This window comes from Bradyrhizobium sp. USDA 372, from assembly GCF_053629095.1.
In genome coordinates this window covers 4,117,047-4,173,726 of the sequence record NZ_JBRJHR010000001.1, presented here as the reverse complement: position 1 = coordinate 4,173,726, position 56,680 = coordinate 4,117,047, and the positions used below count along the sequence as shown (strand labels likewise).

Genomic DNA, 56,680 nt, shown 5'->3' with positions numbered 1-56,680 from the left:
GCGGTGAATCCAAAACTGGTGCGGCTCGCCAAGGCCGGCAAGGTGACGCTGCTGCCGCATATGGGCTCGGCCACGATCGAGGGCCGCGTCGAGATGGGCGAGAAGGTGATCATCAACATCCGCACCTTCCTCGACGCCCACAAGCCGCCGGATCGCGTGCTGCCGAGCATGCTGTGAGGGTGCGCGCGAGGGCCTCCCCAGCAGACATCAGCCGTCTGAGACTGCAAAGTGGCTCTTGACCACGCAACGACAAAGCCTAGGGTTGCGGTTGAGCATTTTTGCAAGGAAGGAAACGGCACGCCCGTTGCGAATGCAATGAACTACCTGCGCGCATTTTTTGGTTTTTACGGCCGCATGAATAGATCTCAGTACGCGATGGTAATGTTGATCGGATATGTGGGACCGATTGTCATTTTCGCGCTGACGTGGCCTAGCCTTCGCTCAATGGGTGATCTTGGTACCCTCACCGGTATGACGCCCCTAATCGTTATGATTTGGGTTCTCTTTGCAGCCACGGCGAAGCGGTTTCATGATATCAACAAATCTGGATTCGCCAGCCTGCTTATCTGCATTCCCATCGTGGGGATCGTCACGCCGCTAGTTTTGCTTTTTTATCCAGGTGACGCCTCGGACAACGGTTTCGGGCCTCCCCCGCTTTCGCTGAACGCTCTAAACAAAGTGGACGCGGCCAATTTATGAGTACACGCGCGGCTCACTCGCGGTGCACGCTGAGATCGGTGATCACAGGCCCGTCGCCGTTCAGCGGATTGGCGGGATCGCGCCCGTAGCGCAGCGTCTCGAAGCGCATCGCGCGCGCATCGATCATCAGCAGGCGACCGACGAGGCCGTCGCCGAAGCCGACGACCTCGCGGATTGCTTCGAGTGCCATCATCGAGCCGAGCACGCCGGCGAGCGCGCCCATGACGCCGGCCTCGGCGCAGGCCGGCACGGTGCCCGGCGGCGGCGCCTCCGGGAACAGGCAGCGATAGGTCGGGTTGAACTCGCCCTGCTCGTTGGTCTCGTGGGCACGGATGGTGGTGAGCGAGCCGTCGAAGGTGCCGAGCGCCGCGGTGATCAGCGGCCGCTTGGCGAAGAAGCAGGCGTCGGAAGCGAGATAGCGCGTCGAGAAATTGTCGGAGCCGTCGAGCACGAGATCGTAATCGCCGATCAGGCCGAGTGCATTGTCGGCGTTGAGCCAGGTGGCGTGACCGACGAAGCGGACGTGTGGATTGAGCGCCGCGATCCGCTCGGCCGCGCTCTCGACCTTGTGCCGGCCGATGTCGGGCGTCGTGTGGATCACCTGGCGCTGCAGGTTGGACAGCGACACCACGTCGTCGTCGACAACGCCGAGCGTGCCGACGCCGGCGGCGGCCAGATACATCAAAGCGGGCGCGCCGAGCCCGCCGGCGCCGATCACCAGCACCGAGGCCCGCTTCAGCGCGGCCTGGCCAGGACCGCCGACATCACGCAACACGATGTGGCGGGCATAGCGTTCGAGTTCGTCCGGGCTCAGCATCGTCGTACGCCTCTCCTACCAAGCGCTCGCTTTCGATCCTCATGGTGAGGAGCGCGGAACGCGCGTCTCGAACCATGAAGGCCCCGATCTCACCTGGGGCCATCCTTCGAGACGCGGCCTTGAGGCCGCTCCTCAGGATGAGGACCTGTGTACACGGCTCGACCTTGGGCCTGAACCACCGCTACGTTGTTCGCGACCAACGAGATGTGCTTCAATGGCATGCTTTTCAATGTCTTGACGTTCAATGGGCTGGCTGGATTTGTCATGAGATCGATGCTTGCGGCAACCTTGGTGTTTGCAGCCGCCACGGGCGCGCATGCCCAGATGACCACGTCGCAAGTCGCCGGCACCAAGCCGAAAACGGTCCAGACCGTCCCGATCCAGCCTCCCGCAATGCAGACGCCGTCGGCGACCGCCGATGCCATGGCAAAGGCGGAGCGGCTGGCGCTGCAGTCCGACCTCGCCTGGGTCGGCCAGTATAACGGCGCCATCACCGGCGACGTCAGCGAGCGCATGGTCAACGCCATCAAGGAATACCAGAAGACCAAGGGCGGCAAGCCGACTGGCGTGCTCAATCCGCAGGAGCGCGCCGCGCTCGCCGAGACGGCGCGAAAGAAGCAGGAGAGCGTCGGCTGGAAGATCGTGACGGAGCCGACCAGCGGCGCCCGGCTCGGCATTCCCGGCAAGCTGGTGCCGCAGCAGGCAAGCGACGCCAATGGCTCGAAATGGACCTCGCCGACAGGGACGGTGCAGGTGGTTCTCAGCCGCCGCAAGGAGGCGAACCCGACCTCTGCAAAGCTCGCCGAGCTCGAGAAGGAGCCGTCCGGGCGCAAGGTCGATTACACCGTGGTGAAGCCCGACTTCTTCGTGCTGTCGGGCTTGCAGGGCCTGAAGAAATTCTACGTACGCGGCACCTTTAGGGGCGACGAGGTCCGCACCATGACGATCCTCTACGACCAGGCGACAGAGAATACTGTCGAGCCGATCGTGATCGCGATGTCGAGCGCGTTCAACGCGTTTCCGTCGGGACCGCTGGCCGGGCCGCCGCCGCGCAAGACCGTCGAATACGGCACCGGCATCGTCGTCAGCGAGGACGGCGCGATTGTCACCGACCGCCTCGTCACCGACGGCTGCCTTGCGATCACGATCGCGGGCCATGGCAGCGCCGACCGTCTCGCCGAGGACAAGGAGCATGATCTGGCGCTGCTGCACATCTACGGCGCGCGCGGGTTGCGACCGCTCAGCCTCGCCGGCGGGGCCGTGAAGACCAATGTCGATGTCGTCGGCATCGCCGATCCGCAAAGCCAGGGCGGCGCGGCCGGCGTGTCGAGCCTCAAGGCCGCGCTGGCGCCGGTGACGGGCAGCAATTCCGCGCTCTCGCCGCCGCCGGCGGTTGGCTTCTCCGGCAGCCCGGCCGTCGACGCCGACGGCAGGTTCGCCGGCATCGCGCTGCTGAAGCCGGCCATGGTCGCAGGGCCTGCGACATCGGTACCGGCGTCACAGGCTTTGATGGTCTCGGCAGAGGCGGTGCGCGGATTCCTGAAGGCGAACGGGGTCGCGGCGAATGGCGCGTCGGCGGACGCCAAGGCCTCCGTCGTGCGCGTCATCTGCGTGCGGAAGTAGGCCGCGCGAGCGTACTACTCTCCCGTGTCCCGGACGCGGTGCGGCATGCAATGCCGCTCCGCTGAGCTGGGACCCATATCAGCAACAGTCGCGCTTGTTGCCCTCTGCCCCCCGGCTCTGCAGCGCATCGCTTTCGCGCTGCGCTTTGTCCGGGGCACGGTTGCCCATGCGCTTACGTACGACTACGGAGCCGGTAGTGGTACGGATTCGCTGGAATTCGCGATTCCGCCATCATCCTTACCGTTGATTCGGACCTCCGCGATCCCCTTTGGATCGGGCCGGCACGTCCTGAGCGAGAAGCGCTCAGCATCCAGAAGCGATGCACGTTCGCGTGGCGTATCCCTGACCCAGCACTCCAAAGGATTGATCTTCAATGCATACGATCGTACTGGCCACCCAAAAGGGCGGCAGCGGCAAGAGCACGCTCGCCATCGGCCTCGCGCTGGCCGCCAAGCAGGCCGGCTTCACCATCCGCCTGATCGAGACCGACCCGCAGGGCACCCTCTCCAACTGGCAGCGCCGCCGCTCTACCGACGATCTCGTCGTCGAGCCGATCTATCACGCAGCCGATATCGCGCCGCGCCTGAAGATGCTGGCCGATAGCGGCCTCCAGCTCGCGATCGTCGACACCGCGGCCGGCCTCAGCGCCGCCACCACCGCCGCGATCCGCCATTCCGACCTCTGCCTGATCCCGGCCCGTCCCAGCGTCGCCGACATCGAGGCGACCGTCTCGACGCTCAGCGTCGCCCGCGCCTGGAAGCGGCCCTACAGCTTCGTGCTGAACCAGACGCCGATCCGCGGCCAGCGCATCGACAACGCCGCGACCGCGCTCGCCGAGGAAGCCGCGCTCGACCTTGCTGAGGTGCTCGCGCGTCCGCAGATCGTGATGCGCAACGATCACCAGGACGCACTCGCCAGCGGCCTTGCCGTGAGCGAATTCGCGCCGATCGGCAAATCGGCGGACGAGATCCGCGGCCTCTGGCGCTGGATTGAGACCCGGCTCGAGCTCGAAGCCACCACCAATGTCCTGATCGACCAGGTCATCTCGGCTGCCCACGGCATGCTGCACGTCGCCAGCGAGCTTGCGGCGGACGAGACCATGACACTGGCGTCCTGAGCGGGGCGATCGCTCGGGCGAAGGGCTCTTCGCCATCCGCTGAAAGAGCCCAAGCGATGAAGCAGTCCGGCCACGGCCGGATTGCTTCGCCTCGCGCTCTGAGGAAAGCTCTCCCCACGCGTCATTGCGAGCGCAGCGAAGCAATCCAGACTGTCGCCGCGGAGGGATTCTGGATTGCTTCGCTGCGCTCGCAATGACGGCGTGGTGGGATCGTCGTCTTGCAGAGACTCACAGCCTTTTGGCTGCGATTGGTATCACTTCTGACATTTCGGGCACCAGAAGGTCGAGCGGCCGTTCTGCACGAACCGCTTGATCGTGCCGCCGCAGCGCGGCGTCGTGCATGTTTCGCCTTCGCGGTCGTAGACCTTGAACGAGTGCTGGAAATAGCCGAGCTCGCCCGTGGTCTGGCGGTGATCGCGCAAGCTGGAGCCGCCGGCCTTGATCGCGTCGTTCAGCACGGTGTGGATCGCACCGACCAGTCTCTTGGCATGATCCGTCGGCTCGCCCCCGGCAACGCCCTTACGTTGTCCGGCCTTGGTCGACAGGGTCGCAGCAATGCGCCGCGGCGACAGATGCGAGCGGTGCAGCGCCTCGCAGACATAGATGTTGCCGAGCCCGGCCACCACGCGCTGGTCGAGCAGCGCGGCCTTCAGGCTGGTGGTCTTGCCTTGGCAAGAGCGCGCCAGCATCGCCGCGTCGAATTCATTGCCGAGCGGCTCGGGGCCGAGGCCGCGCAGCAGCGGCTCGTCTTCGAGCGCGTTGCGCGCGATCACTTTCATGTAGCCGAAGCGGCGCGGATCGTTGAAGACGATGTCGGCGCCTGAGGACATCCGAAACAGCACGTGATCGTGCGCGGAGTCCTTGGCCTTCGGATAGTGAAACTCGCCGGGCTGAGCCTCGTCGTCCGGCTTGATGACGCGGAACGAGCCCGACATGCCCAGATGCATCAAGAGCACGTCGCCGGAGGCGAGATCGGCCATGAGATATTTTGCCCGGCGCCCGAGCCCCGTGACGACCTGCCCCTTGAGCCGGGCCACGAAATCGGGCTGGAACGGAAAGCGTAAATCCGGCCGGCGGGCCTCCGCATTGAGGATTTTCGCACCCTCCATCACGGGCTGAAGGCCGCGGCGGACGGTCTCGACTTCGGGCAATTCAGGCATGGTCAGGCATTCACCTTATGAGGGCGGTGTGATAGCGCCATTGCGGCGGGCAGGCTATGGTCCGCCCTGTGGAGTAGAGTAATGGATCGGCCGGGCGAAACCACGCATTTTGGCTTCAGGGACGTTCCCCTCGGGGACAAGCAGACGCTGGTGAACGATGTGTTTCACAGCGTGGCGTCGCGCTATGACCTGATGAACGACCTGATGTCCGGTGGCCTGCACCGGGTCTGGAAGGACATCATGATCACCGCGCTGGATCCGCCCAGGAGCGACCGGCCGTTCGCGCTGCTCGACGTCGCCGGCGGCACCGGCGACATCTCGTTCCGTGCCGCCAAGGCAGCCGGCCCCGGCTTCCACGCCACGGTGTGCGACATCAATTCGGACATGCTGGCTGTGGGGCGGGAGCGCGCCGCCAAGCGCCATCTCGACACCCAGGTCGATTTCGTCGAAGGCAATGCCGAATCGCTCGGGTTTGCCGATCGCAGCTTCGACGCCTATACGATCGCATTCGGCATCCGCAACGTGCCGCGGATCGATCTTGCGCTGCGCGAGGCCTATCGCGTGCTGAGGCCCGGCAGCCGCTTCCTGTGCCTGGAATTCTCCACCGTCGAGATGCCGGGGCTGGACAAGCTCTATGATCTGTTCTCGTTCAAGGTGATCCCGCCGCTCGGGCGCATGGTCACGGGCGACGCCGAATCGTATCAATATCTCGTCGAATCCATCCGCAAGTTCCCAAAGCCCGCCGCCTTCGCCGACATGATCCGCGAGTCCGGCTTTGCCCGCGTCAGCTGGCAGACGCTCTCCGGCGGCATCGTCGCACTGCATTCGGGCTGGCGTTTGTGATCTCTGCCGTCACCCACATTGCGCGCCTGATCCGCGCCGCGCTCGTGTTTGCGCGCGAAGGCGTGTTCGGCGCGGTCGATCCGAGCCTGGTGCCGCCGCCGGGACAGCTCGCGCTGAAGCTGGCGCGCCTCATTGAGCGCCGCGGCGCCAAGCACGGCCCGCGGATCTCGCGCGCGCTGACGCGGATGGGCCCGGCCTATCTCAAGCTCGGCCAATTCCTGGCCACGCGTCCCGACGTGGTCGGCGTCATCATGGCGCGCGATCTCGAAAGCCTGCAGGACCGCCTGCCGCCGTTTCCGCAGGAGGAAGCCAAGGCCACGATCGCGATCTCGCTGGAGCGGCCGCTGACGGACGTCTTCGTGAGCTTCGGCCCGCCGGTCGCGGCGGCCTCGATCGCGCAGGTGCATCGCGGCGAGGTGTTGCGCGACGGCATCCGCAGGCCCGTCGCGATCAAGGTGCTGAGGCCCAACGTCGCGGCCCGCTTCCGCCGCGATCTCTCGGATTTCTTCTTCGTCGCGCACAAGGCCGAGGCCTATTCGGCCGAGGCGCGGCGCCTGCGCCTGATCGAGGTCATCAACACCATGTCGCGCTCGGTCGCGATGGAGATGGACCTGCGGCTCGAAGCCGCCGCGCTGTCGGAGATGGCGGAGAACACGCGCGACGATCCCGATTTCCGCGTGCCCGCCGTCGACTGGGACCGCACCACACATAACGTGCTGACGATGGAGTGGATCGACGGCATCGCGCTGAACGATCACAAGCGCCTCGCGGAGGCGCAGGTCGATCTGCCCGATCTCGGCCGCAAGGTGATCCAGAGCTTCCTGCGCCATGCGCTGCGCGACGGCTTCTTCCACGCCGACATGCATCCCGGCAATCTGTTCCTGGATGAGGCCGGCCGCCTCGTCGCGGTCGATTTCGGCATCATGGGCCGGCTCGGCATGAAGGAGCGGCGCTTCCTCGCCGAGATCTTGCTCGGCTTCATCACCCGCGATTATCGCCGCGTCGCCGAGGTGCATTTCGAGGCCGGCTATGTGCCCGCGCATCACTCGGTCGAGAATTTTGCGCAAGCCATCCGCGCCATCGGCGAGCCGATCCACAATCGCACCGCCGAGGAGATCTCGATGGCGCGGTTGCTCACGCTGCTGCTCGAGGTCACCGGCCTGTTCGACATGACGACGCGGCCCGAGCTGATCCTGCTGCAGAAGACCATGGTGGTGGTCGAGGGCGTGGCGCGCGGCTTCGATCCCAAGCTCGACATCTGGAGGGTTGCCGACCCCGTGGTTCGCGAATGGATCGAGCGCAATCTCGGGCCGATCGGCCGGGTGCAGGGCGCCCTTGCCGGGACCGGCGACATCGCGCGCGTCTTGATGCGCATGCCGGAGATTGCCGAGCGGTCGGTGAAGGTTCTCGAGCAGCTCGAGACCATGACGCGGGAGGGCATCAGGCTGTCGCCCGAGAGTATCGCGGCCATGGGGCGCAGCGAGGGCCGCAAGAACCGCTGGCGCACCGTGGCGCTCTGGATCATCGCCGCGACCTTCATCGGGATTCTGATCGCCGTCCGGAATCTATGATTGCACTGCAATCACGCGGATGATAGCATCGCTATCATTCCCTGCCGGAGGGCGTCATGGCAAGCCTGACCATCCGCAAGCTCGACGACGCCGTCAAAACCTATCTGCGGCTGCGCTCGGCCAAGAACCACAGGTCGGTCGAGGAGGAGGTCCGGGTCATCCTGCGGGAGTTGATCGACGGCCGCGAGGAGCCGCTGACGCCGTTTGCGGTGCCGCCGGCCGCGTCCGCCGCCCCGACGCCTCAGCGCACCGGCGCCCTTCCCGAGGCCAGCGTCACCCTGATCATCGGCGGCGGTATCGCGGCCTATAAATCGCTCGACCTGATTCGAAGGTTGAAGGAGCGCCGCATCGAGGTGCGCTGCGTGCTGACCAAGGCGGCGCAGCAATTCGTGACGCCGCTGGCCGCGAGCGCACTCTCGCATGAGCGCGTCTACACGGATTTGTTCGACCCGCAGAGCGAGTTCGACGCCGGCCATATTCGCCTCGCGCGCGATTGCGACCTGATCGTGGTGGCGCCGGCCACCGCCGACCTGCTGGCGAAGATGGCGAACGGCCATGCCGACGATCTCGCCAGCGCCATCCTGCTTGCGACCAACCGCAAGGTGCTGCTGGCGCCGGCGATGAATCCACTGATGTGGAGCAACGCGGCGACGCGCCGCAACGTCGCCCAGCTCCAGCGCGACGGCGTGGTGCTGATCGGCCCGAACGCGGGCGAGATGGCCGAAGCCGGCGAAGCCGGAACGGGCCGCATGTCGGAAGCCATCGAGATCGCCAATGCCGCCGAACGGCTGCTGCGGCCGCCGATGCCGAAGCCGCTCGCCGGCAGGCGCGTGCTGATCACCGCAGGTCCCACTCACGAGGCGATCGACCCGGTGCGCTACATCGCCAACCGCTCCTCCGGCAAGCAGGGCTTTGCCATTGCCGCCGCCGCGCAGGCCGCGGGCGCCGAGGTTACTCTGGTGAGCGGTCCGGTCGACCTCGACGATCCCCCGGGCGTGACGGTGAGGCACGTCGAATCGGCGCGGCAGATGCTGGAGCAGGTCGAGGCCGCGCTTCCCACCGACGTCGCGATCTTCGCCGCCGCGGTCGCCGACTGGCGCGTCGCCAATGAGGGCGAGCAGAAGCTGAAGAAGACGGCAGCCGGCATGCCGCCGCTTCAGCTCGTCGAGAACCCCGACATCCTCGCCACGATCTCCAAGCTCACCGACAAGCGCCCGAGGCTCGTGATCGGCTTTGCCGCCGAGACCGAGCACCTCATCGACAACGCCAAGGCAAAATTCGCGCGCAAGGGCTGCGACTGGATCGTCGCCAACGACGTCTCGCCCGCCACCGGAGTGATGGGCGGCGACCGCAACACGGTCCACCTGCTCAGCCGCAAGAACGGCGCGCAGGACGGCGAGATTGCAGTTGATTCCTGGCCGGCGATGACCAAGGAACAGGTCGCCATCGAACTGGTCGCGCAGATCGCGAAAAGCGTGACCGGCAAATCCCTGGAGACCGCATCTTGAGCACGAAGGTTACCGTCGAGCTGCAACGCCTCGCCCACGCTGAAGGGCTGCCGCTGCCGGCCTATCAGACCAGCGAGGCCGCCGGCCTCGATCTGATGGCCGCGGTGCCGGACAACGAGCCCATGACGCTCGCACCAGGCCAATACGCGCCGGTGCCGACCGGCCTCGCGATCGCCTTGCCGCCCGGGCACGAGGCACAGGTGCGGCCGCGTTCGGGGCTTGCGGCCAAGCACGGCGTCACCGTCCTGAATTCGCCGGGCACGATCGATGCGGACTACCGCGGCGAGATCAAGGTGATCCTGATCAATCACGGCACCACGCCCTTCGTGATCAAGCGCGGCGAACGCATCGCCCAGATGGTGATCGCGCCGGTGCTGCAGGCCGCGCTGGTTCCCGTCGCCACCTTGTCGGCGACCGATCGCGGCGCCGGCGGATTCGGCTCGACCGGGCGCTAGCTTTCTTGCCTCTCCCGCTTGCGGGTGAGGGCTCTATCCTCTTGGGGATGTCCCGTTGCGGAGACACCCTCTCCCCAGCCCTCCCCCGCTGTTCAGACCGAGGAGATGGTGGACGGGTGTTCGGAGACATCGTGGACACTTTCGACAGCGAAGCAAGGAGGCTGTCGGATGCCGTTCCGCGAGGTGTCCCGGATGGACGCAAGATTGGAGTTTGTGATGTTGGCCTCAGAAGAGGGCAGCAATGTTCGGCAGCTGTGCCGTCGCTTCGGGATCAGTCCGACGACGGGCTACAAGTGGCTGGAGCGTTGGCGGCTCGACGGGGCGGCTGGACTTGTGGAGCAGCCGCGGCGACCTCAGACGTCGCCGGCACGCACCGCCGCGGCGATCGAGAGGGCCGTGCTTTCGGTGAGAGCCGAGCATCCGGTCTGGGGCGGGCGGAAGATTGCCAGGCGGCTGAAGGATCTAGGACAGGAAGCCGTTCCGGCCCCGTCGACGGTCACGGCGATCCTGAGGCGACATGGGGTGGAACTGGGCAAATTCGGCGGCGGCTCGCCTGCCTTGACCCGTTTCGAACGATCGCGGCCGAACGAGTTGTGGCAAATGGACTTCAAGGGCCACGTGGCCATGCACACTGGCCGGCTTCATCCACTGACCGTGCTCGACGATCACTCGCGTTTCTCAGTTGCACTCGCGGCGTGCACCAACGAACGCACCGAGACAGTTCAGGGGCATCTCATTGCGGCTTTCCGCCGCTACGGCCTGCCCGAGAGGCTGATCACCGACAACGGCTCGCCATGGGGCGATGGACCAGGCAGCCCGTTCACCCCTCTCGGGGTCTGGTTGATCGAGCATGGCGTCAAGATCAGCCATTCGCGGCCTTATCATCCGCAAACCATGGGCAAGGACGAACGCTTCCATCGCAGCCTCAAGGCCGAAGTCTTGTCCGCCCCGCCGTTCGCCGATATCGCCGCCGCCCAGCGTGCTTTCGAGCGATGGCGCACCATCTACAACACGCAGCGGCCGCACGACGCGCTCGAGCTTGCCGTGCCGGCCAGCCGTTACCAGCCGAGCCCGCGCGACTATGTCGAGACCGTCGCGCCCTTCGAATATGCACCAGGCGATGCCGTGCGTCGGGTCCAACAAGGCGGACACGTCAACTTCCTCGGCCGCAACATCAAAGTCCCCAAGGCGTTCCGCGGCAAAACCGTCGCGTTCCGGCCAACCACACAGGATGGCGTCTTCGACGTCGTCTTCAGAACTCAGACGATTGCAACCGTCGACATCCGGCCTCTCGACGGGAGCCTCGAAAGTGTCCACGATGTCTCCGAACACCCGTCCACCATCTCCTCGGTCTGAACACCCGCAAGGGGGAGGGAGCGCACCGCCATCGTGGCAGGCAATCCGCATGACACGGTAACGCACGGCAATCCCAGCCGAATCATCCGCAGAATCACGTGAGCCGGAACAACGCGCGGGGCACTTTTTTGGGACCCGCCTTTGCGTTCACGATCTGGACTCTTACCGGCGGAGTCGCGGTGAGGGTATTGTCTTTTGATTCGCGCGCGACGGGGGTCGCCGCGCGTCAATTCGTGCGGTCTTGGGGCAACTATGTCAGGCGTGATCGTGTCGATGCGTCGGACGCTGCTGTCGTGCACATCGCTGGCGCGCAACGGCTTGGTGGGAGGCGCTCTCGCAGCGCTGCTGCCGGCTGCGCCGGCAAAGGCCGCCGACCTCATCGACACCCTTTCCCTCGTGATGGATTTGAACCGGCAGGAACTCGCGGTGCTCGCCACCGCGCTGGCCCTGCTCGGCTTTTCGGTGGTGGCCGCGATCCTGTTGATGCGCACGCGGGTGCGCACGGCGACGAACGAGGCGCGGCTGCGCGCCCGAATCGGGGAACTGCAGCTCCAGGCCGACCGCTTCGGCGCGCTGCTGTTCGCCGAGCCGCAGATCCTGATCTCGTGGCCGGCCGGCGACAACCGCGCGCAGATTTCCGGCGACATCGCATTGGTGCTGCCGCGCGATTCCTCGCCGCAGCGCGTGCTGGCGTTCGGAACCTGGCTGCCGCCGGAACCGGCGCTGCAGATGGACCATGCGGTCGATGCGCTGCGCGAGCGCGGCGACGGGTTCCAGCTGACGCTGACCACCGCGCAAGGCCATATGCTGGAAGCGATCGGGCGCGCCATCGGCGGCCAGGCCATCGTCCGCATTCGCGAGCTGTCCGGACTGCGCCGCGATCTCGCCGAGACCCATCTGCGCTACAAGGCACTCTCCGACGAGACCGAGATGCTTCGCGGCTTTGCCGCGGCCGCACCGTGGCCGATCTGGGCAAAGGGGGAGAACGGCGCGCTGACCTACGCCAACCCGGCCTATGTGCGCGCCACCGAGGCGACCAGCGCCGTCGATGCCCAGGAGCGCAAGCTCGAGCTGCTCGACAGCGCCGACCGCACCGCGATGGAGCGGGGGCTGAAGGACGCCGCCAATTTCACCTCGCGGCTGCCGATCGTGGTCGGCGGCGAGCGGCGCATCTACGACGTGCGCGCTGTCAATGTCGGCAGCGGCAGCGTCGGCGTCGCCATCGATGCCAGCGAGGCGGATGCGCTGAGCTCGGCGCTGGTGCGCATGGCGGAGGCGCACCGCCGCACGCTCGACCAGCTCTCCTCCGGCGTTGCCGTGTTCGACGGCCAGCGGCGCCTTGCCTTCTACAACGATTCCTATCGCCGGCTGTGGGATCTCGATCGCAACTTCCTCGACGCCCATCCGGACGATTCCAGCGTGCTCGACCAGCTCCGCGCCGCGCGCAAGCTGCCGGAGCAGCCGGATTTCCGCGCCTGGAAAGCCAAGCTGCACGAGGCCTATCGCGCGGTCGAGACGGCCAAGGACACCTGGTTCCTGCCCGACGGCCGCGCGCTCTCGGTCGTCACGACGCCGAACCCCGAGGGCGGCGTGACCTATCTGTTCGACGACGTCACCGAAAGCCTCGACCTCGCCCGCCGCTTCGACGGCCTGATCCGCGTCCAGCGCGAGACGCTGGACAGCCTCGCCGAAGGCGTCGCGGTGTTCGGCAGCAACGGCAAGGCGCAGCTGTTCAATCCGGCCTTCGTCCGGATGTGGAAGCTGTCGAGCGATGCCATGCGCGACGAGCCGCACATCCAGACCGTGGAAGGTTGGTGCCATCAGCTGTTCGACGATCCGCAAGTCTGGCGCCAGATCCGCGAGGCCATCACCTCGATCGAGAACCGCGCGGACGTGCCGCTGAAGCTGGAACGCAAGGACGGCAGCGTGCTCGACGGCATGATCCGGCCGCTGCCCGACGGCGCCACCATGCTGACGTTCCAGGACATCACCGACACCGAGAATGTCGAGCGCGCGCTGCGCGAGCGCAACGAGGCGCTGGAGGCGGCCGACCAGATGAAGGTGGATTTCGTCCACCACGTCTCCTACGAGCTGCGCTCGCCGCTCACCACCATCATCGGCTTTGCGCATTTCCTCAGCGATCCCTCGACCGGACCGCTGACGCCGAAGCAGGCCGAATATCTCGACTACGTCACCAAATCGACCAACGCGCTGCTCGCGCTCACCAACAACATCCTCGATCTCGCCACCATCGACGCCGGCGCGATGAAGCTGGAACTCGGGCAGGTCGATGTCAGCAAGACCATCGAGCTTGCCGCCGAGGGCATCCAGGACCGCCTCGCCACCGACCGCATCCGCCTCAAGGTCGAGATCGCGCCCGATGTCGGCAGCTTCGTCGGCGACGAGAAGCGCGTGGTGCAGGTGCTCTATAACCTCCTCGCCAACGCCGTCGGGTTTTCTCCACAGGATTCCACCGTCGGCATCAGCGCGCGGCGCACCGAACGCAGCGTGGTCTTCACCGTGACAGATTCGGGCCCTGGAATACCTGCCGACATGAAGGACAAGGTGTTCAACTGGTTCGAAAGCCGCTCGCAGGGCTCGCGTCATCGCGGCGCCGGGCTCGGCCTGTCGCTGGTGCGCTCCTTCGTCGAGCTGCATGGCGGCAAGGTGCGGGTGGATTCGATCGTCGGCCGGGGCACGGTCGTGATCTGCGACTTCCCGACCGACCAGGCGGCGCACCGCGACGCCGCCGAATGACGGAAACAACCACATTCGCCGTCGCGCTTCACAACGAGACGGCCACGGCGCAATTGATGGCCGACCTCGCGCTGCTGGTCGGTCCCGGGGACGTCATCACCCTCACCGGCGATCTCGGCGCCGGCAAGACCGCGGCGGCGCGCAGCCTGATCCGCTATCTCGCCGGCGATGACGCGCTGGAAGTGCCGAGCCCGACCTTCACGCTGGTGCAGGGCTACGAGCTGCCGCCCTTCCCGGTGCTGCATGCCGATCTCTACCGGGTCGAGGACGAGAGCGAGCTCGAGGAGATCGGGCTGTCGCCACTGCCCGATGCCACGCTGGTGCTGATCGAATGGCCCGAGCGCGCCCCTTCGGCGATGCCCGAGGACCGCATCGACATCGCGCTGACGCACCGGCCGGCGCTGGGCGCGAACGCACGTGCCGCCGACATCACCGGCCATGGCAAGGGCGCCGCGCAAGTCGCGCGGCTGAAGGCGCTGCGCGAATTCCTCGACGCATCCGGTTACATCGATGCGATGCGCAAGCGCATGGCCGGCGACGCCTCGACGCGCTCCTATGCGCGGCTCGTGCGCGATGAGGAAATCGTCATCCTCATGAACTTTCCGCAGCGCCCCGATGGGGCCGCGCTCTACGACGGAAAATCCTACAGCGCCGCGGTGCATCTGGCCGAGAACGTAAAACCCTTCGTCGCCATCGATGAAGGTCTGCGCGCGCAGGGAATCTCGGCGCCGGCCATCCACCATTCCGATCTCGACCATGGCTTCCTGATCACCGAGGATTTCGGCAACGAGGGCGTGATCGAAGGCGATCCGCCGCACCCGATTCTCGAGCGCTACGAAGCCGCGACCGACGTGCTGGCGATACTGCACGGCAAGGCGCTGCCGGAGACACTGCCGCTGGGCGGGCAGACCTACGCGATCCCTGTCTTCGACGTCGAGGCGCTGCTGATCGAGATCGGGCTGATGCCGGAATGGTATCTGCCCGATCGCAACGCGCCGCTGAGCGAGGCGACGCGCGCGGAATTTTTTGCGATGTGGCGCGAATTGCTGAAGGGGCCGTTGGCGGCGCCGAAGACGTGGATCATCCGCGACTATCACTCGCCCAATCTGATCTGGCTCGGGCAGCGCAGCGGCATCGAACGCGTCGGCGTGATCGATTTCCAGGACACCGTGCTGGGGCCGCAATCCTACGACGTGGTGTCGCTGCTCCAGGACGCCCGCATCGACGTGCCCGAGAGCATCGAGCTGACGCTGCTGTCGCGCTACATCAAGGCGCGGCGGGCGCAAGATTCGAGCTTCGACGCCGCCGGCTTCGCCGAGCTCTACGCGATCATGTCGGCGCAGCGGAACACGCGCCTGCTCGGCACCTTCGCCCGGCTCAACCGCCGCGACGGCAAGCCGCATTATCTGCGCCACCAGCCGCGGATCTGGACCTATCTGCAGCGTTCGCTGGCCCATCCCGCGCTCGCCCATCTGCGCGACTGGTATCTCGCCAACGTGCCGCCGCCAGGCTGATTCAGGACCGATTTACCGGCCGTTAGCCAAGATGTCGCTACTCTGGCGCCGAGGCAGCCGGAAATTACGGGGCTGGAGCGGGGCAGATGGCAGCGAAAGCGGATCAGCGCGGAAATAGCCGGGTTATTTTCGAGCGCGGGTTTTCGGCCCAGATGATGGGAATCGACGGCACCTGGCGGCGCGACTGCACCATGGAGGATGTCTCCGAGACCGGCGCCAAGCTGACCATCGACGGCTCGGTCGAAGGCCTGCATTTGAAGGAATTCTTTCTCCTGCTCTCGTCCACCGGACTCGCCTACCGGCGCTGCGAGCTGGCCTGGGTCAACGGCGACCAGATCGGCGTCAATTTCCTGAAAGTGGGCGACAAGAAGAAGAAGGTCCGTTCCACAGCCGTTGGGGCGTGACGGCAACACCCGTCGTACAACCGTCACGGCGGGTGGTTAAGGCGGTCGAGATGCGGTGCGGCAGATCGAGCCTCGTGTTAGGATTGCTGCGAACGCGAAAGGTCTGAGAAGGCGAAGGATGTCCGTCAAACCGACCAAAGCCATGGTGCTCGCCGCAGGATTTGGCCTGCGCATGCGCCCCCTGACGGACAGGATGCCGAAGCCGATGGTGCCGGTCGCGGGCCAGCCCCTGCTCGACCACGTGCTCGACAAGCTCGGCCAGGCCGGCGTGACCGAGGCGGTGGTCAACGTGCATTACCTGCCGGACCAGATCATCGACCACGTCGCATCGCGTCAGCTTCCGCATGTCACTATCTCGGACGAACGCGACCAGGTGCTCGGCACCGGCGGCGGCGTCGTCAAGGCGCTGCCGCTGCTCGGCGATGCGCCGTTCTTCCACGTCAATTCCGACACGCTGTGGATCGACGGCGTGCGCTCGAACCTGACGCGGCTCGCCGAAAACTTCGAGCCTGATCGCATGGACATCCTGCTCCTGATGGCGCCGACCGCGACCAGCATCGGCTATGGCGGCCGCGGCGATTACGGCATGCTGCCGGACGGCGCCTTGCGCAAGCGCAAGGAGAAGGAGGTCGTTCCGTTCGTCTATGCCGGCGCGGCGATCATGTCGCCGGCGATCTTTGCCGACGCGCCCAAGGGCGAATTCTCGCTGACGAAAATGTTCGATCGCGCCAACGAGCAGGAACGGCTGTTCGGCCTGCGCCTCGACGGCGTCTGGATGCATGTCGGCACGCCCGATGCCGTGCACGCCGCGGAAGAGGCGTTTTTGGAGAGCGTGGCGTAGGGGCGCTCCAGGCACGGTGCCGTAGGGTGGGCAAAGGCGCCCTTGCGCCGTGCCCACCATCTCTGTCGACCGCAAAAAATGCGTGGGCACGCTTCGCTTTGCCCACCCTACGAGACCTGTGCTGGTCGCACGAACAGCGGGGACTACTCGCCCATACCCATGACCATTTGACCCCGTCTCCCTATATTGCCTGATCCTTCGAATCAGGCAGCCCATGCGCGTTTTCAGCGTTCCCATCTCAGTTCCGTTCCTGCGCACGGTCGTCACGGCCCTGCTCGATGGGCGGCTGGTCGAGGGGTTCGAGGCGCGCAAGGAACCGGCGCGGCTGGCGGACGCCACGCTGTATCTGCCGACGCGGCGCGCGATGCGCGTCGTCCGCGAGATCTTCCTCAACGAGATGAAGGCGGATGCCGTGGTGCTGCCGCGCATCGTCGCGCTCGGCGATATCGACGAGGACGAGCTCGCTTTCGCGGGCGAGAGCGAACAGTTTTCCGGGACCGCGCCGCTCGACATTCCGCCGCGCCTGGGCGAGCTCGAACGGCGGCTGACGCTGGCGCAGCTCGTCGCCGCCTGGGCCAAGGGCCCGGTGCTGGCGCCGCTGGTGGTCGGCGGCCCCGCCTCGACGCTGGCGCTGGCTTCCGATCTCGCGCGCCTGATCGACGACATGGTGACGCGCGGCGTCGACTGGAGCGCGCTCGATGGGCTGGTGCCTGACAACCTCGACCGCTACTGGCAGCACTCGCTCGAATTCCTGCGCATCGCCCGCATCGCCTGGCCCGCTCATCTCGCCGAGATCAAGCGGATCGAGCCCGCGGCGCGGCGCGACCAACTGATCGAAGCGGAAGCCAAACGGCTGACCGCGCATCCGCATGGCCCCGTGATCGCGGCCGGCTCGACCGGATCGATGCCGGCCACGGCAAAATTCCTGCGCGCGGTCGCATTGCTGCCGCATGGCGCCGTGGTGCTGCCGGGCCTCGACACCGATCTCGACGACGACGCCTGGCGCAGCATCGGCGGCGTGCGCGACTCGCTTGGCAAGTTCGCGGAGCATCCGGCGTCGAACCATCCGCAATATGCGATGCATGCGCTGCTCGATCGCTTTGGCATCAAGCGCAGCGACGTCGAGATTCTCCACCCGCCAGCCGAGGGCGGCCGCGACATCCTTGCATCGGAATCGATGCGGCCGTCCGCCAAGACCGAGGTCTGGCACGACCGGCTGAAGCAGCCTGATGTCGCCGCGAAGATCGCGGGCGGCATGCAGAACCTCGCGGTGGTCGAAGCGCCCAATCCCGAGATGGAAGCGCTCGCCATCGCCATCGCGATGCGCGAGGCGCGCCATCTCGACAAATCCGCGGCGCTGGTGACGCCCGACCGCGCGCTGGCGCGGCGGGTGATGGCGGCGCTGACGCGATGGGATCTCGCCTTCGACGATTCCGGCGGCGACGTGCTGATGGAAACCTCCGCCGGCTCGTTTGCGCGCCTCGCGGCAGAGGCGGCGACCAAGGGCCTGGAGCCGCCGACGCTGCTGGCGATGCTGAAGCATCCACTGTGCCGGCTCGGCCGCGCGCCGGGCGCGTGGAAGATGGCAATCGAGAGCCTGGAGCTCGCGGTGCTGCGCGGCACGCGGCCGCCTGCGGGCACGGCCGGCCTCCTGCGCGAATTCAACCGCTTCCGCGAGGAGCTGGCGAAGCTGTGGCGCAGCGAGGTCTCCGCGCTGCATCGCGCCGAGCCGCGGGCGCGCCTGAAAGCCGAGGATCTCGATCGCATCCAGGCTCTGGTCGATGCCCTGCAAAAAGCCTTGGCGCCGATCGAGAGCCTGCCGCCCGCGAGGCCCTACGACTTCGCCGAGCTCGCGCATCGGCATCGCGAGATCATGATCGAGCTGTCGCGCGACGAGCAGGGCATCCCGCTCGCCTTCGAGGATCGCGATGGTCTTGCGCTCGCCGGCGCGTTCGACGATCTCCTGCGCGGCGGCACAACCAGCGGATTGCTGGTGCAGCTAGCGGACTACGCGGACGTCTTCCAGACCGCGTTCGGCGATCGCGCGGTGCGGCGGCGCGACAGGCCGGGCGCACGCTTGCAGATCTACGGCCCCCTGGAATCGCGCCTGATGCAGGCCGACCGCGTCATCATCGGCGGCCTGATCGAAGGTGTCTGGCCGCCGGCGCCGCGCATCGATCCCTGGCTCAGCCGGCCGATGCGGCACGAGCTCGGCCTCGATCTGCCGGAACGCCGTATCGGCCTCTCCGCCCATGACTTCGCGCAATTGCTCGGTGGCGACGAGGTGATCCTCACCCACGCCGCCAAGGCCGGCGGCGCGCCGGCGGTGGCCTCGCGCTTCCTGCATCGGCTGGAGGCGGTGGCCGGCGACGAGCTCTGGAAGGCGGCCATTCGCGGCGGTGAGACATACGTGCAGTTCGCTGCGGCGCTCGACCAGCCCGCCGAGGTGAAACCGATCAAGCAGCCCGAGCCCCGGCCGCCGCGCGCGACACGGCCGCTCAAGATGTCCGTCACCGAGATCGAAGATTGGCTGCGCGATCCCTACACGATCTACGCCAAACGTATCTTGCGGCTCGATGCGCTCGATCCCGTCGACATGCCGCTCTCGGCCGCCGATCGCGGTTCGGCGATTCACGATGCCATCGGCGAATTCACGGAAAGCTATGCGACGCGTCTGCCGGACGATCCCGCGCGGATGCTGCGCGCGATCGGCGAGAAGCATTTTGCGCCGCTGATGGAGCGGCCCGAGGCAAGGGCGCTGTGGTGGCCGCGCTTCCAGCGCATCGCGCGCTGGTTCGGCGAATGGGAGACGGCGCGGCGCGAGGCGATCGAGGCGATCGTCGCGGAGACCCGTGGCGAGATCTCGATCATGCTTGATCCTCAGCGCAGCTTCCGCCTCTCGGCGCGCGCCGACCGCATCGAGCGCCGCCAGGGCGGCTTCTATGCCATCCTCGACTACAAGACCGGTCAGCCGCCAACCGGCAAGCAGGTCCGCATGGGCCTGTCGCCGCAGCTGACGCTGGAAGCTGCGATCCTGCGCGAGGGCGGCTTCCCTGATATCGACGCCGGCGCCTCCGTGAGCCAGCTCGTCTATGTCCGCCTCAGCGGCAACAACCCGCCGGGCGAGGAGCGCATCCTCGAGCTCAAGTTCAAGCCGGGCGACGAGCCGCAGCCGCCGGACACCGCGGCCGCAGAAGCGCGAGCCAAGCTGGAAGCGCTGATCCGCGCCTTCGAGGACGAGAACCAGCCCTATACCTCGCTGAACCTGCCGATGTGGGCGAACCGCTACGGCACCTATGACGACCTTGCCCGGATCAAGGAATGGTCCGCGGCCGGCGGATTGGGGATCGAGGAATGGTGAAGGCGCCGCGTCCCATCCCTGACGAGGTGCGCGCGCGGCAGGCGCGTGCCTCCGATCCGACTGCATCGGCCTTCGTCTCGGCCAATGCGGGCTCGGGCAAGACGCATGTGCTGGTGCAGCGCGTGATCCGCCTCTTGCTGTCGGGCGTGCCGCCGGAAAAAATCCTCTGCATCACCTTCACCAAGGCCGCCGCCGCCAACATGGCCGAGCGCGTGTTCACCACGCTCGGTCATTGGGTGACGCTGGACGATGATGCGCTCAAGAAGGCGATTATCGCAGTTGGCATTCCGCACCCCAACGCAAAGCTGTGCCGTGAAGCGCGAAAGCTGTTCGCCTGCGCGCTGGAGACGCCGGGCGGGCTGAAGGTGCAGACCATCCACGCGCTGTGCACCCGCCTGCTCCAGCAATTTCCGTTCGAGGCCAACGTTCCCGCGCGCTTTGCCGTGATCGACGAGCGCGACCAGACCGACATGATGGAGCGCGCCAATCTGAAGGTGCTGCTGGAGGCCGCGCGTGATCCTGACAGCGTCACCGGCCGCGCGCTGCTGACGGCGATGGCGAGCGCCGCCGATGTCACCTTCAAGGAGGTCGTGCGCGAGGCGTGCCTCAGCCGCGATCATTTCATGGCCTGGACCGACGAGGCCGGCAACGCGGAAGCCGCTGCCGCGCAGATGGCTTCGGTGCTGGGCGTCGACACGAGCGATCGGATCGAGGCCGTCGAGACGGAGATTCTCGATGGCCCGTTCCTGCCGCGCGCGCGCTGGGACGACATTGCCTTCGCGCTGGAGGACGGCAGCAAATCCGACAATGACCAGGCAGCGCGGCTGCGCGCCGCCAAGGTGTTTTCCGGCAGCGACCAGGTCGATGCCTATCTGTCCGTGTTTCTCACCGACGACAAGCTGCCGCGCAAGGCGGTGCTGACCAAGAAGTTCTGCGATCACAATCCGTCCGTGGCCCGCCTGTTCGAAGCCGAGGCGCAGCGCCTTGCAGGGCTGATCGAGAAGCGTCGCGCCGTGACGGTTCGCGACCGCACCGCGGCCCTGCTGCATATCGCGACCGCGGCCGCCGCGAATTACCGCCGCGAGAAGCAGGAGCGCGGCCTGCTCGACTACGACGACCTCATCGACAAGACGCTGGCGATGCTGGACCGCATCGCCTCGGGCTGGGTGCATTACAAGCTCGACCGCGGCGTCGATCACGTGTTGATCGACGAAGCCCAGGATACCAGCCCGCGGCAATGGGACATCGTCGCGCACATCATTTCCGAGTTCACCGCCGGCGAAGGCGCGCGCGAGGGGCTGAACCGCACCATCTTCGCCGTCGGCGACGAGAAGCAGTCGATCTTCTCGTTCCAGGGCGCGGCTCCCCACGAGTTCGACGCACGACGGCGCGAGCTGCATCGCAAGTTCACAGCGGCCGGGCTGAAATTCGATCCGGTCGCCTTCACCTATTCGTTCCGCTCGGGTGCGACAATCCTGCATTCGGTCGACCACGTCTTCCGCGATCCCGCGATCTACAAGAGCATCCACTCGGTGGAGATCGGCCATCCCCTGCACAACGCGCTCAGCGATGCCGGCCCGAGCGTGATCGAGCTGTGGGACCTTGCGGAGGCCGACGATCGGCAGGAGATCGAGGGCTGGCGCGCGCCGTTCGACGGCGTCGCCGTGACCAGCCCCGAGGTCAAGCTTTCCCGACGCATCCAGGCCGAGATCAAGCGGCTGGTCGAAGGTGGCACGCTGACAGGGCACGAGGGCGAGCGTCGTCCCCTGCGCTATGGCGACATGCTGATCCTGGTGCGCCGGCGCGGCAATGCATTCGACGCCGTGATCCAGGCACTGAAGCACGCCGGCATTCCGGTCGCCGGTGCCGACCGACTCAAGCTCACCGAGCACATCGCCATCATCGACCTGATGAACCTTGCCGACGCGCTGCTGCTGCCGCAGGACGATCTTGCGCTCGCGGTGGCGCTGAAGAGCCCGCTGTTCGGTCTCGATGACGACGATTTGTTCACGCTTGCCCACGACCGCAAGGGCTCGCTGCGCCGCGCGCTCGGCGAGCATGCGGCCACAAGCGAGACATTCGCCACGGCGCTGCGACGCCTCGAAGCCTGCGAGATCCGCGCCCGAGACGAGACGCCGTTCGCGTTCTACGCCTGGCTGCTGGGCGGCGACGGCGGACGCGCCCGCATCCTGCGTCGGCTCGGCCACGAGGCCAATGACGCGCTCGACGAATTCCTGGAGCTCGCGCTGAACTACGAGCGCAAGGCGCCGGCCTCGCTGCAGGGCTTCATGGCCTGGCTGCGCTCGGCCGACACCGAGGTGAAGCGCGACATGGAGATCTCGCGCGACGAGGTGCGGGTGATGACCGTGCACGGCGCCAAGGGCCTGGAGGCCTCGGTCGTGTTCATGGTCGACACCACGTCCTCGCCCGCGGACTCGCAGCGGCTGCGGCTGATCCATGTGCCGCGCGGCAATGGCGGCGAGGTCGTGGTCTGGGCCGGCCGCAAAGCTGATGATCCCAAACCCGTCGCCGAGGCGCGCAAGGCAATGCTGGAGGAGACCGAGGACGAATATCGCCGCCTGCTCTATGTCGCGATGACGCGCGCGGCCGACCGGCTGATCGTCGGCGGCTGCATGCCCGGCAATATGAAGACGGTGCGCAAGCTGAGCTGGTACGACCTCGTCGACACCGGGCTCAAAGGCTCGGGCCTGGACAAGCAGGTGATCGAGACGCCGCTCGGCAAGGTGACCCGGTTCGCACGCCCGGAGGATGCCGCGGCGCTGGGCGCGCCGGCGACCTCGGTGCACCAGACCATCGCGCTGCCGGACTGGCTGCGGACACCGGCGCCGCGCGAGACCATCGACGAGGATTCCGTGCGCCCCTCGGGCCAGTCTGCCGAGGAGGGCCGCAGCGTCCGACCGGGCGAATCGGTGCAGTCGCGCGCGCTGGCGCTGCAACGCGGCACGCTTGTTCACCGTTTGCTGCAATCGCTGCCCGAGATCGCCAGCGAGCGCCGGCGCGAGGCCGCGCTCGCCTTCATGGCGCGCAACGCCTCGGACTGGCCGGAGCCCGACCGCATCGCACTGGCCGACAAGGTGCTCGCTTTGATCACGGACCCGCGCTTTGCGCCGGTCTTTGCCGCCGGCAGCCGGGCGGAGGTGGCCATTGCCGGCCGGCTGGAGCGGCCGGGCCGCACCCCGGCCCTGATATCGGGGCAGATCGACCGGCTGGTCGTGCGCCCCGAGGAGGTCCTGATCGTCGACTTCAAGACCAACCAGAGCCCACCCAAGAGCGCCGGCGAGGCGCCCGCCGCCTATGTCCGCCAGCTGGCGCTGTACCGGGCGGTGCTGTCGCAGCTTTATCCCCAAAAGCCGGTTAGGGCCGTCCTGCTCTGGACCGAGGCCCTTGAATACATGGAGATTTCGGCCCCCGCGCTGGACGCGGCGCTGGCATCCCTTCATCTCGGTGTGAGCGTCCTTGACCCGGCAAGGGGCCGTTCATAGGTTGACCGCATGATCCCGGGCGCGATTCCAGGTCGCGCCGATTCTCTTTCAACCGAGTGAGGTAATCCCAATGGCCGTTAGCAAGGTTTCCGACGCCGATTTCGAAGCCGAAGTGCTCAAGGCGAACGGCCCCGTGGTCGTCGATTTCTGGGCCGAATGGTGCGGCCCCTGCCGCATGATTGCACCCGCGCTCGACGAGATCGCCGGCGCGATGGGCGACAAGGTCAAGATCGTCAAGCTCAATGTCGACGAGAGCCCGAAGACCGCCTCCAAGTACGGCGTGATGTCGATCCCGACCCTGATGATCTTCAAGGGCGGCGAGATGGCCTCGCGCCAGGTCGGCGCTGCGCCCAAGGCGAAGCTGCAGCAGTGGATCACCTCTGCGGTCTGATCCACTGGCGCAGGATTATTGGCGCAAGATTATTTTCGACAACGGCCGGCGAAAGCCGGCCGTTTTGCGTTGATGGGACGTGTTCAGCGTATGACGAGTCCCGCCCTTGCCTGCTCCTCCCCGTAAGCGCGACCGCAAGCCCACGTCTCTCGTGGCGATGGAGGCGCGTTCGGTCGACGCGATCCCGCGCGGCAAGGAGTGGCAGTACGAGCCGAAATGGGACGGCTTTCGCTGCCTGCTGGCGCGCAACGGCAGCAACGTCGATCTGCGCTCCAAATCCGGCGAGGACCTCGCGCGCTATTTCCCGGAAGTCGTCGCCGCGGCCTTGGAGCTGAAGGCCGACCGCTTCACGCTCGACGGCGAGATCGTCGTGCCGCACGGCAAGAGCTTTTCCTTCGACGCGCTGCTGCAACGCATTCATCCGGCGGCAAGCCGCGTGAAGAAGCTCTCGCAGGAGACACCGGCGCTCTACCTCATCTTCGATCTGCTCGCGACATCCAGAGAGAAAGGTCTGGCCGAGAAGACGCTGCGCGAGCGCCGGCCGGCGCTGGAAGTCTTTGCGAAAGCCAATCTCAGGGGCAGCCTCTTCCGTCTCTCGCCGACGACGATGAGCTACGCCACGGCAAACAAATGGCTGGCGCAATCCGGCGGCGGCTCGGACGGCGTCATCGCCAAGCGGATCGACCTGCCCTACCAGGGCGGAAATCGCGATGGCATGCAGAAGATCAAGAAATTTCGCAGCGCCGATTGCGTGGTCGGCGGCTTCCGCTATGCCACCAACAAGATCGCCGGCCGGAACGTCGTCGGCTCGCTGCTGCTCGGGCTCTACGACGATGACGGCCTGCTGCACCATGTCGGCTTCACTTCGGCGATCAAGGCTGAGGCGAAGCCTTCTCTGACCGATCGGCTCGAAGCGCTGATCGGCGAGCCCGGCTTCACCGGCAACGCGCCGGGCGGGCCGAGCCGCTGGTCGACCGAGCGTTCGGCAAAGTGGTGTCCGCTGAAGCCGAAGCTGGTGATCGAGGTCTGCTACGACCATCTCAGCGGCGAGCGTTTTCGCCACGGCACCTCGATCCTGCGCTGGCGTCCCGACAAGGCGCCGCGGCAATGCACCTTCGAGCAGCTGAAGCAGAAGGCGGCCGATCCGATGAAGCTGTTGAAGTGACGTGGTCTCGTGCCCCGGACGTAGCGCAGCGCCTCTTCAGCGATGCGCTGCAGAGCCGGGGCCCATGTTGCGGCATTCTGGGTCTCGGCTCTGCGGCTCATCGCTTGCGCGATGCGCCTTGTCCGGGACACGAGAGGTTCTACTTGATCCACCCCGTCGCCAGCGCGTTCGCCAGCTCCGGCTGACCGTTGCGCCGCGCCAGCGCGGCCATGACCTCGTGATCGTAGGCGACGTGCCGGAAGGTCACCTGCCAGGCACCATCGATGCGTTCGAGGATCGCATAGCGCGCGTGCGGCGTGCCGGCTTCGACGACATGCGGGACCGGATGCTTGTCGCGATAGCCGGGGCTGCCGACGCTGCCGGGATTGACGATCAGCCGGCCGTCGCGCAGGCGCACCGCGCGGGCGAGATGGGTGTGGGCGCACAGGATCAGCGATTGCGTGATGCCTTGCGCGAGCTGCTCGATGCGGTCGAGCGGCGACAGCGCCACCGCGCCGTCGGGATGGACGGTGTCGAGCCAGTACACCTCATCGCTGCCGGGCGTCGCATGGCAAAGGAACACCTGCTCGCGGAAGACCCGCGTCATCGGCTGCGCGCGCAGCCAATCGAGGTGGGCGGCATCGAGCTGCGCATGAGCCGGACGATCCCACGAGCCCATCTTCTCCGGCGAACGGTCGAGCAAGTAACGGTCGTGATTGCCGAGCACGTGCACGGCGTCGAGCGGCATCAGGATCTCGATGGTGCGGCGCGCATCGAGCGGGCCACTCAGCATGTCGCCGAGATTGACGATGTCGGCGATGCCGAGCGCGCGGATGTCGGCGAGCACGGCCTCAAGCGCGAGGTAGTTTCCGTGGATGTCGGCAATCGCGGCAAAGCGCATTGGCATTTCTCACTCTCGTGCCCCGGACGCAGTGCAGCACGCAGTGGTGCGCTGCAGAGCCGGGGCCCATGTTGCGGCATTTCTGGGTCCCGGCTCGCGCTTCGCGCGTCCGGGACACGAGAATTCATGCAGGAGGCGTGCCGTTGATCGCCAGCACGTGGCCGGCGAGATACAGCGAACCGGTGATCAGGATGCGCGGCGGCAGCTCGTAGGCGAGCTGCGCCAGGGCGCGCAAAGCGGCTTCGACGCCAGGGGCGGGCTCGACGCGCATGCCGAGGCTGCGCGCGGCATCGGCGAGACGGTCGACCGGCATCGCATTCTCGATGTCGGGGATCGGCACTGCGATGATGTGACGGGTGAGGCCGGCGAAATTGGCGAGGAAGCCCTGCGCATCCTTGTTGGCCATCATGCCGGCGATGATCACCAGCGGCCGCGACACCCGCTCCTCGAGATCGCCGACCGCCGCCGCTGCCACGCGGCCACCTTCGGCATTGTGGCCGCCATCGAGCCAGATCTCCGAGCCCTGCGGACCCCAGGACAGCAGCTCGCCCGAGGTGAGGCGCTGCATCCGCGCCGGCCATTCGGCACTGAGGATGCCGGCCTCGAACGCGGCGTGGTTGACCTTCAGGTCCGGAAGCGCGCGCAGCGTCGCGATCGCGAGCCCGGCATTGGCGAATTGGTGGCGGCCGAACAGACGCGGTGCCGGCAGGTCCATCAAGCCGCGGTCGTCGGAATAGACCAGACGTCCGCGCTCGACATTGACGTGCCAGCTCTCGTTGGCGGCAAACAGCGGCGCACGCATGCGCCTCGCCTGCGCTTCGATCACGGCCATCGCCTCCGGCATCTGCTCGGCGCAAATCACGGGCACGCCGCGCTTGATGATCGCGGCCTTCTCGCCGGCAATCGAGGCCAGCGTCTCGCCGAGGAAATCCATGTGATCCATGCTGACGGGCGTGATCACGCAGGCCGCAGGCTGATCGACCACATTGGTCGAATCGAGCCGGCCGCCGAGGCCGACTTCGAGCAGCACGATTTCGGCCGGGTTCTGCGCGAACAGCTGGAAGGCGGCCGCCGTCTTCAACTCGAACAAGGTCGCGGCCTCACCGGCATTGACGCGTTCGACTTCTTCCAGCGCGGCACGCAGCTCGTCGTCACCGACGAGCACACCGCCGCCGACGCGGCCAAGGCGAAAACATTCGTTGATGCGGACGAGATAGGGCGAGGTATAGGCGTGGACGCGCAAGCCTGAAGCCTCCAGCGTCGCGCGCAGATAGGCGAGCGTCGAGCCCTTGCCGTTGGTGCCGGCGATGTGGATCACCGGCGGCAGCTTGCGTTCGGGGTGGCCGAGCCGCTCGAGCAGGCGGTGCATCCGCTCCAGGCCGAGATCGATGCGCTTCTGATGCAGGGCCGACAGCCGCCCGATCACTTCGTCGAGCGGTGTCTTTGCACGGTCAGGGGAAGCGTTCACGCGTGCGGCGCAGCCGGCGCCGTCTCGGCGGCCGATACGATCTGCGCCGGGCTTGCGACCGGCTGCACGGACTTCGATGCACCTTCCTGCGCCGGCGCCTTGGTCAAGAGGCGGCAGAGCCGCGCCAGCGTCGGGCGCAGCTCGTGGCGATGAACGACCATGTCGACCATGCCGTGCTCCTTGAGGTACTCGGCGCGCTGGAAACCTTCAGGCAGCTTCTCGCGGATGGTCTGCTCGATCACGCGCGCGCCGGCAAAACCGATCAGCGCGCCGGGCTCGGCGATCTGCACGTCGCCGAGCATCGCATAGGACGCGGTGACCCCGCCGGTGGTCGGATTGGTCAGCACGACGATGTAGGGCAGCTTTGCCTCGCGCAGCATCTGCACCGCAACGGTGGTGCGCGGCATCTGCATCAAGGACAAAATGCCTTCCTGCATGCGCGCGCCGCCGCTCGCCGCGAACACGATGAACGGGGACCTCTTCTCGACCGCGAGCTCCATCCCGCGCACGATGGCTTCGCCCGCGGCCATGCCGAGCGAGCCGCCCATGAAGTCGAAATCCTGCACGGCGACGACGACGGCGGCGCCTTCGAGCTTGCCATAGCCGACCTTGACCGCGTCGTTCAGATTGGTCCGCGCCCGCGCATCCTTGATGCGGTCGACATATTTCTTCTCGTCGCGGAACTTGAGCGGGTCAGGCGTGACCTCGGGCAGTGCGACGTCGAACCAGGTCTCGTTGTCGAAGATCGACTTGAGACGCGCCACCGCGCCCATGCGCATGTGGTAGTTCGAGCCGGGGATGACGAACTGGTTGGCCTCGACGTCCTTGTAGAACACGAGCTGTCCGGAATCCGGGCACTTGATCCACAGGTTCTCCGGCGTCTCCCGCCGCAGCATGTTGCGGATCTTCGGCCGGACCACATTGGTAAGCCAGTTCATGGTTTGCTCCGATGTGCGATCCCGCTGGGAATCGCCTGAAGGATATATGGCGGCCGGACATCTGCCCGGCAAGCCGCCGTGTCGCCCGTCCCAACAGCGGAATTATGGCCTATTCCGCCGCCTGCTGTGCGCCCTTGACGCCCTGGGCCAGGGCGGCCGTCAGCTCGGCGACGGCGTTAACGGTTTTGGCGGTCGCCCGCCCCTCGGCATCGAGGCTGTTCTTGAGCGCATCGACCAGCGCGGTACCGACCACCGAACCATCCGCCTTCTCGGCAATGGCGCGCGCTGCCTCCGGCGTGCGGATGCCGAAACCGACGCAGATCGGCAGCCTGGTATGCCGCTTGATGCGCGCGACAGCTTCGCCGACGGCATTGGCGTCCGCCGCTGCTGCACCGGTGATGCCGGCGATCGAGACGTAATAGACAAAGCCTGATGTGTTCGCGAGCACCGCGGGCAGGCGCTTGTCGTCGGTGGTCGGGGTCGCCAGGCGAATGAAGTTCAGCCCCGCCTTCAGCGCGGGAATGCAGAGCTCGTCGTCTTCCTCCGGCGGCAGATCGACGATGATCAGGCCGTCGACGCCGGCCGTCTTGGCATCGGCCAGAAACTTGTCGACGCCGTAGATGTAGATCGGATTGTAATAGCCCATCAGCACCAGCGGCGTGACATTGTCGTCCTTGCGGAAGTCGCGCACCAGCTCCAGCGTCTTCTTCAAGGTCATGCCGATCTTGAGCGCACGCAGGCCTGCAGCCTGGATCGAGGGACCATCCGCCATCGGATCGGTGAAGGGAATGCCGAGTTCGATGACGTCGGCGCCGGACTTCGGCAGCGCCTTGACGATCTCGAGCGATGTCGCCGGATCGGGATCGCCGGCCATCACATAGGTGACAAAGGCCGCGCGGCCTTGGCTTTTCAGATCGGCGAAACGGGTATCGATACGCGTGGTCATAGTGCGGCGGCCGCTGTGCTATACCTCTCCCCACCGGGGAGAGGTCGGCTGCGAAGCAGCCGGGTGAGGGGGATGGAGCGATTCAAGTCGAGAGCGCGACGGCTCCGCGAGTCACAGACGAGCGCGGAAGCAAAGCTTTGGCAGGCGCTGCGCAACCGGCAGCTCGCCCGCTGGAAGTTTCGCCGCCAGCATCCGGTGGACCGGTTTGTGGTCGATTTCGTGACGCTGGACGGTAAGCTCATCATAGAGGTTGACGGCGTCACGCATTCCAGCCCGTCCCAGATCGAACGTGACGAAGCCAGAACCAAGGTGCTCGAGTCCTGTGGTTTCCTGGTCTTGCGCGTTTCGAACACCGATGTGTACGAGAATCTCGAGGGCGTCCTGGAGCTTATCGAGACCTCACTGAGGTTCGAGTAAGCGGAGAGGCCCCTCACCCGGCTGCTTCGCAGCCGACCTCTCCCCGACGGGGAGAGGTGAAGAGAGTGCGACACACTCCTCACTTGTTCTTGCCCCTCAGGATGTCGCCGACCTGCGGGACGTCCTTGTCGCCGCGGCCGGAGAGATTGACGACCATCAGGTGATCCCTGGGCCGCTTCGGCGCGAGCTCCATCACCTTGGCAATGGCATGCGCGGGCTCGAGCGCGGGGATGATGCCTTCGAGCTTGGACAGCAGCTGGAACGCGGCGAGCGCCTCGTCGTCGGTTGCGGAGAGATAATTCACGCGGCCGACCTCGTGCAGCCAGGAATGCTCGGGGCCGATGCCGGGATAATCGAGACCCGCCGAGATCGAATGCGCGTCCTGGATCTGGCCGTCGGCGTCCATCAAGAGATAGGTGCGGTTGCCGTGGAGAACGCCGGGACGGCCGCCCGCGATCGAGGCGGCATGCAGCTGGGTGAGGCCATGGCCGGCAGCTTCGACGCCGAAGATTTCGACCGCGGGATCGTCGAGGAACGGATGGAACAGGCCCATCGCGTTGGAGCCACCGCCGATGCAGGCGACCAGCGAATCCGGCAGGCGGCCCTCGATCTCCTGCATCTGCGCCTTGGTCTCGTCGCCGATGACCGACTGGAAATCGCGCACAAGCGTCGGATAGGGATGCGGGCCCGCCACCGTGCCGATGCAATAGAACGTGTTGTGCACGTTGGTGACCCAGTCGCGCAGCGCCTCGTTCATGGCGTCCTTGAGCGTGCGCGTGCCCGACTGCACCGGCATCACCTTCGCGCCCAGCATCTCCATGCGGATGACGTTGGGCTGCTGCCGCTCGACGTCGACGGCGCCCATATAGACCACGCATTCGAGGCCGAAGCGCGCGCACAGCGTCGCGGTGGCGACGCCATGCTGACCCGCGCCGGTCTCGGCGATGATGCGCTTCTTGCCCATGCGCCGCGCCAGCATGATCTGGCCGAGCACGTTGTTCACCTTGTGCGAGCCGGTGTGGTTGAGCTCTTCACGCTTGAGGTAGATCTTGGCGCCGCCGAGATGTGAGGTGAGGCGCTCGGCGAAATAGAGCGGCGAGGGCCGGCCGACATAGTTCTTGAGATAGCCGTTCATCTCGGCCTGAAACGCCGGATCAGCCTTGGCCGCGGTGTAGGCCTTCTCCAGATCGAGGATCAGCGGCATCAGCGTTTCGGCGACGAAGCGTCCGCCGAAAATGCCGAAATGGCCGCGCTCGTCCGGGCCGCTGCGGTAGGAGTTTGGCTTGGCGATGTTCATCGGACGCTCAACTCTTGACTTGCATCTTTGCTTGCGCGCGCGGCGCGGATGAAGGCCTTGATCATCTCCGGGTCTTTCACGCCGGGGGCGCTCTCGACACCGGAGGACACGTCGACGCCGCCGGCGCGGGTGACGCGAAGGGCCTCAGCGAGATTGTCGGCGTGCAGCCCGCCCGAGACCATGTAGGGCAGTTTCAGATCGAGGTTTTCGAGCAGGTGCCAGTCGAACGGTTCCCCGAGACCGCCGGGCCGCGTCGCATCCTTCGGCGCGCGCGCGTCGAACAGGATGCGGTCGGCGACGGCGGCGTAACCGGGCAGCACCGCGAGATCGGCTGAGGTTGCGACCGGCACCGCCTTCATGACCGGGCGGCCGAAGCGGTGCTTGATGTCGCGCAGCCGCGCGACGCTCTCCTTGCCGTGGAGCTGGAAAATGTCCGGCGACAGCGCGTCCATGATGTTGTCGAGCGTTGCGTCATCGGCATCGACCGTGAGCGCCACCTTGAGCGCACGCCGCTGCACCTGACGGCCAAGATCGCGGCCGAGCTCCAGGGACAGGTGCCGCGGCGACGGCGGGAAGAACACGAACCCGACCATGTCGGCGCCGGCGCCGAGCGCCGTTTCGAGCGTCTCGGGCGTGGACAGGCCGCAGATCTTGACGAGCAGGGACATGGTCTCAAAGCGGGTAGAGGCCGCAGGTCCGCGGCCGGAAAACGGGGCTTTTCGGTCGGGGCCGCTTCTACAACGTCGCGCGCTGCTTGTCTCGCCCGACGGGCCCGTACAGGCCCATCCCGGAGGGAACGGGAAGGCGCTGGGACGCCGGCTTCGCCGCGGTCGCCTGGGCCCGCAGATCGGCCAGTTCGGCCCTGGCAATCCGGGCCTCCGCGTCATTCCGGCGCGCCGCGCGCCGCCAGCGCCGCTGGCCGAACCAGACGGCGGAGCCGCCCGCGACGACGCCCAGGGCCGCCGCCAGGATCAGCAGCAGGAACAGCGGCAGGGTGATCGACAGCGATGGGTCGTCGGCAATGAAGGGGTCGAAGGAGACGGTGACGAAATGCCGGTTGGCGACGGCGAATGCCACCAGGATCAGGCCCAGCGGAATCACGATCAGCGCGGTCAGGAACTTTCGCATCTCGCTTCGCTCGCCTTGAATCAAGCTTGCGGCCGCATCTGTGCGACCCGAAAAACCTCAAGCGCGCTCACATCGCGCTTCAGTCTGCGCCGCCGGGATCCGGATGGTCGCGGTTCAGCCGCTCGCGCATTTCCTTGCCGGTCTTGAAGAACGGAACGCTCTTCTGATCGACGGGCACATGGGCGCCGGTGCGTGGATTGCGCCCGGCGCGCGCCGGGCGATGCTTGACCGAGAAGGCACCGAAGCCGCGCAGCTCGACGCGATCTCCGCGTGCAAGCGCCGCTACGATCTCTTCGAGAATCGCATTCACAATGTTCTCGACATCCCGCTGGTACAGATGCGGGTTGTGCTCGGCGATACGCTGAACAAGTTCGGATTTGATCATCGAGAGATAGGACCCGGAAGCATGCGGATGACCATTTCCGTGAAAATACCGTGATCTGTCAAGACGCTAAATCAAGGTTGGGCGTCGTGAAAATACGTGACAAATGCCGAAAAAGCAGGCTGCGCCGGCACGCGCCGGACGGGAAAAAGCTCTGGAACTCGCCTGCCGACGGTCAGTTGGACGCAGCCGGCTGCCACAAGGCCAGCATGCCATCCATTCCGAGCCGATCCACCGCCTGTGCGACGCCGGTTTGCCCGATCTGGTGCGCGATCGAGCCCAAACCGAGCGCTTCCAGCGTTAATGCGGCCGCGGTCTTCAGGAACGGCAGGTCGCCGAAGCGCGGCTGGAGCTTGTAATCGCGCACGGGAAGCCCCTTCTTGACGCCCTTCTGCTCGACCAGCCAGGTCACGGCCGTCTTCTCGTCGCCGATCTGGTCGATCAGCTTGAGATCGATCGCCTGGCGCCCGGTGAAGACGCGGCCGTCGGCAACTTTTTCGAGCTGCGTGTCATCCATGCCACGCCGCTCCTTCACCATTCCCTTGAACCAGGCATAGGAATCCTTCACCAGCGCATCGAGCGCGGCGCGCGCCTCGGGACTGGTCGGCTCAAAACCGTTGGGCGCGGCCTTCAGCGGCGAGGACTTCACCTCCTCGACCTTCACGCCGATGGTCTTCAGGAGCTCGGTGACGTTGGGGTACTGGAACAGCACGCCGATCGACCCGACCAGCGAGCTCTGTTGGGCGACGATATGGTCGCTTGCAATCGCCGTGATGTAGCCTCCGGATGCAGCCAGGCCCTCCACCACCACGACCAGCGGCTTTTTCGCCTTGAGACGGACGAGCGAGTCATAGAGCTGCTCGGAGCCGGCCGTGGTGCCGCCGGGCGAGTTGATGTGAACGATGACGGCGGCGGCCTGCGAATTCTCGAGCCGCTCCAGCGCCTGCGTGCGGTCGGAATCGCTGCGGATCAATCCCTCGATGTGGACGCGCGCGATCGAGCCGGCGGACGCGAAGGTGCCGCGTGCACCGGGTGTCGCAATCAGCGCGAAGCTTGCAATTGCCGCGATCGCGATCAGCGCCGCGATGACGCGCCAGAACGTCAGCTTGCGGCGAATCCTGCGGCGATCGACGATGATGTCCGAATCGAGCGACATCGGAATATCTCCAAATGAAAGATCAGGCGCGTTGTGCCGTCACGGCGTGACCATCAGCCTATCTGGATACATCAATTGCGGCGCAATTTGAAGAAAACAAGGCCTGGCGGCGGTGCGGGCAGGAGGCCGCCACATATTCAGACGTCGTCCCCGCGGAGGCGGGGACCCATACCCCAAGGGAGGAGTAGTCGCGCGAGCTGTAAACAACGAGTCTTCGCCAAACTTGATCCTGTGGTTATGGGTCCCGGGCTCGCGCTTCGCGCGCCCCGGAACGACGGTCGCGTATGCCGCAATAAAAAAGCCCCGGCTTGCGCCGGGGCCTTGATGCAGCAAAACGAACGTTTCGCTTACTTGCTGTCGCGGTTCTTGAGCGCGGTGCCGAGGATGTCGCCGAGCGTCGCACCCGAATCCGAGGAGCCGTACTGCGCGATGGCTTCCTTTTCTTCGGCGACTTCGAGCGCCTTGATCGACACCTGGACCTTGCGGGCCTTCTTGTCGAACTGGATCACGCGGGCGTCGACCTTCTCACCGACGGCGAAGCGTTCGGCGCGCTGGTCGTTGCGGTCACGGGCGAGCTCGGAGCGCTTGATGAAGGTGGTGAAGTCGGTACCAGCGATCTTCACCTCGATACCGCTCTCCTTCACTTCGAGCACTTCGCAGGTCACGACCGCGCCCTTCTTGACATCGCCCGGCTCGGCGAAGGGGTCGCCTTCGAGCTGCTTGATGCCGAGCGAGATGCGCTCCTTCTCGACGTCCACATCGAGCACCACGGCCTTCACCATGTCGCCCTTCTTGTAGTTGTCGATCACCTGCTCGCCCGGAAGCTTCCAGTCGAGATCGGAGAGGTGGACCATGCCGTCGACGTCGCCCTCGAGACCCAGGAACAGACCGAACTCGGTCTTGTTCTTGACCTCGCCCTCGACCACCGAACCGGTCGGATGCTTCTCGACGAAGACCTCCCAGGGGTTGCGCATGGTCTGCTTGAGGCCGAGCGAGATGCGGCGCTTGACGGAATCGACTTCCAGCACCTGCACGTCGACTTCCTGCGAGGTCGACACGATCTTGCCGGGGTGCATGTTCTTCTTGGTCCACGACATCTCGGAGACGTGGATCAGGCCTTCGATGCCCGGCTCGAGTTCGACGAACGCACCGTAGTCGGTGATGTTGGTGACGCGACCGGTGAAGCGGGCACCCAGCGGGTACTTGGCTTCGATGCCCTGCCACGGATCGTCCAGCAGCTGCTTCATGCCCAGCGAGATGCGGTGCGTCTCGTGGTTGATCTTGATGATCTTGACCTTCACGGTCTGGCCGATCGAGAGCACCTCGGTCGGATGGTTGACGCGGCGCCACGCGATGTCGGTGACGTGCAGGAGGCCGTCAATGCCGCCGAGGTCGACGAACGCACCGTAGTCGGTGATGTTCTTGACCACGCCGTCGATGACCTGACCCTCTTCGAGGTTCTGCACCAGCTCCTGGCGCTGCTCGGCGCGGGTCTCTTCGAGCACCGTGCGGCGGGACACCACGATGTTGCCGCGGCGACGGTCCATCTTGAGGATCTGGAACGGCTGCGAGTTGTTCATCAGCGGCGCAACGTCGCGGATCGGACGGATGTCGACCTGCGAGCGCGGCAGGAAGGCCACGGCTCCGTCGAGGTCGACGGTGAAGCCGCCCTTGACCTGGTTGAAGATGACGCCGTTGACCTTCTCGTTGTTCTGGAACGCCTTCTCCAGCTTGCCCCAGCTCTCTTCGCGGCGCGCCTTGTCGCGCGACAGCACGGCTTCGCCGAGGGCGTTCTCGATGCGATCGAGGAACACTTCCACCTCGTCGCCGACCTTGAGGTCGCTGTCACGGCCGGGGCCGGAAAATTCGCGCAGCGCAACGCGGCCCTCGGTCTTCAGGCCGACGTCGATGACGGCCATGTCCTTTTCAATTGCAACCACCTTGCCCTTGACGACGGAGCTTTCCTGCAGGTTGCCGCCTGCGAAGGACTCGTCGAGCATCGCGGCGAAATCGTCGCGCGACGGGCTATAGGTATCAGCAGAAGTCGAAGCCATTTGTTCTCCAGTTGCGGATGTCTTGCCGGCCGTTGGGTTCATGGGCGCATCGCGCGCGCAGTGTCGGAAGGTCCGCAAGACCTTCGAGCGACCGCTCGTTGCCCCGGCCTTGCGACCAGAGCAGCGGAAGCGGGCCGGCTGAGGCCCGCGCGTTCGATACGTTGAAAGCTTTGTCCGGAACCTGGATCGCGCCGGTCCCGAAACCGGGACGAAGCGTATCGACCTCAAAGAGCGGGAGCGGGCACTTCCTCCAATGACGGCGGCGGCTTAACCCCGCGACCGGCCCGCTCGGACAGCCTCGATAATGTCGATGGCGGCCCGGACGCCGCCTTCTATATCCAGTTGGGAGTTATCTAGCAAGTAAGCATCCGGGGCCGGTTTTAAAGGCGCAATCGGCCGGTTCTTGTCGCGTTCGTCGCGCTGGAGGATGTCGGCGAGCACGGCCGCCTCGTCCGCATCCTCGCCCCGCGCCCTGGCTTCCATGGTGCGGCGACGGGCGCGGACCTTGGGGTCGGCGACCACGAAGATCTTCACGTCGGCGTGGGGGCAGATCACGGTTCCAATATCCCGGCCGTCGAGCACGGCGCCCGGCGGATCGGCGGCGAATTGCCGCTGGAAATTGACCAGAACCTCGCGAACCCGAGGGATTGCCGAGACGATCGAGGCGCCCTCGCCGGCTTTCTGGGTCTTCAGCGCAGGATTGCCGAACTTTTCGGGATCGAGCTCCAATGCGGCCTGCACCGCAGCCGCCTCGTCGTTGAGATCGTGCCCTGACTGCATCAGGGCATAGGCCACCGCACGATAGATCACGCCGGTATCGAGATGACGATAGCCGTAATGGTGGGCGAGACGCTTGCCGAGCGTCCCCTTGCCCGAGGCCGCGGGCCCGTCGATGGCGATGATCATGAGAACTCGGCCCCTAACGAACGCATCATCGGAATGAAATCCGGAAAGCTGGTGGCGATGAAGGCGGTGTCGTCGACGGTCACGGGCTGATCGGAGGCGCAGCCCATCACCAGCGCGGACATCGCGATGCGATGGTCCATGTGGGTGGCGACAGTGCCGCCACCCGGGACGTGGCCGCGGCCCTCGACGATCAGATCGTCGCCGGAGACCTCGACCTTGACACCGTTGACGCGGAGCATGGCGGCGGTCGCCTCCAGGCGATCGGATTCCTTGACGCGCAGCTCCTGCAGGCCGCGCATGATCGTGGTGCCTTCGGCGAACGACGCCGCCACCGCCAGCACCAGATATTCGTCGATCATCGACGGCGCGCGCTCCGGCGGCACCTCGACGCCGCGCAGTTTCGAGGCGCGCACGCGCAATTGCGCCATCGGCTCGCCGGCATCGCCCCGCACTTCGCTCTCCTCGATGGAGGCGCCCATTTCGCGCAGCGTGGTGAACAGGCCGGTGCGCAGCGGATTGGTCATGACATCGGACAGCACGACATCGGAGCCCTCGACGATCAGCGCCGCGACGATCGGGAAGGCGGCCGACGAGGGATCGGCGGGCACCACGACATTGGCGCCGTGCAGCTCGGGCTGGCCGACCAGCGTGATGCGGCGGCCGTGCTGGCCTTCCTGGACCGAGGTGATGTCGGCACCGAAATGCCTCAGCATCAGCTCGGTGTGGTCGCGGCTGGCCTCGGTCTCGATCACCGTGGTGGCGCCGGGAGCAGCCAGGCCCGCCAGCAGCACGGCCGATTTGATCTGGGCCGAGGCGACCGGGGTCTTGTAGGTGATCGGCAGCGGATCGCGCGCGCCCTGGAGGGTCAGCGGCAGGCGCCCGCCCTCGCTGCCCGCGGTGACCTTGGCACCCATCTTTTCCAAGGGATCGAGGATCCGGCGCATGGGACGGCTGCGCAGCGAGGCATCGCCGTCGAACACCGCCGAAATCGGGCAGCCGGCGGCGGCGCCCATGACCAGCCGGCAGCCGGTGCCGGAATTGCCGAAATCCAGCGGCGCCCTGGGCTGGGCGAAGCCTCCGACCCCGACGCCGTTGACCCTCCAGGCGAAATCGCCGGTGCGCTCGACCCTGGCGCCCAGCGCCTGCATCGATTTGGCAGTGTTGAGGACGTCCTCGCCCTCGAGCAGGCCCGAAATTCTGGTCTCGCCGACCGCGAGCGCGCCCAGGATCAGGGCGCGGTGGGAGATCGACTTGTCGCCGGGCACCCGTACTTTCCCGGTCAGGGGACCGCTGGCGCGAGACTGGAGCGGTCTCGGTTGGTCGGAATGGGTCAAGATTGTGTCCTTGAATAGGCCCGATGGGCTGGCGCGCAGGTATCACATGGTCCGCGCCCCGTCACGGGCATGTCGTTCTCCCGTAATGCGCTATTGACAGCGGGCCGCCAACTAGCCAAGTGAAGCACCGCTTTTCAGACATTCCCAGGATTCCTGCCGTGGCCAAGTCCGAACTCGGAACCAAACGTATTTGCCCGACCACGGGCAAGAAGTTCTATGACCTCAACAAGAATCCGGTGATCTCGCCCTATACCGGCGAAGTGGTGCCGATCGCTCCGGTTGCTCCTGCGCGCGCGCCTCGTGGGGCCGAGGCCCGCAACATGGCCCAGGACAACGCGCCGGAGCCGGCAGAGGCCGAGGAATTGGTCTCGCTCGAGGAGGCCGATGCCGAGGAGAACACCGGCAAGGTCAAGGCCGTCGTGCCCGAATCGGAGGACGATATCGAGGTCGACGAGACCCTCGACGACGATGATGACGACGATTCGACCTTCATTGCCGACGAGGAAGAGGGCGATGAGGACGTGACCGACATCATTGGTGATGTCGGAGGTGATGAAGAGACTTGAGATCAGCCCTGATCTGTGAAAAAGGGTGCACCGCGCGAGTCGGAAAGGCTCGCCGGTCCGGGGTGATCGACCAGGTTCACCCCGTCTAAGGTTAAGGGGCCATAGCTCAGCTGGGAGAGCGCTTGCATGGCATGCAAGAGGTCGGCGGTTCGATCCCGCCTGGCTCCACCAGCCTTCGCTCGCTTCGCGAGCTACGGCTCGGCAAGCCAGCCCCGCTCCATCGTAGCGAAGTGAGCGAAGGCTGCCGCGGCGTAGCCCGAAGGGCGAAGCCGGGCCCCATCAGATAGAACGCGGGTGTAAGCTCCCCCTCGACGACTGGGGAGTGTGCCGTGAAATACGTCTACATTCTGAGAGCCTCGATTCCCTTCACTTTTATGTCGGGATCACCGACGACCTGCGAACCAGACTAGCAAAGCACAATGCTGGCGAGGCGCCCCACACCTCGAAATACGGGCCTTGGCGTCTCAAGACTTACGTCGCATTCAGCAACGAGAAGCAGGCCGTCGCATTCGAGAAGTACTTGAAGTCAGCGTCCGGTCGCGCCTTCGCCAAGAAGCGGCTCTAACCCCTACTCCCCGATCACCGCATTCAGCCGATCCCTCAGCGCGACGATCTCGTCTTTCATCGCCACCAGCTCCGACACCGAGCAGTCCGATGCCGCCAGGATCGAGTGCGGCACGGCGCGCGCCTTTTCCTTCAGTGCATGGCCCTGCGGCGTCAAGGCGATCAACACCTGGCGTTCGTCCTCGCGCGAGCGGGTGCGCTTGACGAGATGGGCGGCCTCGAGCCGCTTGAGCAGCGGCGTCAGCGTGCCCGAATCCAGGAACAGCTTCTCGCCGATGTCCTTCACCGGCACGTCGTCGCGCTCCCACAGCACCAGCATGACCAGATATTGCGGATAGGTCAGGCCGAGCCGATCGAGCAGCGGCTTGTAGACGCGGTTGAAGGCGTGCGTGGCGGAATAGACCGCGAAGCAGATCTGGTTGTCGAGGCGAAGCGGGTCGACCGCCGTTGATTTCCGGGCCATGACGAATCTCGTGCGTTTCTCCCATTCTGGGCCCGGCCGGCGGCGCATTCAATTGCGAACAATTAAATGTGAGACGCGCCGATTTAGATTGCGCGCAATCTAATTGCCTGCGATAAAGCTCACACCCCAACCTGGAAAGACCCGAGGAGACGAAAATGTCCGTGAACGTCCTCTACAAGACCAGCGCCAAGGCCACCGGCGGCCGCGACGGCCATGCTGCGACCCTCGACGGCGCGCTCGACGTCAAACTCACCACGCCGAAGGAGCTCGGCGGTGGCGGCGGCGCCGGCAACAATCCCGAGCAGCTGTTCGCGGCGGGCTATGCTGCCTGCTTCATCGGCGCGATGAAGTTCGTGGCTTCGCAGGGCGGCCCGAAGGTTCCGGCCGATGCCTCCGTCACCTCGACCGTCGGCATCGGCCCGCGCTCGGAAGGCGGCTTCGGCCTCGACATCGATCTTGCCGTCTCGCTGCCGGGCCTTGCCCGCGCGGAGGCCGAGGCGCTGGTCGCCAAGGCCCACCAGGTGTGCCCGTACTCCAATGCCACGCGCGGCAATGTCGACGTTCGCCTGACGGTCGTCTGATCGGCAGAACGGATTGGCTGGCCCGGGATCCCCCTCGGGCCGGCCGCTTCCGACTGAATTTGCCACCGCGCGGCATGGCAGCGCAGCCGCGCATGCGGCCCTACGCGAGGGCCCATTGCTGGCGCAAACAAACCTCGCTAGGCCTGTGCTCGAACGACCGACACAGGAGAAGCGAAGGCATGAGTTCTGAAGCCGCAACGGGTGCCATGAGCGGACTGCGCGTCATCGATCTCACGCGTGTGCTCGGCGGTCCCTACTGCACCCAGATCCTCGCCGACCACGGCGCCGACGTGATCAAGGTCGAGCCGCCCGCGGGCGACGAGGTGCGCGAATGGGGCCCTCCGTTCCACGAGGAGGATGCGGCCTATTTCGTCGGCATCAACCGCAACAAGCGCTCGATCGGCCTCGACCTCGCCTCCGAAGGCGGGCGTGTCGTGCTGCTGAAGATGCTGGAAACGGCCGACGTCCTGATCGAGAATTTCAAGCCGGGCACGCTGGAGAAATGGGGCATCGGCAACGACGTCCTCGGCAAGAAATTTCCGCGCCTCGTGCATTGCCGGATCTGCGGCTTCGGCGCTGACGGCCCGCGCGGCGGCAACCCAGGCTATGACGCCATCATCCAGGCCATGACCGGCATGATCGCGGCGACCGGCTCGCCCGAGAGCGGGCCGATGCGGATCGGCGTGCCGCTGGTCGACATCACCACCGGACTTTATGCGGCGATCGGCATCCTGATGGCGCTGTCGGAGCGGCAGCGTTCGGGCAAGGGCCAGTTCCTGGAGACGACGTTGTACGAGACCGGCCTTGCCATCATGCATCCGCACACCGCGAATTATTTCATGCATGGCAAGCCGCCCTCGCTCACCGGCAACGAGCATCCGAACCTCGTGCCTTACGCCATCTTCCCGACCAAGACCGACAACATCTTCATCGGCGTCGGCAACGACGGCACCTTCCGCAAGCTCGCCAAGGAGATCGGCAAGCCCGAGCTCGGCACCGACCCGCGCTTTGCCCGCAACAAGGACCGCATCGCCAATCGCGAGGCGCTGCGCGCCGAGCTTGCCGCCGTGTTCAGCCAGCACGAGGCCGAGCCGCTGTGCAACCGCCTGCTCGCGGCCGGCCTGCCCGCTGGCCCCGTGCAGAAGATCGACCAGGCGCTGACCAACCCGCACACGATCGCGCGTGGCGATATTATCGAGAAGGACTGGTACAAGGGCGTCGCCTCGCCGATCCGGCTTGACCGCAGCAAGCCCAGCCTGCGCCGCGTGCCGCCCAAATTCAGCCAGCACGCCGCCGAGGTGCTGGGTGAGTTCGGCTACTCCAAGGCCGAGATCGACGCGATGGTCGAAAAAGGCACGGTCTGCGGTCCCGCGCGGAAACGCTAGGGGCCCTCACCCTTCACATCAACCAATGCCGCACTGCGGCGCGCGCACGCATGTGCAGCGCGAACGGCGGTGGCTGACCGCTCCGTGTTTCGCCTATTTGACGACTTCCCATTTGCCGGCGCTTGCTGCTTTCGTTTCTCCCGCTTACACAGTCATGTGAACGTCATATGGCGCTGCTAGCGCAAGCGCTTCTTAGTGACGGGCAAGGGAGGTTTTCTTGATGGCTCTTCGACATTTTGGCGCGGCTGCGGCTGTCGCGCTCACGGTTGGTCTCGGCGCCTCGCCGGCACTTGCCGTGACCGAAATCCAGTGGTGGCACGCGATGACCGGCGCCAACAACGACGTCATCGTCAAGCTCGCCAACGACTTCAACACCACGCAGAGCGACTACAAGGTGATCCCGACCTACAAGGGCAACTACGCCGATACGATGAACGCCGGCATCGCCGCGTTCCGCGCCGGCAACGCGCCGCACATCATGCAGGTGTTCGAGGTCGGCACCGCCACCATGATGGCTGCGACCGGCGCCGTGAAGCCGGTGTACAAGCTGATGGCCGAGACCGGCGAGAAGTTCGATCCGAAGGCCTATCTTCCCGCGATCACCGGCTACTACTCGACCTCGAAGGGCGAGATGCTGTCCTTCCCCTTCAACTCGTCGTCGACCGTGATGTGGGTCAACCTCGACGAGCTGAAGAAGGCCAATGTCGAGATCCCGAAGACCTGGCCTGACGTGTTCGACGCCGCCAAGAAGCTGAAGGCGGCCGGCCATGCCACCTGCGGCTTCTCCAATTCCTGGATCACCTGGGTCAATCTCGAGCAGCTGTCCGCCTGGCACAACGTGCCGCTGGCGACCAAGGCCAACGGCCTCGACGGCTTCGACACCGTGCTCTCCTTCAACGGACCGCTCCAGGTCAAGCATCTCGAAAACCTGGTCGAGCTCCAGAAGGACAAGACCTACGACTATGCCGGCCGCACCAATACCGGCGAAGGCCGCTTCACGTCGGGCGAATGCCCGCTCTACCTGACCTCGTCGGCGTTCTTCGGCAACGTCAAGGCGCAGGCCAAGTTCGCCTTCACCGCGGTGCCGATGCCCTATTATCCGGACGCCAAGGGCGCGCCGCAGAACTCGATCATCGGCGGTGCCTCGCTCTGGGTGATGGGCGGCAAGCCGGCGGACGATTACAAGGGCGTCGCGAAGTTCCTCACCTTCCTCTCGGACACCGATCGCCAGGTCTACATCCACAAGGCCTCCGGCTATCTGCCGATCACCAAGGCGGCCTATGATAAGGCCAAGGCCGAGGGCTTCTACAAGGACCAGCCCTATCTCGAGACGCCGCTGCTCGAGCTGACCAACAAGGAGCCGACCGAGAACTCGCGCGCGCCTGCGCCTCGGCAACATGGTGCAGCTCCGTGACGTCTGGGCGGAGGAGATCGAGCAGGCGCTGGCCGGCAAGAAGACCGCCAAGCAGGCGCTGGACGCCGCCGTCGAGCGCGGCAACACCATGCTGCGCCAGTTCGAAAAGACCGCCGTGAAGTAAGGCGACCAGCGGCAGGCCGTCACCGGCCTGCCGCTTCTGGGGCATCATGCAAAAGCAAGCCATTTTCCAGTCGAAGCTGTTGCCCTATGCGCTGGTTGCGCCGCAGCTCGCGATCGTCCTGATTTTCTTCTACTGGCCGGCCTTGCAGGCGGTGATCCAGTCCTTCCTGCTCCAGGACGCCTTCGGCCTCTCGACCAGCTTCGTCTGGTTCGACAATTATCTCGAGCTGTTCAGGGAGCGCGCCTATTTCGAGGCGATCCTGCGCACCTTCTTCTTCTCGTTCGCGATCGCGGTGTCGTCGCTGTCGTTCGCGCTGCTGCTCGCCGTGATGGCGGACAAGCCGCTGCGCGGCTCGATGCTCTACCGCACGCTGCTGATCTGGCCCTATGCGGTGGCGCCGCCCGTGGTCGGCGTGCTCTGGATCTTCATGCTGCATCCCTCGCTCGGCGTGCTCTCGCGGTACCTGCGGACGCTGGGCATCGACTGGAATCCGCTGCTCGACGGCGACCAGGCCGCATCGCTGATCATCCTGGCCGCCGCCTGGAAGCAGATCTCCTACAACTTCCTGTTCTTCCTCGCCGGCCTGCAGAGCATCCCCAGAAGCGTGCTCGAGGCCGCCGCGATCGACGGCGCGCGCCCGATGCGCAGGTTCTGGACCGTGACCTTCCCGCTGCTGTCGCCGACCATCTTCTTCCTCCTGGTCGTCAACATCGTCTACGCCTTCTTCGACACGTTCGGCATCATCGACACCATGACCCGCGGCGGCCCCGGCAAGTCGACCGAGACGCTGGTCTACAAGGTCTATTCCGACGGCCTGCTCGGCGGCAATCTCGGCAGCTCGGCGGCGCAGTCGGTGATCCTGATGATCATGGTGATCGTGCTCACGGGCATCCAGTTCCGCTTCGTCGAACGCAAGGTGACCTACTGATGGTCGAGGAAGAGGGCTTTCGGCGCTACGTCGCCCATATCATCCTATGGATCGGAATCGCGATCGTCGCCTTCCCGGTCTACATCGCGATCGTCGCCTCGACCCAGGACAACGCGGTGATCGCGAACGGGCAGATGTCGCTGCTGCCCGGCGGCCACTTCTTCGAGACCTACTACCAGACCATCTTCGTCGGCACGAGCGGCTCGACCCGCGAGCCGGTCGGCAACATGATGCTGAACTCGCTGGTGATGGCGCTGCTGATCGCGGTGGGCAAGATCGCGATCTCGATCATCTCGGCCTATGCGATCGTGTATTTCCGCTTCCCGTTCCGGATGCCGATCTTCTGGCTCATCTTCATCACCCTGATGCTCCCGGTCGAGGTCCGCATCTATCCGACCTACAAGATCGTCGCCGACCTGCACATGCTCGACAGCTATGCCGGCCTGTCGCTGCCGCTGATCGCATCGGCCACCGCGACGCTGCTGTTCCGCCAGTTCTTCATGACCGTGCCGGACGAGCTGTTGGAGGCCTCGCGCATCGACGGCGCCGGCCCCTTGCGCTTCTTCTGGGATACGCTGCTGCCGCTGTCGCGCACCAACATGGCGGCGCTGTTCGTGATCCTGTTCATTCTCGGCTGGAATCAATATCTCTGGCCGCTCTTGATCACCACGCGCGACGACATGCAGACGATCCAGATCGGCATCCGCAAGATGATCACCACCACCGACGCGCTGACCGAATGGCCGATCGTGATGGCAACCGCCGTGCTGGCCATGCTGCCGCCGGTGTTCGTCGTCGTCGCCATGCAGAAATTGTTCGTGCGCGGCCTGGTCGAGACGGAGAAGTAGAGACTTATGGCCAACGTCACCCTGCGCAGCGTCCGCAAAACCTATCCCGGCGGCTTCGAGGCCATCAAGGGCGTCGACGTCGATGTCGGCGACGGACAGTTCTGCGTGCTGGTCGGACCAAGCGGCTGCGGCAAGTCCACGCTGCTGCGCATGGTCGCGGGGCTGGAGACGGTCACCGGCGGCGAGATCGACATCGGCGGCCGCGTCGTCAACCAGATCGAACCCGCCGATCGCGACATCGCGATGGTGTTCCAGAACTACGCGCTCTATCCGCATATGAGCGTCTACAACAACATGGCCTATGGCCTGCGCAACCGCGGCATGGCCGAGGCCGAGATCAAGACCCGGGTCGAGGAAGCCGCGCGCGTGCTCGAGCTCTCCGCCATGCTGGAGCGCAAGCCGCGCCAGCTCTCCGGCGGCCAGCGCCAGCGCGTCGCCATGGGCCGCGCCATCGTGCGCCAGCCGAAGGTGTTTTTGTTCGACGAGCCGCTCTCCAACCTCGACGCCAAGCTGCGCATCGCGATGCGGGTCGAGATCCGCAAGTTGCAGCGCCGGCTCAACACGACGTCGATCTACGTCACCCATGACCAGCTCGAGGCGATGACGCTCGCCGACATCCTCGTCGTGATGAACGGCGGCCAGGTCGAGCAGGTCGGCAATCCGCTGGCGATCTACGAGAAGCCGGCGACGACCTTCGTCGCCTCCTTCATCGGCGCCCCGCCGATGAACCTGATGTCGACGCGGCCCGAGGAGATCCGCTCGCAGCTCGCCGGCAGCACTGCTGCCGATGCCGGCATCCTCGGCATCCGCCCGGAGGATTTTGTCATCACCGACGAGACGCCGGCCGGCGGCGTCGCCCTGCCGCTCACCGTGGAAGCGATCGAGCGCGTCGGCGCCGAAACCTTCGTCTACGGCTCCCGCGAACAGGAGGACCAGCGCGTCGCCGCCACGCCCGGCGAGCTGCCGCCCGGCGAGGTCATCGTCCGCATTCCCGGAACCCAGGCCCCCGCCATCGGCGCGAGAATCCGCGTCGCGGCGGTGCGGGCGAAGCTGCATCTGTTCAGCGGCGACGGTCGGAAGCGGATCGAGGCCTGAGGGGATCCGAAGAGCCAGACAACAAAAGTGCGAAAACAACCCCATGCACAGTAGGAGGGGGTTTGTTTTTGCTGGGATAAATCGCCTCGAAATTGGTCATGCCGGCCATGACGAACCGGAGACATCCGGCGAGTGGGGAAAATCGCCCATCCACAGCGATCCCCGCTACCTGCTTGAACCCACAGGGGAACATGCCCATATTGCTGATCAAGGGGTGCCGTTCGCGGGCCCTGATGCACCAAAGTCGCTTCGAGAGGACTTTGTAAACTATGTCTCGTGTTCCAACGCTCTCCAGTCCTTTCCTGCTGGGCTTCGACGAGATCGAGCGCGTGCTCGATCGGGTCGTCAAAGGCGCCGACGGTTATCCTCCCTACAATATCGAGAGGTGCGACCGCACGGACGGCCAGCCCGAGCGTTTGCGCATCACGCTGGCGGTCGCCGGATTTACGCGCGACCAACTCGATGTAACCATTGAGGAAAACCAGCTCGTGATCCGCGGGCGGCAGCAGGACGACAAATCCCGGCAATACATCCATCGCGGCATCGCCGCGCGCCACTTCCAGCGCACCTTCGTGCTGGCGGAGGGGATGCTGGTGCTGGGTGCGGATCTGAAGAACGGGCTGTTGTCGATCGATCTGGCCCGGCCTGAACCGGAGCGGATCGTTAAGACAATCGCTATCAATGAGCACGAATAATGGAACGAGTAGCGGACTCGACCGCTTAGTGTTCCAGAGGAGTCGAGACCATGAGTGAAGGTCACGTTGCGTTCGAATACGAAGCCAAGAACGTCTCTCCGGAGACGCTGGCAACCCTGGGCGAAGGCCATATCGCCTATGTGAAGCAGATCCGTTCCGAAGACGTGCCGGACCTGTTCCCCGAGGCGCCCAAGATCGCGCCGGGCCTCAAGCTGTTCGCCCTCCACGCCGCCGACGGCACGCCGATCATGCTGACCGACAGCCGGGAAGCCGCGGTCGCCAACGCCTGGAGCAACGAGCTGCAAGCGGTGAGCGTGCACTAAAGCACGCGCGTCGCACGAATAGAGTTTTGGCGGGCATGCCTTCGCAAGAAGGCGTGCCCGTTTTCATTTGAGAGGTGATGTCCCTGCCCGGGTGGGGACACTGGCTATCACATATGACTTGTGGCGGCGGTCTGCGCGCACGCCTCGTCCTTCGAGACGGCGCTGACGCGCCTCCTCAGGATGAGGCTCATCAGCGTCAGTGCCCGTTGAAACTGCTGCCGCGCACCCCGCCCTCATCCTGAGGAGCCCGCCTCAGGCGGGCGTCTGAAGGATGGCCGCAGGGGAAAACTCTCAACTCCGATAGCCCTGGCGTGCGGGGCGGCCTTCGTGCGCGCACGAGACCTCATCAATCCGTGATTTGACAGTTCCTGCATCTTTGTCAAATCTGACAACATGCAGGCCAAGGCCCCTCCCCAGGACCGGATCCTCGACGCCGCCTTGCGCGTGTTCCGGCGCCACGGCTTCCGCCGCTCCTCGATCGAGCAGGCGGCCGAGGAAGCCGGACTGACGCGGCAGGCGCTCTATCATCACTTCGCCTCCAAGGAGGCGCTGTTTCGCGCCGTGCTCGAGCGGATCTACGAGCAGGGGCTCGCTGCCGAAATCGCGGCAGCGAAGGCGGCGGAAGAGGCCGGCCTCGAGCTTGCCGACATCCTGGTCGCCGAAATCGGCGCGCGGATGCAGTCGCTGCTCGCTTCGCTCAAGGACTCGCCCCACACCGAGGAGCTGTTTTCCGAGCACCTCGCGCAGGCGCGCGACCTCTACCAGAGCTATTCCAACCGTTTCGCCGACGAGATCGCAACCACGATCGCGCGGGTGTGCCGCAAGCGAAAGCTTAACCTCGAAAGCGGCGTCAGCGTGCGCGAGCTCGCGCGCTGCGTCGAGATGGCGATCCACGGCACCAAATCCGCTTTCCCTTCCATGCAGCCGGTCGACGCGTTCCTGAAACAGCTCGAGACCATGCTGCGCATGCTGATCGCCGGCGCAATGGCGCCGTCCGCAAAGAAGTCCCACCGCAAACCGGGAGTTCGAAAATGACCACCACGACCATCAATGGACGGCCCCTGGTGCTGCCCGACGATCCGGATGCGCTCTTGATCGACGTGATCCGCGATGGCGGCCTCACCGGCACCAAACTCGTCTGCGGCTCCGGCGTCTGCGGCGCCTGCACCGTGCTGCTCGACGGCACGCCCGTCGTGAGCTGCCTGTTGCCGGCGCGGGCGGCCGCCGGCAAATCGCTGACGACCATCGAGGGCGTCGGAGCAGCCGGATTGCATCCGGTGCAGAAGGCGTTCATGGCGCACGACGCCCTGCAATGCGGCTTCTGCACGCCCGGCTTCGTCGTCGAAGCCACCGCCTTCCATGACGGCTGGCGCGCGACCAGGGGCGCGGCGACACCCTCGCGCGAGGAGATCGCCGCCGCGCTATCGGGACATCTCTGCCGCTGCGGCGCCTATGAAGGCATTTTTCGCGCGGTGGCGGAGGCTTGTTCAGGCCGCTTCGACGGCAACGATCCCATCGCGCCGCGGCTGGAAGCCCGCGACAAGGTGACGGGACTGGCCCGCTACACCGTCGACATCCGCCATGACGGCCAGCTCGAAGGCGTCATCCTGCGCGCGCACGTCGCGCATGCGAGGATCACGGAGCTTGATCTGGCGCCGGCGCGCGCCATTGCCGGTGTTGCCGCGGTCGTTCCGCTGCTCGACGACGACAACATGGTCCGCTTCGTCGGCGCGCCGATTGCAGCCGTCGCGGCCAGGGATCGCGGCACCGCACTGAAGGCAATTGCCGCGATCAGCTTCAAGCCCGAACCTTTGCCCGCGGTGATCGGGCTCGATGCAGCGCGACGCGACGATGCGCCAGTCGTGTTCGAAAAGAAGGACCGCAAACGTGCCGGCAACGTGTCCGAGGGCGCCGGCGGCGCTCCGGTGTCGTGGAAGGGCAATGTGCGCGGGCCTTCGGCGCCGTTCTCGCAAAAGGCCAAGCAGGCCAGGAGCTGGCTCGACGAAGCGCGGGCGCAACGCAATCCGCTGCTGGTCGAGGAAACCTTCCGCGTCTCGACGCAACAGCACGCAAGCCTCGAACCACATGCCGCGGTGGCCAGGTTCGATGGCGATCAGCTCATTGTGCACATCTCGACCCAGGCCATTCACGAGAGCATGGAGAAGATCGCCAAGCGTTATGGCCTTCCGCACGACAAGGTGCGTGTGATCGCCGATCATGTCGGCGGCGGGTTCGGCTCCAAGGGCAGCGTCGGGCTGGAGACCATCGCCGCAATCGAGCTTGCGCGCGCCGCGAAGGCGCCGGTGCGTGTCGCCTTCGATCGTGAAGAAGAGCTTTCCGTCGCCGGCTATCGTCCGGCCGCCGAGCTGAAGCTGTCCTTGCTGCCTTCGGCGGAAGGCCGCCTCAAGGCGCTGTCGCTCACCGCCCATGCGGATACCGGCGCCGCCGTGAACTCGCTGATCGCCGGCCTGGCGCGGCTGATCTATCCGGCCGAAGCAAAAGAGCTCGTCGACTTCGACGTGCTCAGCAATTTGCCGCCCGGCGCGCCGTTCCGCGGCCCCGGCGGTCCACCGATGTCGTTTGCGCTGGAGCAGGCGGTCGACGAAGCGGCGCTGCGCATGAAGGTCGATCCGATTCAATTGCGCAGGCTCTGGGATCCCGATCCCAACCGCCAGCGATTGTACGACTGGGCCGCCGGCCTCGACGTGTGGAAGAGCCGCAAGCCGGCCGCCTCGCAAACCGGCCGCTACCGGCGCGGCGTCGGCGTCGCCACCGGCTACTGGCTCTATCTCTGGCAGACCGGCTCCTCGGTCGAACTCGCGATCAAGGGCGGCCGCATCGTCGCAAGCTGCGCGGTACAGGATATCGGCACGGGCACGCGCAGCGTGATCGCGAACACCGTCGCGAAGGCGTTCGATCTCGAGCCGCAGGATGTGGACGTTCGCATCGGCCGCTCCAACCTGCCCCCCGGACCTGGCTCCGGCGGCAGCCGCGTCACCGCCTCGGTGGTGCCGCCGACCTTGCTTGCCATCGACAAGCTGAAAGCGGAAATCAAGCGCACCGCGTCTCGCACACCTGCTCCGGGCTCGAACGCGCCGTGGCGCGAGATGATCGCGGCTTCTCCCGATATCGCCGTGTCGGCGAGACGCCAGGAGGACGGCAGGCCGCCGCCCGGCGTCAGGCCCGCTCTGCACGAGGCGGGCATCATGGGCCGGGTGTTCGGTTGGGTGCTGCGTCTGATGAACCACATGGTGGTCGGCGCCGGCGTGCCGAGCTCGGTCCAGGTGATGGAAGTCGAGGTCGATACCTGGCTCGGCCATGTGCGCGTGCTCAACGCCTATACGGGCCTCGCGATCGGCAAGCTCGCCGCGCCGGCGCTGGCGCGAAGCCAGGCCGCGGGCGCGGTGATCCAGGGCATCGGCTACGCACTCTATGAGTCGCGGGAGACCGATCCTTTGAGCGGCCACATCCTGAGCGGCAGCATGGAGGATTACCGCATTCCGGGGATTGCCGACATGCCGAAACTGGAAGTGCATTTCGACGAGGCCGGTTTCGAGCATGTGCCGGGCGGCAGCGTCGGCATCGGCGAAGTCGCCACCGTGCCGACCTCGCCCGCGATCGCCAACGCCATCCGCGATGCGATCGGCGTGAGACTGACCGAAATTCCGTTCCGGCCCGATCGTCTGGTCGCCGCGCTGAAAGGGAGGGATGCAGCATGAGTGTCGCCGTCATGACCGCCAAGCCCACTGCCAAGCCCACGCCGGAATTCCGCGCCGGAGGCACCGACTTCAGCGAACGCCGCCGCAGCGGCGTGTCGCAGGGAATGCTGATCGATATCTCGGCCAGCGGCGACAAGACGATCACCTGGGACGCCGACGGAGCAGCCCAGATCGGCGCGCTGACCACCATCGCCACGATCGCGACCGACGCGCGCATCGCCGCTGCCTATCCCGGTATTGCGGCGAGCGCGCAAGGGCTCGCCACGCCACAGGTGCGCCAGGTTGCAACGCTCGGCGGCAATCTCGCGCAGCGTTCACGCTGCTGGTATTTCCGCCGGGCCGACATTGATTGCCTGAAGAAAGGCGGCAGCACCTGCCCTGCCCGGTCCGGCAATCATCTCTATGGCGTTGCCTTCGACCTCGGCCCGTGCGTCGCGCCGCATCCTTCGACCATGGCGGCGGCTCTGCTCGCCTATGATGCGACCATCACCACGGACCGGCGCAGCGGATTGACGATTGCAGGCCTGCTCGGCGACGGCTCGGTCTCGCACGCCGATCATACACTCGCAGCAGGCGAGATGATCAAGAGCATTGCGCTTCCCGCTCCGCTTCAGGGCGAGCGCGCTTCCTACAAGCGGGCGATCAGCCGGACCTATGCGGAATGGCCGCTGGTGGAGCTCTGCGCCCGCGTCGTGATCGCCGGCGGCAAGTTCCAGCTCGTGCGTCTCGCTGCCGGCGGCGTCGCGCCCGTGCCGCTTCGCCTCACCGCGGTGGAAGTCGCGCTCAGTGGCAAGACTGCCAATGCGAGATCGATCGCGGAAGCAGCGAAAGCGGCGAGTTCGGGCGCCAAACCATTGCCGATGACGGCCTACAAGCTCGATCTTCTGCAAGGGCTGGTGCGCGACGTGCTGGAGCGGCTTTCGAACTAACTAACCGCCGGAGCGACCTGCCAGCCGCGCTCGGATATCCGGCTTCAGCACCTTGCCGACCTTGGAGCGCGGCAGATCGTGCCAGACTTCGATCTGCTTCGGTGTCTTGACGCTGCCGATCCGCTGCTTGACGAAGGCCGCCAGCGCCGTCGCATCGACGCTCTGGCCGGCACGGGGCTGCACCACGGCGACGATCCGCTCACCCCATTTGTCGTCCGGAAGGCCGATCACGGCGCAATCCTGCACCGCCTCATGCGCCCGCAGCGCGTTCTCGACCTCGATCGAGTAGACGTTGAACCCGCCGGTGATGATCATGTCCTTGGCGCGGTCGACAATATAGAGGTAACCCTCGTCGTCGACGTAGCCGATGTCGCCAGTGTGGTGCCAGCCATGCGCGGAGGCCTCCGCCGTGGCTTCAGGGTTTTTGTAGTAGCCTTGCATCACCAGCGAGCCGCGGACCACGATCTCGCCGCGTGAACCGGTCGGCAGCAAGTTGCCGTCGCCATCCATGATGCCGGCCTGCACCAACGGGCTGATTCGCCCCGCCGAGGCGAGGCGCTCCATCGCGATCGTGCCATCAGCATTGTAATGCTCGCCAGGTGCCATCATCGAAATCATCATCGGCGCTTCCGTCTGACCGAACAGCTGCGCCATCGGCCCGATGCGCCGGAGCGCCTCTGCAAGCCGTGCGGCCGAGATCGGTGCCGCGCCGTACCAGAAGCATTGCAGAGACCCGAGCTTCGCGGAGTCGAGCCTGGGATGATCGAGCAGCATGTGTAGATCAATGTCGGCGGCAGGAAGGTGTGCGTGACATGGTAGCGCTCGATCAAATCGAGGAATTCGGCGATGTCGGGGTGATGCATGATCACGATGCGACCGCCGAGCGCCATGATCGGGAAACACAGCACGCCGGCCGCATGGGTCAACGGCGCGAGCGCGAGATAGACCGGACGCCCCTTGAAGGGATAGCCCATCAGCGTCAATGCCGTCATGGCCTCGATGTTGCGGCCCGACAGCATGACTCCCTTCGGCTTTCCGGTGGTGCCGCCGGTGCCGGGAATCATCGCGAGATCGTCGACCGTCTCGCGTTGATATGGGTCGGTGGGGAGGCCAGCGAGCCAGCCGTCGAACGAGGGCGCGAAGGGCAACTCGGCATCGAGGCAGACGAGGACGCGCAGCTTCGGCAGCTCTGCACGCACCGCCTCGACCATCGGCGCGAAGCTTGAATGGAACAGCAGCAGGCTGCAGTCGAATTGGTCGAGGATGAGCCGGTTTTCGGCCGCCTCGTTGCGCGGATTGATTGGGCACCAAACCGAGCCCGCGCGGGAGATGCCAAACACGCACGCAAACGCGACCGGATCGTTGCCAGACAGGATTGCGACCTTCTCGCCAGCAGCAATACCCGATCGCGCGAGCCCGCGCGCGACGCGGTAGCTCAGCAACTGCACCTCGCGATAGCTGAGATCGCGCCCGTCCATGGTCAGGCACGGCGCAGCGGCGCCGAGCGAGGCACCTTTGTCGAGGTAATCGATAAAGCGCATGATCAATCCCCGAAACGGCTGGCGGGTGGCGCGCGACCGCGCCACCCGCCATCCTGCTCAGTCGTGCACGGTGAGGACCGGTCTGCTGACCAGCCCGAAGCTCCGCAGCTGGCCGAGGAGCTCGTGGTGACCGAATGCCTGGCAGCCGGAGGCGAAGCCCACGCGCTTGGGCGGCTGCTGCAGCAGGTGCGCCGCGGCATAGGCCTGCAGCAAGCCGGTCTGCTTGTAATTGCTGTTGCCGTTGATGACGCAGTGCGCGCGCCCCAACGGGCCGGAGGCATGCACCGAATCCAGCGACTTGTTGACGCGCGGGTTCTCCCGCGGCGGCATGGTGTTCATCACGCCGGCGGCAGTCTGCGCCAACGCGGCATAGCGGTCGTCGGGGCTCATGTCCTTGGTCGCATCCAGCGCGGCGGCGACGATCTGCGGCACGCCCAGCATCAGCGCGCGGTTGAACACGCCGCCCAGCACCTTCACGTTGGCAACGCGCGGATCGCGCTTGAACCACACCGGGTGCGAGGTGCCGCCCCAGGGCAGCGCCAGCGCCAGCTCATGCTGGCCGGGGATGGCGAGGTTGTAGAGACCGGCGTCGGGCTGATGCTCGACATACTTGTTCTGTTCCAAATAGTAGGCTTTTGCCATCGCGGCGTTGACCAGGATGGTCTGGGTCGAGGCGATGGTCGGGCTGCCGCCCCAGAACACGGCGATATCCAGCGTGTCGAGGCCGGGCGTCTCCAGGCACAGCTGCGCGGCGATCTCGCCGGTGGTGTACATCTGCGCGATGCCCGGCGCGAGCAGCAGGCCGGCATTGGCGAACTTGGTGCCCCACTCCTGCTCGAGCGTGATCAACCAGTCCTGCTCGCCTGTCGTGTCGGTGTAGTGGCATCGGGAAGCCCAACAGGCCTGCACCACCTCGCCTCCGAACCTGGCGAAGGGACCCACGGTGTTGAGCACCACCGAGGCGCCGTTGAACAACTCGGTCAGTGCGCTCACGGTGTGCGGCACTTCCACCACCTCGTAGTCGGCGGTCTCGATGCCGGCCACGTTCGCCTTCATTGCGGCGTTGAGCTTCTCGGCGCTGCGGCCGGCGGCGATGAACGGGATGTTGTACTCACGCAGATATTCGCAGACCAGGCGGCCGGTGTAGCCGGACGCGCCATAGACGATGACGGGCTTCTTCGCGCTCATTGCGTTCCTCCGAAATGTTTGTTGTCAGGTTCTGCTACATGCCCATGCCGCCATCGACCGGCAGTCCGATGCCGGTGATGAAGCGCGCCTCGTTCGAGCACAGGAACACCGCAGCATTGGCGATGTCGCCGACCTCCGCGAGCTTGCCGAGAGGCGTCTGCTCCACCACTGAGCCGACCGCGGCGTTGACGTCGGGCGCGAGACCGATCTTCACGATGTCGTTGGCCAGCTGCAGGCCCATGTCGGTCGGGATCAAGCCGGGATAGATGCAGTTGACGCGCACGCCATAACCGAGCTTGCCGGCTTCCATCGCAGCGACCCGTGTCATGCGATCGACCGCAGATTTGGTGCCGGAATAGACCGCGATGCTCGGGAAGGCGATCGTCGCCGCGACGGAAGCGATGTTGACGACCGCGCCACCTTTGCCCGCCGCTCCGCCCGGCCGCATCGCGCGGAAGGCGTGCTTCATGCCGAGCACGGTGCCGACGATGTTGACGTCGCACATCCGCCGCGCATCCTCGGCCTTGACCTCCGAGATCAGCGAGGTGATCTCGATGCCCGCGTTGTTGATGAGGATGTCGTAGCCGCCGAGGGTGGCAATGGTCGCGGCAGCCGCTTTCTCCCACTGCGCATCGTCGGCGACATCGAGATGCACGAAGCCGGTCTTCACACCGAGCCTGGCGATCTGGCCGGCGCTGTCCTTGCCGACGTCATCGAGAATGTCGCCGATCATGACCGCCGCACCGGAGCGCGCCAGTGCCTCTGCGATGGCGGCTCCTATCCCGCGGGCTCCGCCGGTGACCAGGGCTTTGCGGCCATCAAGACTCTTCTCACTCATCGCACGTCCTCCCTTTGCTTGGACTGATCTGTTGGACTGATCTGTTCGCTGATGATCGGTGCGTGCTGCGACTGGCAGCACGGTGCCGGCGCGGTTGCGCACCGGCATGCGAGTCCGTTCCGGCGGCGCGGCGCCGGTGGGTGCATTTCCTCCATTTGCTGGCGTCTTGACGACTGTCCAAATTTCTTGGCGCGCACACTCCTCCCGGGACTTGACAGTTGTCAAGGTAAAAATTTGACAGTTGTCAAAGAGGATGGTCTGTAGACGATGACCGACGATGTGATCGTGGTGGCCAAGAGACGGGAGACAGCGCGACGATGGCGCGGCAAGCGACAGGAGCGGCGAAGCGAGAGGCCGTGGCGGAGATCGTGCGGGACGACAAGTTCAACGCGCGGCGCATCGAGCTCGCCGAGGCCGCGCTCGAGACGCTTGGAGAGCTTGGCTTCGCCCGGACCAGCCTGCGGGAGATTGCGCAGAACTCGGCGTTCACGCACGGCGTGTTTCACTATTATTTCAGCGACAAGCTCGACCTGATCTGCTGCTGCGTTCGCCACTACAAGGCGCAGTGCGTGACGCGCTATGACGAGGTCGTCGCGACCGCAACGAGCCGCGACGAATTGACGGAGGGCTTCCTCGCCAAGCTCGCAGCAACGCTGCAGAACGAAGCCCGCATGCACCGGCTTTGGTACGATTTGCGCTCGCAGGCGATGTTCGAGGCGGCGTTTCGCAAGGATGTGCTCGAGATCGACAAGAGCCTGGAAGCGATGATCTGGCGCATTGCCTCTCGCTATGCCGAGTTCGGCGGCAAGCGGCCGGCGTCGTCGCCAGGCGCGCTCTATGCGCTGTTCGACGGTCTATTCCAGAGTGCGCTGCTCAAGCACCTCGCGGGTGACAAGACGGCGGTTCCCGAACTGCTCGATGAAGTCCGGCGCCTGCTGCCGACGGTCTGCTGAAGCGCACGAGCGGCTCGCACGAAGGCGTCGCCGCTCGAGACCTGCACGTTGAGCCATCCAAATTGATCGTCCGACTCGAAACTGCTTAGATGCGGCATGCCGCCGAAAGTCGAACGTCTGCCCAAGCAGCAATTGTGGTTTCCGGCCGGGCGCTATTTCCTGCGCACCATCAAGCGCGATGACGCCTCGCAGCGCTGGGCGGACTGGCTGTCCGACCCCTGGACGGTGCATGTGCTCAACACGTCACCGCGCGCGATGACCAAGGCTGATATCGCCGACTACATCAAATCCTTCGATCAGCGCGAACGGCTGCTGCTCGGGATATTCGAGCGCGGCAGCCGCATCCATGTCGGCTTCATTCGCCTCGACGTCAATGCCTCAGCCGGCGAGGCACTCGTCAGCGCCGTCGTCGGCGAGAAGGAGCACCGTAATGCCGGCGCTACGGTGAACACCTTCATTCCGCTGCTCAGATTCGTGTTCGACGATCTCAAGTTGAGCCGCATCCGCGCGTTTGTGCTGGAGCGCAACCAGACGA

At 65.8% G+C, this 56,680-nt stretch carries 50 protein-coding genes, 1 tRNA gene and 2 pseudogenes (2 of these 53 only partly in view); 34 read left to right on the top strand and 19 right to left on the bottom strand.

Features of this window, described 5'->3' with window-relative positions:
* Together AB7M16_RS19715 and AB7M16_RS19710 are read left to right on the top strand one after the other, a co-directional pair.
* Positions 1 to 177, top strand: partial view of a 2-hydroxyacid dehydrogenase gene (locus tag AB7M16_RS19715; RefSeq protein WP_172788582.1) — the final stretch only. The gene continues 825 nt to the left of window position 1, outside the view; only the last 177 of its 1,002 coding nucleotides appear in the window; its start codon lies off the left edge, out of view; its stop codon occupies positions 175 to 177.
* Between the two features lie 51 nt (positions 178 to 228).
* Positions 229 to 699, top strand: a complete 471-nt coding sequence (locus AB7M16_RS19710) for a DUF805 domain-containing protein (protein WP_453944954.1) — start codon at positions 229 to 231, stop codon at positions 697 to 699.
* Between the two features lie 13 nt (positions 700 to 712).
* On the opposite strand, the gene AB7M16_RS19705 is transcribed toward AB7M16_RS19710, so the two are convergent.
* Entirely contained in the window at positions 713 to 1,516 is an 804-nt protein-coding gene (locus AB7M16_RS19705; protein WP_453944953.1) for a HesA/MoeB/ThiF family protein, read from the bottom strand.
* Between the two features lie 264 nt (positions 1,517 to 1,780).
* On the opposite strand from AB7M16_RS19705, the gene AB7M16_RS19700 reads away from it, so the two are divergent.
* Positions 1,781 to 3,139 carry a serine protease gene (locus AB7M16_RS19700; RefSeq protein WP_453944952.1) on the top strand — a complete coding sequence of 453 codons (1,359 nt, stop codon included), beginning with the start codon at positions 1,781 to 1,783 and terminating at the stop codon, positions 3,137 to 3,139.
* A gap of 373 nt (positions 3,140 to 3,512) precedes the next feature.
* Positions 3,513 to 4,256: a nucleotide-binding protein gene (locus tag AB7M16_RS19695; RefSeq protein WP_453944951.1), complete on the top strand. Its 744-nt coding sequence runs from the start codon at positions 3,513 to 3,515 to the stop codon at positions 4,254 to 4,256.
* Positions 4,257 to 4,510: 254 nt separating this feature from the next.
* Here the strand turns inward: AB7M16_RS19695 and mutM are convergent, their stop codons facing one another.
* On the bottom strand, positions 4,511 to 5,416 hold the full coding sequence (gene mutM / locus AB7M16_RS19690; RefSeq protein WP_172788586.1) for a bifunctional DNA-formamidopyrimidine glycosylase/DNA-(apurinic or apyrimidinic site) lyase: 906 nt from the start codon (positions 5,414 to 5,416) through the stop codon (positions 4,511 to 4,513).
* 81 nt (positions 5,417 to 5,497) lie between these two features.
* Here mutM and ubiE point away from each other — a divergent pair, with 81 nt between their 5' ends.
* The 13 genes from ubiE (at position 5,498) to AB7M16_RS19625 (ending at position 25,085) form a co-directional block, all read left to right on the top strand.
* Positions 5,498 to 6,259 (top strand): bifunctional demethylmenaquinone methyltransferase/2-methoxy-6-polyprenyl-1,4-benzoquinol methylase UbiE, encoded by a 762-nt coding sequence (gene ubiE / locus AB7M16_RS19685; protein ID WP_453944950.1) that lies wholly within the window; start codon positions 5,498 to 5,500, stop codon positions 6,257 to 6,259.
* Positions 6,256 to 7,830: a 2-polyprenylphenol 6-hydroxylase gene (gene ubiB, locus AB7M16_RS19680; protein WP_212257712.1), complete on the top strand. Its 1,575-nt coding sequence runs from the start codon at positions 6,256 to 6,258 to the stop codon at positions 7,828 to 7,830. The genes ubiE and ubiB overlap by 4 nt, the downstream gene beginning before the upstream one ends.
* Before the next feature lie 56 nt (positions 7,831 to 7,886).
* Positions 7,887 to 9,338, top strand: coding sequence for a bifunctional phosphopantothenoylcysteine decarboxylase/phosphopantothenate--cysteine ligase CoaBC (gene coaBC / locus AB7M16_RS19675; protein WP_453944949.1), 1,452 nt, complete (start codon positions 7,887 to 7,889; stop codon positions 9,336 to 9,338).
* Entirely contained in the window at positions 9,335 to 9,793 is a 459-nt protein-coding gene (dut, locus tag AB7M16_RS19670) for a dUTP diphosphatase (protein WP_453944948.1), read from the top strand. Before coaBC ends, dut begins: the two co-directional genes overlap by 4 nt.
* 168 nt (positions 9,794 to 9,961) lie before the next feature.
* Positions 9,962 to 11,149 (top strand): IS481 family transposase, encoded by a 1,188-nt coding sequence (locus AB7M16_RS19665; protein ID WP_453944204.1) that lies wholly within the window; start codon positions 9,962 to 9,964, stop codon positions 11,147 to 11,149.
* A gap of 252 nt (positions 11,150 to 11,401) precedes the next feature.
* Positions 11,402 to 13,906, top strand: coding sequence for an ATP-binding protein (locus tag AB7M16_RS19660; RefSeq protein ID WP_453944947.1), 2,505 nt, complete (start codon positions 11,402 to 11,404; stop codon positions 13,904 to 13,906).
* Complete coding sequence (gene tsaE / locus AB7M16_RS19655) at positions 13,903 to 15,420, top strand: tRNA (adenosine(37)-N6)-threonylcarbamoyltransferase complex ATPase subunit type 1 TsaE (RefSeq protein WP_453944946.1); 1,518 nt, start codon at positions 13,903 to 13,905, stop codon at positions 15,418 to 15,420. The genes AB7M16_RS19660 and tsaE overlap by 4 nt, the downstream gene beginning before the upstream one ends.
* Before the next feature lie 86 nt (positions 15,421 to 15,506).
* Positions 15,507 to 15,824 carry a PilZ domain-containing protein gene (locus AB7M16_RS19650; RefSeq protein ID WP_036009083.1) on the top strand — a complete coding sequence of 106 codons (318 nt, stop codon included), beginning with the start codon at positions 15,507 to 15,509 and terminating at the stop codon, positions 15,822 to 15,824.
* 118 nt (positions 15,825 to 15,942) lie between these two features.
* The gene (locus tag AB7M16_RS19645) at positions 15,943 to 16,665 is read left to right on the top strand and encodes a nucleotidyltransferase family protein (RefSeq protein WP_453944945.1); all 723 of its coding nucleotides are present in this window, start codon (positions 15,943 to 15,945) and stop codon (positions 16,663 to 16,665) included.
* Positions 16,666 to 16,879: 214 nt separating this feature from the next.
* Positions 16,880 to 20,026, top strand: a complete 3,147-nt coding sequence (gene addB, locus AB7M16_RS19640; RefSeq protein ID WP_439365140.1) for a double-strand break repair protein AddB — start codon at positions 16,880 to 16,882, stop codon at positions 20,024 to 20,026.
* Positions 20,020 to 23,529: a double-strand break repair helicase AddA gene (gene addA, locus AB7M16_RS19635; RefSeq protein WP_439365139.1), complete on the top strand. Its 3,510-nt coding sequence runs from the start codon at positions 20,020 to 20,022 to the stop codon at positions 23,527 to 23,529. The genes addB and addA overlap by 7 nt, the downstream gene beginning before the upstream one ends.
* A 70-nt stretch (positions 23,530 to 23,599) precedes the next feature.
* On the top strand, positions 23,600 to 23,920 hold the full coding sequence (gene trxA, locus AB7M16_RS19630; protein ID WP_008540017.1) for a thioredoxin: 321 nt from the start codon (positions 23,600 to 23,602) through the stop codon (positions 23,918 to 23,920).
* Positions 23,921 to 24,077: 157 nt separating this feature from the next.
* Positions 24,078 to 25,085, top strand: coding sequence for an ATP-dependent DNA ligase (locus AB7M16_RS19625; protein WP_439367564.1), 1,008 nt, complete (start codon positions 24,078 to 24,080; stop codon positions 25,083 to 25,085).
* A gap of 139 nt (positions 25,086 to 25,224) precedes the next feature.
* On the opposite strand, the gene AB7M16_RS19620 is transcribed toward AB7M16_RS19625, so the two are convergent.
* The 4 genes from AB7M16_RS19620 to trpA form a co-directional block, all read right to left on the bottom strand.
* Positions 25,225 to 25,965, bottom strand: a complete 741-nt coding sequence (locus AB7M16_RS19620) for a metallophosphoesterase family protein (protein ID WP_439367563.1) — start codon at positions 25,963 to 25,965, stop codon at positions 25,225 to 25,227.
* 124 nt (positions 25,966 to 26,089) lie between these two features.
* The gene (locus tag AB7M16_RS19615; protein WP_439365138.1) at positions 26,090 to 27,433 is read right to left on the bottom strand and encodes a Mur ligase family protein; all 1,344 of its coding nucleotides are present in this window, start codon (positions 27,431 to 27,433) and stop codon (positions 26,090 to 26,092) included.
* Complete coding sequence (gene accD / locus AB7M16_RS19610; protein ID WP_172788597.1) at positions 27,430 to 28,371, bottom strand: acetyl-CoA carboxylase, carboxyltransferase subunit beta; 942 nt, start codon at positions 28,369 to 28,371, stop codon at positions 27,430 to 27,432. Before accD ends, AB7M16_RS19615 begins: the two co-directional genes overlap by 4 nt.
* 109 nt (positions 28,372 to 28,480) lie before the next feature.
* Positions 28,481 to 29,317: a tryptophan synthase subunit alpha gene (gene trpA / locus AB7M16_RS19605; protein ID WP_172788598.1), complete on the bottom strand. Its 837-nt coding sequence runs from the start codon at positions 29,315 to 29,317 to the stop codon at positions 28,481 to 28,483.
* 72 nt (positions 29,318 to 29,389) lie between these two features.
* Between trpA and AB7M16_RS19600 the strand changes: the two genes are divergently transcribed.
* Complete coding sequence (locus AB7M16_RS19600) at positions 29,390 to 29,734, top strand: DUF559 domain-containing protein (RefSeq protein ID WP_439365137.1); 345 nt, start codon at positions 29,390 to 29,392, stop codon at positions 29,732 to 29,734.
* A gap of 79 nt (positions 29,735 to 29,813) precedes the next feature.
* On the opposite strand, the gene trpB is transcribed toward AB7M16_RS19600, so the two are convergent.
* The 8 genes from trpB to aroA form a co-directional block, all read right to left on the bottom strand.
* Positions 29,814 to 31,031 (bottom strand): tryptophan synthase subunit beta, encoded by a 1,218-nt coding sequence (gene trpB / locus AB7M16_RS19595; RefSeq protein ID WP_439365136.1) that lies wholly within the window; start codon positions 31,029 to 31,031, stop codon positions 29,814 to 29,816.
* On the bottom strand, positions 31,028 to 31,699 hold the full coding sequence (locus AB7M16_RS19590; RefSeq protein WP_439365135.1) for a phosphoribosylanthranilate isomerase: 672 nt from the start codon (positions 31,697 to 31,699) through the stop codon (positions 31,028 to 31,030). The genes trpB and AB7M16_RS19590 overlap by 4 nt, the downstream gene beginning before the upstream one ends.
* Before the next feature lie 67 nt (positions 31,700 to 31,766).
* Complete coding sequence (locus AB7M16_RS19585) at positions 31,767 to 32,159, bottom strand: lipopolysaccharide assembly protein LapA domain-containing protein (RefSeq protein ID WP_212257926.1); 393 nt, start codon at positions 32,157 to 32,159, stop codon at positions 31,767 to 31,769.
* 79 nt (positions 32,160 to 32,238) lie between these two features.
* The gene (locus AB7M16_RS19580; RefSeq protein ID WP_124162406.1) at positions 32,239 to 32,544 is read right to left on the bottom strand and encodes an integration host factor subunit beta; all 306 of its coding nucleotides are present in this window, start codon (positions 32,542 to 32,544) and stop codon (positions 32,239 to 32,241) included.
* Between the two features lie 172 nt (positions 32,545 to 32,716).
* The gene (gene sppA / locus AB7M16_RS19575) at positions 32,717 to 33,697 is read right to left on the bottom strand and encodes a signal peptide peptidase SppA (protein WP_260381533.1); all 981 of its coding nucleotides are present in this window, start codon (positions 33,695 to 33,697) and stop codon (positions 32,717 to 32,719) included.
* A gap of 347 nt (positions 33,698 to 34,044) precedes the next feature.
* Entirely contained in the window at positions 34,045 to 35,751 is a 1,707-nt protein-coding gene (gene rpsA, locus AB7M16_RS19570; protein ID WP_172788603.1) for a 30S ribosomal protein S1, read from the bottom strand.
* 267 nt (positions 35,752 to 36,018) lie between these two features.
* Positions 36,019 to 36,657 (bottom strand): (d)CMP kinase, encoded by a 639-nt coding sequence (gene cmk, locus AB7M16_RS19565; protein ID WP_172788604.1) that lies wholly within the window; start codon positions 36,655 to 36,657, stop codon positions 36,019 to 36,021.
* Positions 36,654 to 37,991, bottom strand: coding sequence for a 3-phosphoshikimate 1-carboxyvinyltransferase (gene aroA, locus AB7M16_RS19560; RefSeq protein ID WP_453944944.1), 1,338 nt, complete (start codon positions 37,989 to 37,991; stop codon positions 36,654 to 36,656). The genes cmk and aroA overlap by 4 nt, the downstream gene beginning before the upstream one ends.
* Positions 37,992 to 38,149: 158 nt before the next feature.
* On the opposite strand from aroA, the gene AB7M16_RS19555 reads away from it, so the two are divergent.
* From AB7M16_RS19555 to AB7M16_RS19545, 3 genes and pseudogenes are all read left to right on the top strand, one after another.
* Positions 38,150 to 38,557: a TIGR02300 family protein gene (locus AB7M16_RS19555; RefSeq protein ID WP_172788606.1), complete on the top strand. Its 408-nt coding sequence runs from the start codon at positions 38,150 to 38,152 to the stop codon at positions 38,555 to 38,557.
* A 95-nt stretch (positions 38,558 to 38,652) separates the two neighbouring features.
* Positions 38,653 to 38,728: transfer RNA gene (locus tag AB7M16_RS19550), tRNA-Ala, on the top strand.
* Between the two features lie 158 nt (positions 38,729 to 38,886).
* Positions 38,887 to 39,122, top strand: a pseudogene (locus tag AB7M16_RS19545) (GIY-YIG nuclease family protein).
* Between the two features lie 3 nt (positions 39,123 to 39,125).
* On the opposite strand, the gene AB7M16_RS19540 reads toward AB7M16_RS19545, so the two are convergent.
* Entirely contained in the window at positions 39,126 to 39,584 is a 459-nt protein-coding gene (locus AB7M16_RS19540; RefSeq protein ID WP_172788607.1) for a MarR family winged helix-turn-helix transcriptional regulator, read from the bottom strand.
* A 155-nt stretch (positions 39,585 to 39,739) separates the two neighbouring features.
* Here AB7M16_RS19540 and AB7M16_RS19535 point away from each other — a divergent pair, with 155 nt between their 5' ends.
* The 11 genes and pseudogenes from AB7M16_RS19535 to AB7M16_RS19485 all read left to right on the top strand — a co-directional run bounded on the left by AB7M16_RS19535 (position 39,740) and on the right by AB7M16_RS19485 (position 51,625).
* Positions 39,740 to 40,165 (top strand): organic hydroperoxide resistance protein, encoded by a 426-nt coding sequence (locus tag AB7M16_RS19535; protein WP_018645071.1) that lies wholly within the window; start codon positions 39,740 to 39,742, stop codon positions 40,163 to 40,165.
* 179 nt (positions 40,166 to 40,344) lie between these two features.
* Positions 40,345 to 41,550: a CaiB/BaiF CoA transferase family protein gene (locus AB7M16_RS19530; protein ID WP_453944943.1), complete on the top strand. Its 1,206-nt coding sequence runs from the start codon at positions 40,345 to 40,347 to the stop codon at positions 41,548 to 41,550.
* Between the two features lie 220 nt (positions 41,551 to 41,770).
* Positions 41,771 to 43,088: pseudogene (gene ugpB / locus AB7M16_RS19525) on the top strand (sn-glycerol-3-phosphate ABC transporter substrate-binding protein UgpB).
* 46 nt (positions 43,089 to 43,134) lie between these two features.
* Entirely contained in the window at positions 43,135 to 44,016 is an 882-nt protein-coding gene (gene ugpA / locus AB7M16_RS19520; RefSeq protein WP_260381527.1) for a sn-glycerol-3-phosphate ABC transporter permease UgpA, read from the top strand.
* Entirely contained in the window at positions 44,016 to 44,864 is an 849-nt protein-coding gene (gene ugpE / locus AB7M16_RS19515; protein ID WP_172788610.1) for a sn-glycerol-3-phosphate ABC transporter permease UgpE, read from the top strand. Before ugpA ends, ugpE begins: the two co-directional genes overlap by 1 nt.
* 6 nt (positions 44,865 to 44,870) lie before the next feature.
* Positions 44,871 to 45,959, top strand: a complete 1,089-nt coding sequence (locus tag AB7M16_RS19510) for a sn-glycerol-3-phosphate import ATP-binding protein UgpC (protein WP_212257731.1) — start codon at positions 44,871 to 44,873, stop codon at positions 45,957 to 45,959.
* Between the two features lie 269 nt (positions 45,960 to 46,228).
* Positions 46,229 to 46,654: an Hsp20 family protein gene (locus AB7M16_RS19505; RefSeq protein WP_025032962.1), complete on the top strand. Its 426-nt coding sequence runs from the start codon at positions 46,229 to 46,231 to the stop codon at positions 46,652 to 46,654.
* 50 nt (positions 46,655 to 46,704) lie between these two features.
* Positions 46,705 to 46,977 carry a BQ00720 family protein gene (locus tag AB7M16_RS19500; protein ID WP_018645064.1) on the top strand — a complete coding sequence of 91 codons (273 nt, stop codon included), beginning with the start codon at positions 46,705 to 46,707 and terminating at the stop codon, positions 46,975 to 46,977.
* Between the two features lie 393 nt (positions 46,978 to 47,370).
* A complete protein-coding gene (locus AB7M16_RS19495; protein ID WP_212257933.1) occupies positions 47,371 to 48,012 on the top strand; it encodes a TetR/AcrR family transcriptional regulator in 642 nt (213 codons plus the stop codon).
* Entirely contained in the window at positions 48,009 to 50,696 is a 2,688-nt protein-coding gene (locus AB7M16_RS19490; RefSeq protein ID WP_453944942.1) for a molybdopterin-dependent oxidoreductase, read from the top strand. Before AB7M16_RS19495 ends, AB7M16_RS19490 begins: the two co-directional genes overlap by 4 nt.
* On the top strand, positions 50,693 to 51,625 hold the full coding sequence (locus AB7M16_RS19485; RefSeq protein WP_453944941.1) for an FAD binding domain-containing protein: 933 nt from the start codon (positions 50,693 to 50,695) through the stop codon (positions 51,623 to 51,625). The genes AB7M16_RS19490 and AB7M16_RS19485 overlap by 4 nt, the downstream gene beginning before the upstream one ends.
* Here AB7M16_RS19485 and AB7M16_RS19480 read toward each other — a convergent pair whose 3' ends face one another.
* From AB7M16_RS19480 to AB7M16_RS19465, 4 genes are read right to left on the bottom strand one after another with little or no spacing between them, the layout of a single operon-like run.
* On the bottom strand, positions 51,626 to 52,354 hold the full coding sequence (locus tag AB7M16_RS19480) for an AMP-binding enzyme (RefSeq protein ID WP_453947228.1): 729 nt from the start codon (positions 52,352 to 52,354) through the stop codon (positions 51,626 to 51,628).
* Positions 52,243 to 53,166: an AMP-binding protein gene (locus AB7M16_RS19475; RefSeq protein WP_453944939.1), complete on the bottom strand. Its 924-nt coding sequence runs from the start codon at positions 53,164 to 53,166 to the stop codon at positions 52,243 to 52,245. The genes AB7M16_RS19480 and AB7M16_RS19475 overlap by 112 nt, the downstream gene beginning before the upstream one ends.
* Before the next feature lie 57 nt (positions 53,167 to 53,223).
* Positions 53,224 to 54,354 (bottom strand): DUF5938 domain-containing protein, encoded by a 1,131-nt coding sequence (locus AB7M16_RS19470; RefSeq protein WP_453944937.1) that lies wholly within the window; start codon positions 54,352 to 54,354, stop codon positions 53,224 to 53,226.
* 34 nt (positions 54,355 to 54,388) lie between these two features.
* A complete protein-coding gene (locus AB7M16_RS19465) occupies positions 54,389 to 55,192 on the bottom strand; it encodes an SDR family NAD(P)-dependent oxidoreductase (RefSeq protein WP_453944935.1) in 804 nt (267 codons plus the stop codon).
* A 317-nt stretch (positions 55,193 to 55,509) separates the two neighbouring features.
* Between AB7M16_RS19465 and AB7M16_RS19460 the strand changes: the two genes are divergently transcribed.
* Both AB7M16_RS19460 and AB7M16_RS19455 read left to right on the top strand, forming a co-directional pair.
* Complete coding sequence (locus AB7M16_RS19460) at positions 55,510 to 56,145, top strand: TetR/AcrR family transcriptional regulator (RefSeq protein ID WP_453944933.1); 636 nt, start codon at positions 55,510 to 55,512, stop codon at positions 56,143 to 56,145.
* Between the two features lie 96 nt (positions 56,146 to 56,241).
* Positions 56,242 to 56,680: the 5' portion of a GNAT family N-acetyltransferase gene (locus AB7M16_RS19455; protein ID WP_453944931.1), read on the top strand. 188 nt of this gene lie beyond the right edge of the window; 439 of the gene's 627 nt are visible here — the first part of the coding sequence; it begins with the start codon at positions 56,242 to 56,244; its stop codon lies off the right edge, out of view.

Excerpts from the sequence above, each read along its gene's own strand:
- AB7M16_RS19505 (WP_025032962.1), top strand. The coding sequence starts at position 46,229 with ATGTCTCGTGTTCCAACGCTCTCCAGTCCTTTCCTGCTGGGCTTCGAC.
- ugpA (WP_260381527.1), top strand. The coding sequence starts at position 43,135 with ATGCAAAAGCAAGCCATTTTCCAGTCGAAGCTGTTGCCCTATGCGCTG.
- AB7M16_RS19585 (WP_212257926.1), bottom strand. The coding sequence starts at position 32,159 with ATGCGAAAGTTCCTGACCGCGCTGATCGTGATTCCGCTGGGCCTGATC.
- AB7M16_RS19665 (WP_453944204.1), top strand. The coding sequence starts at position 9,962 with ATGCCGTTCCGCGAGGTGTCCCGGATGGACGCAAGATTGGAGTTTGTG.
- trpA (WP_172788598.1), bottom strand. The coding sequence starts at position 29,317 with ATGACCACGCGTATCGATACCCGTTTCGCCGATCTGAAAAGCCAAGGC.
- mutM (WP_172788586.1), bottom strand. The coding sequence starts at position 5,416 with ATGCCTGAATTGCCCGAAGTCGAGACCGTCCGCCGCGGCCTTCAGCCC.
- addA (WP_439365139.1), top strand. The coding sequence starts at position 20,020 with ATGGTGAAGGCGCCGCGTCCCATCCCTGACGAGGTGCGCGCGCGGCAG.
- tsaE (WP_453944946.1), top strand. The coding sequence starts at position 13,903 with ATGACGGAAACAACCACATTCGCCGTCGCGCTTCACAACGAGACGGCC.
- AB7M16_RS19495 (WP_212257933.1), top strand. The coding sequence starts at position 47,371 with ATGCAGGCCAAGGCCCCTCCCCAGGACCGGATCCTCGACGCCGCCTTG.
- AB7M16_RS19645 (WP_453944945.1), top strand. The coding sequence starts at position 15,943 with ATGTCCGTCAAACCGACCAAAGCCATGGTGCTCGCCGCAGGATTTGGC.
- AB7M16_RS19620 (WP_439367563.1), bottom strand. The coding sequence starts at position 25,965 with ATGCGCTTTGCCGCGATTGCCGACATCCACGGAAACTACCTCGCGCTT.
- AB7M16_RS19510 (WP_212257731.1), top strand. The coding sequence starts at position 44,871 with ATGGCCAACGTCACCCTGCGCAGCGTCCGCAAAACCTATCCCGGCGGC.
- AB7M16_RS19625 (WP_439367564.1), top strand. The coding sequence starts at position 24,078 with ATGGAGGCGCGTTCGGTCGACGCGATCCCGCGCGGCAAGGAGTGGCAG.
- sppA (WP_260381533.1), bottom strand. The coding sequence starts at position 33,697 with ATGTCGCTCGATTCGGACATCATCGTCGATCGCCGCAGGATTCGCCGC.
- AB7M16_RS19470 (WP_453944937.1), bottom strand. The coding sequence starts at position 54,354 with ATGAGCGCGAAGAAGCCCGTCATCGTCTATGGCGCGTCCGGCTACACC.
- accD (WP_172788597.1), bottom strand. The coding sequence starts at position 28,371 with ATGAACTGGCTTACCAATGTGGTCCGGCCGAAGATCCGCAACATGCTG.
- AB7M16_RS19700 (WP_453944952.1), top strand. The coding sequence starts at position 1,781 with ATGAGATCGATGCTTGCGGCAACCTTGGTGTTTGCAGCCGCCACGGGC.
- AB7M16_RS19475 (WP_453944939.1), bottom strand. The coding sequence starts at position 53,166 with ATGCGCTTTATCGATTACCTCGACAAAGGTGCCTCGCTCGGCGCCGCT.
- coaBC (WP_453944949.1), top strand. The coding sequence starts at position 7,887 with ATGGCAAGCCTGACCATCCGCAAGCTCGACGACGCCGTCAAAACCTAT.
- AB7M16_RS19485 (WP_453944941.1), top strand. The coding sequence starts at position 50,693 with ATGAGTGTCGCCGTCATGACCGCCAAGCCCACTGCCAAGCCCACGCCG.
- AB7M16_RS19460 (WP_453944933.1), top strand. The coding sequence starts at position 55,510 with ATGGCGCGGCAAGCGACAGGAGCGGCGAAGCGAGAGGCCGTGGCGGAG.
- AB7M16_RS19600 (WP_439365137.1), top strand. The coding sequence starts at position 29,390 with ATGGAGCGATTCAAGTCGAGAGCGCGACGGCTCCGCGAGTCACAGACG.
- addB (WP_439365140.1), top strand. The coding sequence starts at position 16,880 with ATGCGCGTTTTCAGCGTTCCCATCTCAGTTCCGTTCCTGCGCACGGTC.
- AB7M16_RS19530 (WP_453944943.1), top strand. The coding sequence starts at position 40,345 with ATGAGTTCTGAAGCCGCAACGGGTGCCATGAGCGGACTGCGCGTCATC.
- AB7M16_RS19535 (WP_018645071.1), top strand. The coding sequence starts at position 39,740 with ATGTCCGTGAACGTCCTCTACAAGACCAGCGCCAAGGCCACCGGCGGC.
- ugpE (WP_172788610.1), top strand. The coding sequence starts at position 44,016 with ATGGTCGAGGAAGAGGGCTTTCGGCGCTACGTCGCCCATATCATCCTA.
- AB7M16_RS19705 (WP_453944953.1), bottom strand. The coding sequence starts at position 1,516 with ATGCTGAGCCCGGACGAACTCGAACGCTATGCCCGCCACATCGTGTTG.
- rpsA (WP_172788603.1), bottom strand. The coding sequence starts at position 35,751 with ATGGCTTCGACTTCTGCTGATACCTATAGCCCGTCGCGCGACGATTTC.
- AB7M16_RS19650 (WP_036009083.1), top strand. The coding sequence starts at position 15,507 with ATGGCAGCGAAAGCGGATCAGCGCGGAAATAGCCGGGTTATTTTCGAG.
- trpB (WP_439365136.1), bottom strand. The coding sequence starts at position 31,031 with ATGAACATCGCCAAGCCAAACTCCTACCGCAGCGGCCCGGACGAGCGC.
- AB7M16_RS19590 (WP_439365135.1), bottom strand. The coding sequence starts at position 31,699 with ATGTCCCTGCTCGTCAAGATCTGCGGCCTGTCCACGCCCGAGACGCTC.
- AB7M16_RS19490 (WP_453944942.1), top strand. The coding sequence starts at position 48,009 with ATGACCACCACGACCATCAATGGACGGCCCCTGGTGCTGCCCGACGAT.
- AB7M16_RS19540 (WP_172788607.1), bottom strand. The coding sequence starts at position 39,584 with ATGGCCCGGAAATCAACGGCGGTCGACCCGCTTCGCCTCGACAACCAG.
- AB7M16_RS19500 (WP_018645064.1), top strand. The coding sequence starts at position 46,705 with ATGAGTGAAGGTCACGTTGCGTTCGAATACGAAGCCAAGAACGTCTCT.
- trxA (WP_008540017.1), top strand. The coding sequence starts at position 23,600 with ATGGCCGTTAGCAAGGTTTCCGACGCCGATTTCGAAGCCGAAGTGCTC.
- ubiE (WP_453944950.1), top strand. The coding sequence starts at position 5,498 with ATGGATCGGCCGGGCGAAACCACGCATTTTGGCTTCAGGGACGTTCCC.
- cmk (WP_172788604.1), bottom strand. The coding sequence starts at position 36,657 with ATGATCATCGCCATCGACGGGCCCGCGGCCTCGGGCAAGGGGACGCTC.
- AB7M16_RS19465 (WP_453944935.1), bottom strand. The coding sequence starts at position 55,192 with ATGAGTGAGAAGAGTCTTGATGGCCGCAAAGCCCTGGTCACCGGCGGA.
- AB7M16_RS19695 (WP_453944951.1), top strand. The coding sequence starts at position 3,513 with ATGCATACGATCGTACTGGCCACCCAAAAGGGCGGCAGCGGCAAGAGC.
- AB7M16_RS19580 (WP_124162406.1), bottom strand. The coding sequence starts at position 32,544 with ATGATCAAATCCGAACTTGTTCAGCGTATCGCCGAGCACAACCCGCAT.
- AB7M16_RS19660 (WP_453944947.1), top strand. The coding sequence starts at position 11,402 with ATGTCAGGCGTGATCGTGTCGATGCGTCGGACGCTGCTGTCGTGCACA.